This window comes from Acinetobacter proteolyticus (genome assembly GCF_000367945.1).
Taxonomy (GTDB): domain Bacteria; phylum Pseudomonadota; class Gammaproteobacteria; order Pseudomonadales; family Moraxellaceae; genus Acinetobacter; species Acinetobacter proteolyticus.
This window is the reverse complement of the sequence record NZ_KB849179.1, coordinates 895,131-952,801: the sequence shown is the minus strand read 5'-3', so window position 1 is coordinate 952,801 and position 57,671 is coordinate 895,131. Positions and strand designations below refer to the sequence as shown.

Annotated in this window: 56 protein-coding genes (2 of these 56 cut by a window edge); 39 read left to right on the top strand and 17 right to left on the bottom strand. The window is 40.2% G+C overall.

What is annotated here, in order from left to right:
- The 9 genes from F993_RS12380 to F993_RS12420 all read left to right on the top strand — a co-directional run.
- Positions 1-80, top strand: the final stretch of a protein-coding gene (locus tag F993_RS12380) for a winged helix-turn-helix domain-containing protein (protein WP_004653590.1). The gene continues 277 nt to the left of window position 1, outside the view; the window shows 80 of its 357 coding nt (coding positions 278-357); its start codon lies beyond the left edge, outside the window; its stop codon occupies positions 78-80.
- A gap of 250 nt (positions 81-330) precedes the next feature.
- A complete protein-coding gene (atzF, locus tag F993_RS12385; RefSeq protein WP_004653589.1) occupies positions 331-2,157 on the top strand; it encodes an allophanate hydrolase in 1,827 nt (608 codons plus the stop codon).
- 18 nt (positions 2,158-2,175) lie between these two features.
- Entirely contained in the window at positions 2,176-5,781 is a 3,606-nt protein-coding gene (gene uca, locus F993_RS12390) for an urea carboxylase (RefSeq protein ID WP_004653588.1), read from the top strand.
- Between the two features lie 6 nt (positions 5,782-5,787).
- Complete coding sequence (locus F993_RS12395; protein ID WP_004653587.1) at positions 5,788-6,492, top strand: GntR family transcriptional regulator; 705 nt, start codon at positions 5,788-5,790, stop codon at positions 6,490-6,492.
- Positions 6,493-6,649: 157 nt separating this feature from the next.
- Positions 6,650-7,528: an AraC family transcriptional regulator gene (locus tag F993_RS12400; RefSeq protein WP_004653586.1), complete on the top strand. Its 879-nt coding sequence runs from the start codon at positions 6,650-6,652 to the stop codon at positions 7,526-7,528.
- A gap of 4 nt (positions 7,529-7,532) precedes the next feature.
- Entirely contained in the window at positions 7,533-8,546 is a 1,014-nt protein-coding gene (locus F993_RS12405) for an NAD(P)H-quinone oxidoreductase (RefSeq protein WP_004653585.1), read from the top strand.
- Positions 8,547-8,646: 100 nt separating this feature from the next.
- Positions 8,647-9,522: a glyoxalase III HchA gene (hchA, locus tag F993_RS12410; protein WP_004653584.1), complete on the top strand. Its 876-nt coding sequence runs from the start codon at positions 8,647-8,649 to the stop codon at positions 9,520-9,522.
- 241 nt (positions 9,523-9,763) lie between these two features.
- Entirely contained in the window at positions 9,764-10,468 is a 705-nt protein-coding gene (locus tag F993_RS12415) for a winged helix-turn-helix domain-containing protein (protein WP_004653582.1), read from the top strand.
- A gap of 121 nt (positions 10,469-10,589) precedes the next feature.
- On the top strand, positions 10,590-11,600 hold the full coding sequence (locus tag F993_RS12420) for a 2-dehydropantoate 2-reductase (RefSeq protein ID WP_004653581.1): 1,011 nt from the start codon (positions 10,590-10,592) through the stop codon (positions 11,598-11,600).
- Between the two features lie 63 nt (positions 11,601-11,663).
- On the opposite strand, the gene F993_RS12425 is transcribed toward F993_RS12420, so the two are convergent.
- Positions 11,664-12,536, bottom strand: coding sequence for a bile acid:sodium symporter family protein (locus F993_RS12425; protein WP_004653580.1), 873 nt, complete (start codon positions 12,534-12,536; stop codon positions 11,664-11,666).
- A 745-nt stretch (positions 12,537-13,281) separates the two neighbouring features.
- Here F993_RS12425 and F993_RS12430 point away from each other — a divergent pair.
- From F993_RS12430 to F993_RS12455, 6 genes are all read left to right on the top strand, one after another.
- Positions 13,282-14,343: an HlyD family secretion protein gene (locus F993_RS12430; protein WP_004653579.1), complete on the top strand. Its 1,062-nt coding sequence runs from the start codon at positions 13,282-13,284 to the stop codon at positions 14,341-14,343.
- 25 nt (positions 14,344-14,368) lie between these two features.
- Complete coding sequence (locus F993_RS12435) at positions 14,369-15,916, top strand: DHA2 family efflux MFS transporter permease subunit (protein WP_004653578.1); 1,548 nt, start codon at positions 14,369-14,371, stop codon at positions 15,914-15,916.
- 156 nt (positions 15,917-16,072) lie between these two features.
- Entirely contained in the window at positions 16,073-16,894 is an 822-nt protein-coding gene (locus tag F993_RS12440) for a hypothetical protein (RefSeq protein WP_004653577.1), read from the top strand.
- Positions 16,891-18,477, top strand: coding sequence for a GH3 family acyl-acid amido synthetase (locus F993_RS12445; RefSeq protein ID WP_004653575.1), 1,587 nt, complete (start codon positions 16,891-16,893; stop codon positions 18,475-18,477). The genes F993_RS12440 and F993_RS12445 overlap by 4 nt, the downstream gene beginning before the upstream one ends.
- Positions 18,474-19,805: a TolC family protein gene (locus tag F993_RS12450; RefSeq protein WP_004653574.1), complete on the top strand. Its 1,332-nt coding sequence runs from the start codon at positions 18,474-18,476 to the stop codon at positions 19,803-19,805. The genes F993_RS12445 and F993_RS12450 overlap by 4 nt, the downstream gene beginning before the upstream one ends.
- On the top strand, positions 19,805-20,971 hold the full coding sequence (locus F993_RS12455) for a hypothetical protein (RefSeq protein WP_004653573.1): 1,167 nt from the start codon (positions 19,805-19,807) through the stop codon (positions 20,969-20,971). Before F993_RS12450 ends, F993_RS12455 begins: the two co-directional genes overlap by 1 nt.
- Before the next feature lie 72 nt (positions 20,972-21,043).
- On the opposite strand, the gene F993_RS12460 is transcribed toward F993_RS12455, so the two are convergent.
- The 3 genes from F993_RS12460 to F993_RS12470 form a co-directional block, all read right to left on the bottom strand.
- Positions 21,044-21,514: an SRPBCC family protein gene (locus F993_RS12460; protein WP_004653572.1), complete on the bottom strand. Its 471-nt coding sequence runs from the start codon at positions 21,512-21,514 to the stop codon at positions 21,044-21,046.
- Positions 21,492-21,851, bottom strand: a complete 360-nt coding sequence (locus tag F993_RS12465; protein WP_004653570.1) for an ArsR/SmtB family transcription factor — start codon at positions 21,849-21,851, stop codon at positions 21,492-21,494. Before F993_RS12465 ends, F993_RS12460 begins: the two co-directional genes overlap by 23 nt.
- Before the next feature lie 86 nt (positions 21,852-21,937).
- On the bottom strand, positions 21,938-22,837 hold the full coding sequence (locus F993_RS12470; RefSeq protein WP_004653569.1) for a DMT family transporter: 900 nt from the start codon (positions 22,835-22,837) through the stop codon (positions 21,938-21,940).
- Positions 22,838-22,926: 89 nt separating this feature from the next.
- On the opposite strand from F993_RS12470, the gene F993_RS12475 reads away from it, so the two are divergent.
- The 5 genes from F993_RS12475 (at position 22,927) to F993_RS12495 (ending at position 27,584) form a co-directional block, all read left to right on the top strand.
- A complete protein-coding gene (locus F993_RS12475) occupies positions 22,927-23,799 on the top strand; it encodes a LysR family transcriptional regulator (RefSeq protein WP_032812679.1) in 873 nt (290 codons plus the stop codon).
- Between the two features lie 246 nt (positions 23,800-24,045).
- On the top strand, positions 24,046-26,250 hold the full coding sequence (locus F993_RS12480; RefSeq protein WP_004653567.1) for an OsmC domain/YcaO domain-containing protein: 2,205 nt from the start codon (positions 24,046-24,048) through the stop codon (positions 26,248-26,250).
- A gap of 279 nt (positions 26,251-26,529) precedes the next feature.
- The gene (gene copM, locus F993_RS12485; protein ID WP_004653566.1) at positions 26,530-26,841 is read left to right on the top strand and encodes a CopM family metallochaperone; all 312 of its coding nucleotides are present in this window, start codon (positions 26,530-26,532) and stop codon (positions 26,839-26,841) included.
- A gap of 107 nt (positions 26,842-26,948) precedes the next feature.
- The gene (gene fdx / locus F993_RS12490; protein WP_004653565.1) at positions 26,949-27,290 is read left to right on the top strand and encodes an ISC system 2Fe-2S type ferredoxin; all 342 of its coding nucleotides are present in this window, start codon (positions 26,949-26,951) and stop codon (positions 27,288-27,290) included.
- 105 nt (positions 27,291-27,395) lie between these two features.
- The gene (locus F993_RS12495) at positions 27,396-27,584 is read left to right on the top strand and encodes a heavy-metal-associated domain-containing protein (protein WP_004653564.1); all 189 of its coding nucleotides are present in this window, start codon (positions 27,396-27,398) and stop codon (positions 27,582-27,584) included.
- A gap of 99 nt (positions 27,585-27,683) precedes the next feature.
- Here F993_RS12495 and cueR read toward each other — a convergent pair whose 3' ends face one another.
- Both cueR and F993_RS12505 read right to left on the bottom strand, forming a co-directional pair.
- A complete protein-coding gene (gene cueR / locus F993_RS12500) occupies positions 27,684-28,142 on the bottom strand; it encodes a Cu(I)-responsive transcriptional regulator (protein ID WP_004653563.1) in 459 nt (152 codons plus the stop codon).
- A gap of 11 nt (positions 28,143-28,153) precedes the next feature.
- Positions 28,154-30,640, bottom strand: coding sequence for a heavy metal translocating P-type ATPase (locus tag F993_RS12505; protein ID WP_004653562.1), 2,487 nt, complete (start codon positions 30,638-30,640; stop codon positions 28,154-28,156).
- A 159-nt stretch (positions 30,641-30,799) separates the two neighbouring features.
- Here F993_RS12505 and F993_RS12510 point away from each other — a divergent pair, with 159 nt between their 5' ends.
- The 4 genes from F993_RS12510 (at position 30,800) to F993_RS20490 (ending at position 34,570) form a co-directional block, all read left to right on the top strand.
- Positions 30,800-31,513 (top strand): response regulator transcription factor, encoded by a 714-nt coding sequence (locus F993_RS12510; protein WP_004653561.1) that lies wholly within the window; start codon positions 30,800-30,802, stop codon positions 31,511-31,513.
- An 85-nt stretch (positions 31,514-31,598) separates the two neighbouring features.
- A complete protein-coding gene (iaaH, locus tag F993_RS12515) occupies positions 31,599-33,062 on the top strand; it encodes an indoleacetamide hydrolase (RefSeq protein ID WP_004653559.1) in 1,464 nt (487 codons plus the stop codon).
- A 178-nt stretch (positions 33,063-33,240) separates the two neighbouring features.
- Positions 33,241-34,272, top strand: coding sequence for a M20/M25/M40 family metallo-hydrolase (locus F993_RS12520; protein WP_004653558.1), 1,032 nt, complete (start codon positions 33,241-33,243; stop codon positions 34,270-34,272).
- Positions 34,273-34,420: 148 nt separating this feature from the next.
- Positions 34,421-34,570 (top strand): hypothetical protein, encoded by a 150-nt coding sequence (locus tag F993_RS20490; RefSeq protein ID WP_004653557.1) that lies wholly within the window; start codon positions 34,421-34,423, stop codon positions 34,568-34,570.
- A 59-nt stretch (positions 34,571-34,629) separates the two neighbouring features.
- Here F993_RS20490 and F993_RS12525 read toward each other — a convergent pair whose 3' ends face one another.
- From F993_RS12525 to F993_RS12535, 3 genes are all read right to left on the bottom strand, one after another.
- Entirely contained in the window at positions 34,630-36,012 is a 1,383-nt protein-coding gene (locus tag F993_RS12525) for a heavy metal sensor histidine kinase (RefSeq protein WP_004653556.1), read from the bottom strand.
- Positions 36,002-36,685, bottom strand: a complete 684-nt coding sequence (locus F993_RS12530; protein WP_004653555.1) for a heavy metal response regulator transcription factor — start codon at positions 36,683-36,685, stop codon at positions 36,002-36,004. Before F993_RS12530 ends, F993_RS12525 begins: the two co-directional genes overlap by 11 nt.
- A gap of 148 nt (positions 36,686-36,833) precedes the next feature.
- Positions 36,834-37,454, bottom strand: a complete 621-nt coding sequence (locus tag F993_RS12535) for an HvfX family Cu-binding RiPP maturation protein (protein ID WP_004653554.1) — start codon at positions 37,452-37,454, stop codon at positions 36,834-36,836.
- Positions 37,455-37,616: 162 nt separating this feature from the next.
- Here F993_RS12535 and F993_RS12540 point away from each other — a divergent pair, with 162 nt between their 5' ends.
- The 12 genes from F993_RS12540 to F993_RS12595 all read left to right on the top strand — a co-directional run bounded on the left by F993_RS12540 (position 37,617) and on the right by F993_RS12595 (position 48,044).
- On the top strand, positions 37,617-37,925 hold the full coding sequence (locus F993_RS12540; protein WP_004653553.1) for an HvfA family oxazolone/thioamide-modified RiPP metallophore: 309 nt from the start codon (positions 37,617-37,619) through the stop codon (positions 37,923-37,925).
- A gap of 69 nt (positions 37,926-37,994) precedes the next feature.
- Positions 37,995-38,855, top strand: coding sequence for an HvfB family MNIO-type RiPP peptide maturase (locus F993_RS12545; RefSeq protein ID WP_004653552.1), 861 nt, complete (start codon positions 37,995-37,997; stop codon positions 38,853-38,855).
- Positions 38,806-39,564, top strand: coding sequence for an HvfC family RiPP maturation protein (locus tag F993_RS12550; RefSeq protein ID WP_004653551.1), 759 nt, complete (start codon positions 38,806-38,808; stop codon positions 39,562-39,564). Before F993_RS12545 ends, F993_RS12550 begins: the two co-directional genes overlap by 50 nt.
- Positions 39,561-40,181 carry an RNA polymerase factor sigma-70 gene (locus F993_RS12555; protein ID WP_004653550.1) on the top strand — a complete coding sequence of 207 codons (621 nt, stop codon included), beginning with the start codon at positions 39,561-39,563 and terminating at the stop codon, positions 40,179-40,181. Before F993_RS12550 ends, F993_RS12555 begins: the two co-directional genes overlap by 4 nt.
- A complete protein-coding gene (locus tag F993_RS12560) occupies positions 40,175-40,354 on the top strand; it encodes a zf-HC2 domain-containing protein (RefSeq protein ID WP_004653549.1) in 180 nt (59 codons plus the stop codon). The genes F993_RS12555 and F993_RS12560 overlap by 7 nt, the downstream gene beginning before the upstream one ends.
- 200 nt (positions 40,355-40,554) lie before the next feature.
- Positions 40,555-41,544, top strand: coding sequence for an acyl-CoA desaturase (locus tag F993_RS12565; RefSeq protein ID WP_004653548.1), 990 nt, complete (start codon positions 40,555-40,557; stop codon positions 41,542-41,544).
- Positions 41,541-42,815 (top strand): NAD(P)/FAD-dependent oxidoreductase, encoded by a 1,275-nt coding sequence (locus tag F993_RS12570; RefSeq protein WP_004653546.1) that lies wholly within the window; start codon positions 41,541-41,543, stop codon positions 42,813-42,815. Before F993_RS12565 ends, F993_RS12570 begins: the two co-directional genes overlap by 4 nt.
- 3 nt (positions 42,816-42,818) lie before the next feature.
- Positions 42,819-43,634 (top strand): DUF1365 domain-containing protein, encoded by an 816-nt coding sequence (locus F993_RS12575; RefSeq protein WP_004653545.1) that lies wholly within the window; start codon positions 42,819-42,821, stop codon positions 43,632-43,634.
- Positions 43,609-44,808, top strand: coding sequence for an SAM-dependent methyltransferase (locus tag F993_RS12580; protein WP_004653544.1), 1,200 nt, complete (start codon positions 43,609-43,611; stop codon positions 44,806-44,808). Before F993_RS12575 ends, F993_RS12580 begins: the two co-directional genes overlap by 26 nt.
- 34 nt (positions 44,809-44,842) lie before the next feature.
- On the top strand, positions 44,843-45,622 hold the full coding sequence (locus F993_RS12585; RefSeq protein ID WP_004653543.1) for a DUF1295 domain-containing protein: 780 nt from the start codon (positions 44,843-44,845) through the stop codon (positions 45,620-45,622).
- Between the two features lie 8 nt (positions 45,623-45,630).
- Positions 45,631-46,680, top strand: a complete 1,050-nt coding sequence (locus F993_RS12590) for an SAM-dependent methyltransferase (RefSeq protein WP_004653542.1) — start codon at positions 45,631-45,633, stop codon at positions 46,678-46,680.
- Positions 46,681-46,715: 35 nt separating this feature from the next.
- Complete coding sequence (locus tag F993_RS12595; RefSeq protein ID WP_004653541.1) at positions 46,716-48,044, top strand: sensor histidine kinase; 1,329 nt, start codon at positions 46,716-46,718, stop codon at positions 48,042-48,044.
- Here F993_RS12595 and F993_RS12600 read toward each other — a convergent pair.
- The 5 genes from F993_RS12600 to F993_RS12620 form a co-directional block, all read right to left on the bottom strand.
- The gene (locus tag F993_RS12600; RefSeq protein WP_004653540.1) at positions 48,041-48,736 is read right to left on the bottom strand and encodes a response regulator transcription factor; all 696 of its coding nucleotides are present in this window, start codon (positions 48,734-48,736) and stop codon (positions 48,041-48,043) included. The two genes, F993_RS12595 and F993_RS12600, sit on opposite strands and share 4 nt — an antisense overlap.
- Before the next feature lie 15 nt (positions 48,737-48,751).
- Entirely contained in the window at positions 48,752-49,246 is a 495-nt protein-coding gene (locus F993_RS12605) for a chalcone isomerase family protein (protein ID WP_004653539.1), read from the bottom strand.
- Between the two features lie 52 nt (positions 49,247-49,298).
- The gene (locus F993_RS12610) at positions 49,299-49,667 is read right to left on the bottom strand and encodes a hypothetical protein (protein WP_004653538.1); all 369 of its coding nucleotides are present in this window, start codon (positions 49,665-49,667) and stop codon (positions 49,299-49,301) included.
- 34 nt (positions 49,668-49,701) lie between these two features.
- On the bottom strand, positions 49,702-50,268 hold the full coding sequence (locus F993_RS12615) for a nuclear transport factor 2 family protein (RefSeq protein WP_004653537.1): 567 nt from the start codon (positions 50,266-50,268) through the stop codon (positions 49,702-49,704).
- 158 nt (positions 50,269-50,426) lie between these two features.
- On the bottom strand, positions 50,427-50,726 hold the full coding sequence (locus F993_RS12620) for a DUF3817 domain-containing protein (RefSeq protein WP_004653536.1): 300 nt from the start codon (positions 50,724-50,726) through the stop codon (positions 50,427-50,429).
- Positions 50,727-51,157: 431 nt separating this feature from the next.
- On the opposite strand from F993_RS12620, the gene F993_RS12625 reads away from it, so the two are divergent.
- A complete protein-coding gene (locus F993_RS12625) occupies positions 51,158-52,132 on the top strand; it encodes an NAD(P)H-dependent flavin oxidoreductase (protein WP_004653535.1) in 975 nt (324 codons plus the stop codon).
- A 43-nt stretch (positions 52,133-52,175) separates the two neighbouring features.
- On the opposite strand, the gene F993_RS12630 is transcribed toward F993_RS12625, so the two are convergent.
- The 3 genes from F993_RS12630 to F993_RS12640 all read right to left on the bottom strand — a co-directional run bounded on the left by F993_RS12630 (position 52,176) and on the right by F993_RS12640 (position 55,437).
- Positions 52,176-53,168 carry an NAD(P)H-quinone oxidoreductase gene (locus tag F993_RS12630; protein ID WP_004653534.1) on the bottom strand — a complete coding sequence of 331 codons (993 nt, stop codon included), beginning with the start codon at positions 53,166-53,168 and terminating at the stop codon, positions 52,176-52,178.
- 91 nt (positions 53,169-53,259) lie between these two features.
- Positions 53,260-54,504, bottom strand: coding sequence for a saccharopine dehydrogenase family protein (locus F993_RS12635; RefSeq protein ID WP_004653532.1), 1,245 nt, complete (start codon positions 54,502-54,504; stop codon positions 53,260-53,262).
- Positions 54,505-54,540: 36 nt separating this feature from the next.
- Complete coding sequence (locus F993_RS12640; protein ID WP_004653531.1) at positions 54,541-55,437, bottom strand: hypothetical protein; 897 nt, start codon at positions 55,435-55,437, stop codon at positions 54,541-54,543.
- A 418-nt stretch (positions 55,438-55,855) separates the two neighbouring features.
- Here F993_RS12640 and F993_RS12645 point away from each other — a divergent pair, with 418 nt between their 5' ends.
- Together F993_RS12645 and F993_RS12650 are read left to right on the top strand one after the other, a co-directional pair.
- The gene (locus F993_RS12645; protein WP_004653530.1) at positions 55,856-56,686 is read left to right on the top strand and encodes an alpha/beta fold hydrolase; all 831 of its coding nucleotides are present in this window, start codon (positions 55,856-55,858) and stop codon (positions 56,684-56,686) included.
- Between the two features lie 206 nt (positions 56,687-56,892).
- A protein-coding gene (locus tag F993_RS12650; protein ID WP_004653529.1) for an NADH:flavin oxidoreductase/NADH oxidase family protein crosses the window boundary here: on the top strand, positions 56,893-57,671 show its 5' portion. It continues 460 nt past the right edge of the window; 779 of the gene's 1,239 nt are visible here — the first part of the coding sequence; the start codon lies at positions 56,893-56,895; the stop codon falls past the right edge of the window.

Here is a 57,671-nt window from a genome sequence, read left to right as displayed (position 1 = left end):
GAGCCATGGAGCAGCAAGCAATTCAGGCTGTTGCAACTGAGTTTGAAGATTTAGCCAACTATCTAAAAGTAAATAAATAATCTTATAAATATAAATAATTTAAATAGCACTTCATCATCTTCATTTTGATCCTTTCTTTCTCAATAAAAATTTGCTGAGTTATAGCGCAACAGTATTTCTGTCGAATCTTTTTAGCACCATCATTAAACCATTCAAACGAACTTGCATTTTAGTATTTTTATTAAGTTATTAATTTATATATTAAAAATATTTTTGGCACGCTTTCTGCTTCTATCGATTCAAACTTGTATACAAGATAGGATTCAAAAAGTGAGCGAAATAAAAACTTTAGGCTGGACAATTTCTGAGTGGCAAACAGCGTATTTAAAGCAAGAAATTCAACTCGATATTTTGCAGGAGTTGGTTTCAGCACTTGATCCAAATGACGTTGCTTGGATTTCGTTGGCCAGTGCAGATTTAGTTGAGCAACAAATCCAATCTTTAAAGCAACTGACTCAAGATTGCGATAACCTGCAAAAACAATTTCCTTTATATGGTGTGCCGTTTGCAGTCAAAGACAATATTGATGTGGCAGGTTTTGTCACCACGGCGGCATGTAAGGCACTGAATCGTGTTGCAACACAAGATGCTGAAACAGTTCGTTTACTTAAACAGGCCGGTGCGATTGTACTTGGCAAAACCAATCTTGATCAATTTGCCACAGGTTTGGTTGGCACACGTTCACCATTTGGGGCGGTACCGAATAGTTTTAAACCTGAATATGTCAGTGGTGGCTCAAGTTCAGGTTCGGCCAGTGTAGTGGCACGTGGTTTGGTCCCATTTTCTCTCGGGACTGATACCGCAGGATCGGGTCGAGTTCCTGCAGCCTTCAATAATATTGTGGGTTTAAAGCCGACCAAAGGTCGTTTTTCCAATCGCGGCCTATTACCCGCAGTAAAAAGTATCGATTGTATTTCAATCTTTGCACTCACAGTGACGGATGCTGAATTGGTGGCTGCTCAAGTCGAAGCTTATGACGCTTTAGATAGCTATTCACGTCAGCATCCTAAAAACGTACCTGCACGTTTCTCTAGTAAACTGAAATTTGCCATCCCGAATCAATTAAATTTCTTTGGTGACGAGCAGGCGGAAAAAGCGTTTCAACACACCATTCAATTACTGGAAAGCTTAAATGCTGAAATTACACCGATTGATTTTTCTGCTTTTGAGCAACTTGCAGCACAACTTTATCAAGGCTCTTGGGTGGCGGAGCGCACCGCTGCGGCTGCCGATTTACTCAAAACCAATGCTGCTGATTTTGATCCAACCGTTTTAGAAATTATTCAACAAGGTGAAAAGTATTCTGCGGTGGATGCCTACAATGCTGAATATTTAAAGCAGGATTTGACCCGAAAAATCCAAGCTAGCTTGGCTGAGTTTGATGCTTTGATCGTACCAACTTCACCGACGATTTATACCATTGAACAAATGCAACAGCACCCGATTGAATATAACGCCCATTTCGGCACGTATACTAATTTCACCAACCTCGCTGATTTAAGTGCCTTAGCATTGCCTGCAGGCTTTAGAGCAGACAACTTACCATTTGGCATCACATTAATAGCACCTGCTTGGCACGATGCAGCCTTGGTGCATTTCGGCAAAGCATGGCAGAACTATTTAGCACTGAAACTCGGTGCTTTAGATAAGCCTTTATCGACAAATACACCAAGCTTAATGTCTCCTCATCATATTCGTGTCGCAGTTGTAGGAGCGCATTTAACAGGAATGCCTCTGAATTTCCAACTCACCACCCGTGGTGCGGTTCATGTCGAAACCACCAAAACTTCTCAGGATTATGCGCTTTATGCCTTGAATGGCACAGTTCCACCAAAACCAGGTTTGGCTCGCCAGCAAGATGGACAAAGCATCATTGTCGAGCTTTGGGATGTACCTACAGCACGCTTCGGTGAGTTTGTCGCAGAAATTCCAACCCCCTTGGGTATGGGCAATGTCGAATTGGAAGATGGTCGTTGGGTTAAAGGCTTTATTTGCGAACCCTATGGCTTAGGCGACGCAGAGAATATCAGCCATTTTGGTGGCTGGAGAGCGTATATCCAGCATCGCAATAACAAAGTCACCAATACAGCCAATTAATTTTAGGGGGAAATCATCATGTTTAAGACCGTACTTATTGCAAACCGTGGTGAAATTGCTGTTAGAGCAATTCGAACGCTGAAAAAATTAGGTATTACCAGTGTCGCGGTTTATTCGGACAGTGACCGTTATGCTCAGCATGTGCAGGATGCAGATATTGCAATTGCACTAGATGGCTTAAAACCAGCTGATACTTATTTGAGTATCGAAAAACTGATTCAAGCTGCTAAACAAACTGGGGCAGAAGCGATTTTTCCGGGCTATGGTTTCCTGTCTGAGAGTGCAGATTTCTCTCGTGCTTGTGAAGAAAATAATATTGCGTTTATGGGGCCAACAGCAGAGCAGATTCTGGAATTTGGTCTAAAACACCGTGCACGTGAACTTGCTGCATCGGCTCATGTGCCCATGACCCCTGGTACAGGCTTGTTGGACAGTTTGGAGGAAGCATTGACTGCGGCTGAGCGTATTGGTTATCCAATCATGCTAAAAAGCACCGCAGGTGGTGGGGGTATCGGGCTCACTCGTTGTGACACTCCACAAGCACTGGCCGATGCTTACGAAAGCGTGAAACGCCTAGGTGAGCAGTTCTTTAAAGATGCAGGTGTCTTTATTGAATGCTTTATTGATAAAGCACGTCATGTCGAAGTACAGATTTTTGGTGATGGTCAAGGTCAAGTGGTCGCGTTTGGTGAGCGTGATTGCTCATTGCAACGTCGTAATCAAAAAGTGGTTGAAGAAACGCCAGCTGCGAACTTACCTGAAGCAACCCGTAAAAAGCTCCATCAAGCCGCTGTTGAACTGGGTCGCTCTGTGAATTATCGCAGTGCTGGAACGGTTGAGTTTATTTATGATGCGCAAAGAGATGAGTTTTATTTCCTTGAAGTGAATACCCGTTTACAGGTAGAGCATCCTGTGACGGAAATGGTGACAGGTCTTGACTTAATCGAGTGTATGCTCAAAGTCGCGGCAGGTGATGCCTTGGATTGGGAGTATCTCAGCAATATCCAACCGCAAGGTGCTGCGATTGAAGTTCGTGTCTATGCTGAAGATCCTGTTAAAAATTTCCAACCAAGCCCGGGTGTGCTCACAGAAGTCTCATTTCCCGAAGGTATTCGTGTCGATACTTGGGTGAAAACAGGCACCGAAGTTTCTCAGTATTTTGATCCAATGATTGCCAAGATTATTGTGCATGCGGAAGATCGAGCGACTGCAATTGAAAAATTAAAATTAGTTTTGGCTGAAACGCGTTTAAATGGTATCAGCACCAACTTGGATTATGCACGCGCCATCGTTTCAGACCAACGTTTTGAATCGATGCAAATCTGGACGCGTATGCTGGATGATTTTAACTATTCACCAAAAGTCATTGAAGTGATCCAAGCGGGTACATTGAGTTCAATTCAAGACTATCCAGGGCGTACAGGCTATTGGGATATCGGTGTACCGCCATCAGGTCCAATGGATGATTATGCCTTCCAACTGGCCAATCGCATTGTGGGTAATGACGCAAAGGCAGCGGGTTTTGAGTTTACTTTAGTAGGTCCAAGCTTAAAGTTCCATGCCGATACCACCATTGCACTCACAGGTGCAAGCTGTACTGCTATGTTGGATGATCAACGCATTGCTTTTTGGCAACCGATTAAGGTCAAAGCAGGTCAAATTTTAAAAGTTGGTCAAGTGGCTTCAGGCTGCCGTACTTATTTAGCCGTGCGTGATGGTCTTGATGTACCCCTATATTTAGGTAGCCGTTCAACCTTTGCATTGGGTAATTTCGGTGGTCATGCAGGACGTACTTTACGTGTAGGTGACATGATCAAAATGGTTGATGCAGAACTGGCCAGTGCGGAATTACCGCTTGCGATTGCTGAGCCTCAAGCCTTATCCAAAGAGCTTATTCCTGAATATAGCAATGAATGGGAAATCGCAGTGCTGTATGGGCCACACGGCGCGCCTGATTTCTTTAAACCTGAATATGTGGAAGAATTTTTTGCTTCTGAGTGGACTGTTCACTTTAACTCAAACCGTTTAGGCGTCAGACTTTCAGGGCCTACACCGAGCTGGGCAAGAGAGAATGGCGGTGAAGCAGGCCTACATCCATCCAACGTGCATGATTGTGAATATGCAATTGGTGCGATCAACTTTACCGGCGATTTCCCTGTGATTTTAGCAAAAGATGGTCCTAGCCTTGGTGGTTTCGTGTGTCCAGTGACCATTGCCAAAGCAGAGCTTTGGAAAGTAGGTCAACTCAAAGCTGATGACAAAATCCGTTTTTATCCAATTACAGTCGAGGAGGCCAACGAGTTAGAACGCAAACAAATTGACAATATCCAGAACTTTGCCGCCGCTGCCAAAGTGGTAGAAACGATTGAGCCAACTCAAGATGTCTTTACCACCATTCTGGCACAACGTGAACCAACTGATTTATCGCCAAAAACCGTCTATCGCCAAGCGGGTGATAGCTATATCTTGCTTGAATATGGTGAAAATGTTTTGGATTTGGCACTACGTTTACGTGTACATCAACTGATTCAAATGATTCGCGATGCCAATCTTGCAGGTGTTTTGGAACTGTCACCCGGTGTACGTTCACTACAAATTAAATATGATGGTCTGGTGATTCCTCAAGCTGAGCTCATTCATCAATTGCTTAAACTTGAAGAGCAAATGGGTGATTTAAGCCAGCTTAAGATTCCATCGCGTATTGTGCATTTGCCAATGGCGTTTGAAGATAGTGCCACTTTAGGTGCAGTAGAGCGTTATCAAGAAAGTGTTTGTGCCAAAGCGCCGTGGTTGCCGAATAATGTTGATTTTATCCAACGTATTAACGGGCTAGCACATCGTGATGAAGTCAAAGATATTATTTTTGATGCCAACTATTTAGTCCTTGGTTTAGGCGATGTCTATCTAACAGCACCATGTGCGGTACCGATTGACCCACGTCATCGCTTACTCAGCTCTAAGTACAATCCAGCACGTACCTTTACTGCGGAAGGTACTGTCGGTATTGGTGGGATGTACATGTGCATTTATGGCATGGACTCACCGGGTGGTTATCAGTTGATTGGGCGGACGCTGCCAATCTGGAACAAGTTTAAAAAGAATAAGCAGTTTGGTGATAAACAATGGTTCTTGCAGTTCTTTGACCAGATTAAATATTTCCCTGTGACTGAAGCTGAATTGAATGAATGGCGTGCTGATTTTGAAAATGGTCGTGCTCAAATTCAGATTGAAGAAACTGAGTTTGACTATGCAGACTATGTACAATTCTTGGACAATGAAGCGGAAAGCATCGCGGCATTTAAAGACAAGCAACAACAGGCCTTTAGTACTGAAGTGAGTCGCTGGAAAGAAGAATTTGCTGCGCAACCTGAACAACATGTTGAGCAAACCAATCATGTTGATTACAGCCATCTTTCTTCTTTAAATGCTTCAATGACAGGAAATATCTGGAAGATCTTTGTGGAACATGGCCAAGAGATTAAAAAAGGTGAAACTGTTGCTATTATTGAAGCGATGAAAATGGAGTTACCTGTCTATGCGGAAGAAGATGGTATTGTCAAAGCCATTATTTGCAGAGCAGGGCAAACCGTACACAGTGGTGAACCATTGGTCTATATGGAATAAGCTTGAATGAAAGAAGCGAACATCAACATAAAGAACACAACCAAAGGCTCAGACAATCTGTCTGAGCTGGTTTACCAACGTATTAAGAATGACATTTTTGATTTCAAATTGATGCCAGGTGAACGCTTTACTGAGTCTGAAGTTGCCAAAGCCTATGATGTGAGTCGGACCCCAATCCGACAAGCCTTATATCGCTTACAACAAGAGGGCTATGTTGATGTGAGCTTTCGGAGCGGTTGGCAGATTCGGCCGCTCAATTTTCGTTATTATGAAGAGCTTTATGATGTGCGTATTGTTTTGGAGAAAGATTCGATTCGTAAACTCTGTCAGATTGACCATCATAATTCAGTTGAGTTGTCGGTGTTAAAAGACCTGTGGTTAGTGCAGCCTTCTGAATATTTAAAAGACATTAAACAACTTTCTCAGCAAGATGAAGATTTTCATTGTGCTTTGGTTCGTGCTTCGGGCAATAATGAAATGGCGAGGATTCATCGGGATTTGAGTGAGCGAATCCGAATAATCCGCCGTTTGGATTTTTCTAAAGATTATCGGATTGAAGCAACTTATCAAGAACATCAAAAAATCTTGGGTTTTATTTTCGATCGACACACTGAACAAGCGATCAATGCAATTGAAGCGCATATTATGCAAAGCCGTGATGAAGTGAAAAAGATTACCTTACAGATGCTGGATTCGAGTCAGTTTTATTAAAAGCTTTAAATTTTATAGATGCGCATTCACACGGGCACGGGGGAATAAGACCGTTGTGAAAACTGTTTTTGTTATGCCTAATTCTGCATAAAACTAACAGTTTTTATGGCTTTGCTATTTAATAATAAAAATCACATTTCCAATCATCAAATGACACATGATGAATGACCAAACACTGATCAATTTATTTCTAAAACTTATCCCAAAAGAAGGCTTTTTTGCTACAGCCATTGATGGCATTACCTTGATGCGTGTTGATCACAACACACCACCGATTGCCGTCTTGCAAGAACCAACCTTAGTGTTTGTTTTGCAAGGGCAAAAGCGTGGCTATATTGGTACAGAAACTTATTCATTCAAGCAAAGCGAATGCCTGATTGTCTCGGTGTCGATGCCTTTCGATTGTGACACCATTGCCAGTCCAGAAGCACCGATGATTGCGATCAGCATGAAGTTAGAGGCAGATACGGTCAATGAGCTACTGGCTAAAACCTATTTTGAAAATTACCAGTTTAAGCCACTTACCACAGGAATGAGTGTGATCCAGTATGATCAAACGATATCAAATGTCCTCATTCGTTTATTAAATACCCTGAGGTCTGAACAGGATGTATTGATCTTGGGAGATCAAATTAAAAGGGAATTGCTCTATCGTGTTATTCAACATTCAGGTGCTGATGCCTTAACAGGCTTGGTCGCTCAGGGTAATCTCAGACCGATTTATAAAATTTGTGAATATATTCAACATCATTTTACTGAAAAATTAACGGTAGAGATGCTCGCAGAACAGGCCAATATGAGTACTTCTGCATTTCATAAAGCCTTTAAACAAGTCACACAATATCCACCATTGCAATATTTGAAAGTGGTTCGATTGCATAAGGCAAAACAATTGTTGCAAAACGCAGACCAAAGTGTGGCTCAAGCGGCTTATGCTGTTGGATATCAGAGCTCTTCTCAATTTAGCCGAGAATTCAAAAAGCAGTTTGGTTTTCCTCCAAAGCATGCCGATACTAATACTCAAATGGAGTCATGATTAAATGAATCAAAATAGCGTAGAACAAATGAAATATATCGAAATTACACAAGCGGGTGGTCCAGAAGTATTACAAGTGACTCAAGGCCCTCGACCAGAGATCAAAGCAGATGAAGTGCTCATTGAAGTCTACGCAACAGGAATCAACCGACCTGACATTCTACAGCGCCAAGGCCTGTATCCAATGCCTAAAGGTGTAACCCAAATTCCTGGGCTAGAAGTATCGGGCGTGATTGCTCAAGTTGGCGAACACGTCACCCAGTTCAATGTTGGTGATAAAGTCTGTGCACTGACCAATGGTGGTGGATATGCAGAATATTGTGCAGTTCCAGCCAATCAAACTTTAAAAATTCCAAAGAACTTGAGCTTTGTCGAAGCTGCGGCCATTCCTGAAACTTATTTTACAGTTTGGGCGAATTTGTTTCAGATTGGACAGTTGAAAAAGAATGAAACCGTATTGATTCATGGTGGGGCCAGTGGTATTGGTTCCACAGCAATCAGCTTATGCCATGCAATGGGCATCAAAAACTTCTCCACGGTTGGAAGCGATGACAAAGTTGAAAAATTAGCTTCGGTGTCACAGGTGATCAACTACAAAACACAGGATTTTGAAAAAGAAGTTTTGGCTCAAACGGATGGCCAAGGTGTAGATGTGATTTTGGATATTATCGGCGCCGCTTACTTTAATCAAAATCTGAGATTATTAAAGCGTGATGGTCGATTGGTGATTATCGGTTTTATGGGGGGACGAAAAGTCGATGGCTTTGATATACAGGAGTTAATGTTAAAACGGGCTGTTGTCACAGGTTCGACCATGCGTGCTAGAACTAATGCTGAAAAAGCTCAAATTACCCAAGAACTTGAGCAGTTTGTTTGGCCTTTAATTGAAACTGATCAATGCAAACCAATGATTTACAAAACTTTTGCATTTGATGAAGTGGCTCAGGCTCATCAATGTCTAGAAAGCAGCCAACATACGGGCAAAGTGGTACTCGAAATTAAATCTGAATTTGCCTAATTGTGTTCAATCCATGCCTGTTCATACTCAAAACTTGAGTGTGGCAGGTGACTCAAGCAGTATGCATATAAACATAACGACCTGATGAGGAATCTCAAAAATGACAACAAATCCTGATGATCGCAACCCAAGTCCAGACCATGCAGAAGACAATGCTTTTTTCCCATCACCATATTCACTGAGCCAATACACCTCAGCAAAAACAGATTACGATGGCACGACTTATCCAAACCCATACAAAGGCGACAAACGGATTTTAATGATTGCAACAGATGAACGTTATATCTTGATGCAAAACGAAAAATTCTTTTCTACGGGAAATCATCCTGTTGAAATGTTATTGCCAATGTTCCACTTGGATAATGCGGGCTTTGCCTTTGATGTGGCAACACTTTCAGGCAATCCAGTCAAGTTGGAAATGTGGGCCATGCCGAATGAAGAACAAGTGGTCTTAGATACTTATAAAAAATATGAAAAGCAACTCAAAGCGCCGTTGAAGTTAGCAGATATTCTGGAACAAGCTTTAAGTGCAGATTCACCTTATGCAGGTATTTTTATTCCGGGCGGACATGGTGTTCTTGCTAAGATTCCTGAAAGCAAAGAAGTCAAACAGCTATTAAAGTGGGCCATTAAAAATGATAAATATGTGATCACGTTATGTCATGGGCCAGCCTCATTGCTTGCAGCAGCTGTAGATGAAGATCCGCAGGATTATATTTTTAAGGACTACAAGATTTGTGTGTTCCCTGATTCCCTAGACAAAGGTGCAAATATTGATATCGGCTATATGCCAGGACAATTGCCTTGGTTAGTGGGTGAAAATCTTGAAAAGCTAGGTGTCGGAATTTTGAATAAAGGCATCACAGGGCAGGTCCATCAAGATCGCAAATTATTGACGGGTGATAGTCCATTGGCTTCGAATAATCTTGGAAAACTCGCCGCAACAACTTTATTGGCAGATCCTAATCTTCAATAAACCTTACTGTTGGAATACCTAAAAGCCTAGCTATTGCTAGGCTTTTATTTTTGATGAGTTTATTGGAATATCCCGAGACATATTTTTACGGATCTGTTTTACTCCAAAAGCTAGATTTTCATACTTATTTTTTGTAGAAATGAACATTGAACTGACACCAAAATTACATTTATGTCATTCAAAACTATTTAAAGTTGTACAACGTTATTATCTTCTTAAGCAGGACTTTAACAGGTTTAAGATGAAGATATTACTAGTCGAAGATGAGCAAAGAATTGGGAGTTATCTTAACCAAGCATTATCAGAATCTGGTTATATGATCGACTGGGTCACAGATGAAATAACAGGTAAGCATCTCGCGTTATTGTTTAGTGAATATGATTTAGTGGTCTTGGATGTCATGTTTGCGGGTTTAAATGGTTGGAACATTCTGCATGATGTGGGCAAGAATGGAAAAACCATGCCTATTTTGTTTTTGATTGCGCGAGATCAAATTGAAGAGAGAGTGAAAGGGCTTGGCCTTTCTTTTACCTTGGTCGAGCTTCTCACACGGATCAAAGGTCTATTGAGTAGAGAGCAGCGGAATCATGAAATTAACCGAATCTGTGTCGCGGATCTTGAACTTGATTTATGGAAACGCAGTGTCAGTCGGGCAGGTCAACGTATTAATCTGACCAGTCAAGAATATGCGCTAATGGAACTGTTTATGAGTAGACGTGGAGAAGTTTTACCAAGATCGCTAATCGCATCGCAGATTTGGGATATGGATCACGAGAATGATACTAAAATAGTTGAAGTGGCCATTAGCCGCCTAAGAAATAAAATTGACCGCAATTTTATACCCAAGCTGATTCATAATATTTATGGAATGGGTTATGTGCTTGCAGAATGGAGAGGATCAAGGGCGAGTCATGAAGCTGTAGAGAGCTTTGAAATCAACCATTGATTGTCCAAATGATATTTTAAATTGAGCAGATACTTCCACTTGTCAGTTAATTGACAACTCAGGCCACTCATTGTGGTTAAAGTAGAAATAATGAAGGAACCGAATGAATTTAGGCAAATAAATGAAAATATGTATTTATGGTGCAGGCAGTATTGGATGTTATCTTGGTGGTCGTTTAGCTGCAGCGGGAGCCAATGTTGATTTTATTGTACGCCCGAAAATACAACAACAGTTGCAACAGTATGGGTTGATTGTTTCGGACTATCTGGGTGAAAAAAATATTGTTCCAGCAAGCAAGCTACAACTTAGCACTGATCCAAACATTGCTGCTCAGGCTGATATCATTTTTGTCTGTGTTAAGTCTGCGGCGACAGAACAAGCCGCTCATGAGTTAAAAGAGATTCTAAAGAAAAATACCATCATTATTAGTTTTCAGAATGGTTTAAGTAATGTCGGAATTTTAAAGCAGGTTTTATCTGAACATACAATTCTTGAAGGTATGGTGCCTTTTAATGTCGCTGCTTTAGGAAATGGCGTTTTTCATCAAGGTACTGAGGGGGCGCTGCATGTAAAAAAACATGTTGGCTTGAATGAGCTTGTCGCTGCATTTCATAACGCTCAGCTTGAACTGAAACTTGAAAAAGATATGCAGGCGATTCAATGGGCAAAATTATTGCTCAATCTAAATAATTCAATCAATGCATTGTCGCAACTACCACTCAAACAACAACTTTCAATTCGCGCCTATCGTCAATGCTTGGCAATGGCGCAGATCGAAGCCTTAAGTCTTCTTAAAATTGCTAAAATTCAACCTGCTCAACTGACAGCGATACCAGCACATCTTGTCCCATATGTATTAAAACTGCCAAATTCTATTTTCACTCTGCTGAGTAAGAAAATGTTGGCAATCGATCCACTGGCTCGATCTTCAATGGCAGATGATCTTATGGCAGGACGAGCAACGGAAACTGACTGGATTAATGGAGAGGTTGTTCGTTTAGCAACGCAACTAAATTTAAAAGCACCAATCAATCAGAAGTTGATTGAGTTAATTAAACAAGCTGAAATCAAACCAAAAGCATGGTCAGCTGAAATACTTAAGAATCAATTGGAAATGGTGGCTGGATCTTAAATAAAAGTCATAGCGTATTCATTTATTGGCTATACGCTATGATCTTGTTTACCCTTGATAAGGTTAGGCTTTTATCACTTCCTTAGCACCAAATCGCGTAATTAAAGTTCCAAATATGGTTGCGAAGATATACATAAAAATTGAGTAGACCGCAGCAGGCATGGCAATGGTGGTGCTTGCCATAATGGTGAGTGCAATGGTCATGGCAAGCGTACTATTATGAATACCAATCTCAAAAGCACAGGCTCTCGCTTGATAAGAGCTGATACCAAACAACCGTGGCACAAAATAACCAATGCATAGACTAATTGCACAGAATAAGGCAGTTGCAAAGCCAATTTGCCCGATATATTCGATCAGATTATTTCGCTCTTTGATAATTGCACCCAAAATAATAATCAGAAGGAACACGACAGCGAAAATTCGCACAGGACGGTTCAGTTTTTCTGCGGTATGCGGCGCATAATGACGGATCAGCATCCCAATACAAACAGGGACTAGGATGATGGCAAAGACTTGCAGTACTTTTGCAAATTGTAGTCCGACTTGTTGGCCTTCATTCAAGAAATGCAGAATCGAAAAATTGACAATAAACGGTAAGAAAATGGCGGCAATAATGGCATTAATTGCGGTTAAGGTGATATTGAGTGCAATATCACCTTTATATAAATAGCTGAATAGATTTGCGGTTGATCCGCCAGGTGAAGCTGCAAGTAACATCAAACCGACTGCAAGAAGCGGCGGCAAAGCCAATATTTTACAAATTAAAAATGCAATGCCGACCAATAAGACAAGTTGACAAAACAAAGCAATGATCACCGCTTTGGGATGTTTGCTCACTCGTGCAAAGTCTTTGAGTGTGAGCTCCAAACCCAGCCCAGCCATGACAATCGCCAAGGCGATCGGCAGAAAAAGTGTGATTAGTCCAGAATCCATAAGTCGTCCTTCTTTTTTAAATCAATATTATTTTTTCCAATTTTCTAGTTGTTTTGTCCGATCAAATCACAACTTGGTGGTATCTAAATTGATATAGTTCACATTTGAGCAGGACAGATAAACAACAGCATTTAGCGATACTTTAAATTTTTACTGTGTAAAGAATGAATTAGCACATTTAGGTTATTAATTCTAATGATTTCTTTAGCTTAAATACTTTATTCACTTTTGCAGAAACTATTTGTGCGATAGCGCACAATTTGATTGAATAAAAATATGAAAATTAATAGGAGAAAAATCACTTTTATTGCAAAAATTACATTTCTATAACGCTTCGGATTTTTTGCATTTTACTATTTTTATGCTCATTAAGAGCTAAGAAAAGTAAGCTGATTAAACTAAATGGTAAAAAATAAAAGTGAAGCTAAATTTAATAATTTATGTAAATTAAACAATAATGTAGGTTTAATTTTTTACAAATGAAAACACGAATCATTTATACTTGTGCTAGAATTTCACAAATCTTTAATAAAAGCTTTATACCATTCCAACAATTGGCAGAAATAGAAAAATGATATGCACAAATGGTCAATGACATATTATTCCATTAAGAATGATAATTTGCGCCAATTATTACATTGTAACTATTTATTTATGCACAATTAAGTGAAAAGTTACGTGAAAAGATGACCATTTAACCGTGGCTCAAAATAAAAACTGTATATTACAAAATAGCGGAATAAATATGGATAACGTAGCTCAGCTAGAAACTGATACTAATTTCCAAAGTCGAAAAAAAATAACTTGGGTTGTATTTAGTGTACTCATCTTATTTCTGATCTTAGGCATCGCGTATTATTTTTTGGTCTATCGATTCTATCAATCTACCGATAATGCCTATGTTCAAGCTGATGTCACTTGGGTGATGCCAAAAATCTCAGGTGAAGTCATCGAGTTGATTATTAATGACAATCAGTTTGTGAAAAAAGGAGAGGCTTTGGCTATTTTAGATCATCGTGATTATCAGGCACGTTATGATCAGGCGAAATCAGTTGTCACCTTAAAACAAGCCGCGCTTGCTGTGCAGCAACAGAATGAAAAGTCCGCAAAATCATCGATTAGTGAAGCCAATAGTGGGGTAGTTGCTGCACAAGCAGATTTAACTCGCTTGAAAAAAGATTTTAATCGTTATCAAGATTTACTCAAAGACGGGGTGATTACCCGACAAAATTTTGAAGGCATACAATCCCAATATTTAACGGCTCAAGCGCAGTTGAGTAAAGCCCAAGCCTCAGTCAATGCCGCAGAGGCACAGTTAGGGAGCTTACAAGCCAGCCGTGCGCAGTTATTGGCTGATATTCAGAATGCCAATGCGACTTTGGATCTTTACCAGATTGATCTTTCATCCTCAAAAGTGATTAGCCCAGTAACAGGAAAAGTCGGCAGTCTTTCGATTCAGAAAGGTTCTCGTGTTTCACCACAAACACGTTTAATGGCAATTATTCCTGAGAAAAGTTTGTATGTACAAGCAAACTTCAAAGAAACCCAAATCGAGAAAATGCATATTGGGCAAGAAGTTAAATTAAAAATTGATGCTTATCCAAGTCTGACCTATACAGGGAAAATCGAAAGCTTTTCTCCAGCATCTGGCGCGACCTTTTCACTCATGCCACCAGACAACGCCACAGGAAATTTTAATAAAGTAGTGCAACGTATTCCTGTGCGGATTGCAATTGATTCGAGTCCACATATTGACCTGATAAAACCTGGAATGTCCGTCAGCGCGACTGTTGATTTAAGAACTTAATCAGAAAAGTTTTGGGTATAGGAAAATGAATAAACCGAACCAAGATGAGTGGATGTTTGCACCAAAAACAGCTTGGCTGATTTTTGCTGCCATGATTTTTGGTAATTTCATGGCAATTCTGGATATTCAAATTGTTGCAAGTTCTTTGAATGAAGTACAGGCAGGTATGAGTGCCAGCCGTTATGAAGTGACATGGGTGCAAACGGTTTATTTGATTGCTGAAATTATTGCAATTCCAATGTCCAGTATCGTCTCTCGGGTGCTCTCGACTCGAATTTATTACACCATTTGTGCGATAGGATTCACGATTAGTTCTTTGCTGTGTGCTTTGGCATGGAATTTGGAAAGTCTGTTGGTTTTCCGTGCCATTCAGGGTTTTATGGGCGGCGGTATGATTCCAACTTCAATGACGGCGTTATATCTGCTGTTTCCTGAAGCAAAACGTGCCTTGCCGTTGGTGATGTTTGGCATGATCAGTACTTTAGGTCCAGCTATTGGCCCAACTATTGGTGGTTGGTTGACCAATAACTTTTCATGGCACTGGATGTTCCTGATTAACATCATCCCCGGTATTTTGATTGCGACGATTATTTACTCTGGTCCAAATATAGACCGCGCCAATTATTCACTCATCAAAAGCATGGACTGGTTCAGTTTGATTGGTATGGCCATGTTCTTAGGCGGTTTGGAGTATTTCTTGGATGAAGGGGCGCGACATGATTGGCTCGCTGATACAGGTGTTCGTGTTGCGTTTATCATTTGCTTGATTGGTGGCATGATCTTCTTCTCACGCAGTTTTACCCAACCTAAGCCATTACTGGATCTGAGTGTATTTAAAAACAAAAACTTCACTTTAAGCTGCGTCATTACTTTTGTGATTGGTATGGCCTTATACGGCTTGGGCTATATGATTCCTGTGTTTCTTGGGCAAGTTCGAGAAATGAACAGCAGTCAAATTGGGCATATCATGATGGTGACAGGTATTGTGATGTTCTGCTTTGCGCCTTTCCTTGCGTGGTTGATTCCAAACTTTGATACCCGAAAAACTGTTTTTGTTGGGATGATCTTGGCAGGTTTTGGCGTTTGGCTTAATTCACATCTCAGTATCCACAGCGATTATGACTTTATGTTCTGGCCACAAATCTATCGTGGCATTGGTCTGATGATTTGTTTGATCGTGGTCTCACATTTGGCAATGAGTACGCTGCCACTAACCAAAGTTGCCGATGCCAGTGGTATTTATAACCTGATGCGTAATATTGGTGGAGCAGTTGGTCTGGCATTGATCAACTCATCGCTCGATTGGCTGACCGCCGTGCATGTGACGCAATTGAATCAGTATATGAACCCACAGAACTGGATTTTCATTGAAAGATTAGACCAGTTGACAGCGCAATACCAAGACGTGGGCAGTAATGCTCAACAAATCGCGCTCAGTGTGATCTACCGAGATATTCATTACCAAGCACTGACATCAAGTTTCAATGATTTATTACGTATGCTAGCCATCATCATGTTTGTGGCGGCTTTCTTAACCATTTTTATGGATAGGGGGAAGAAAATGGACATGTAGATATTCAATGCTAGAGGGTTGTTTCATATAACGAAAAAATAATCGGGGCATCGTATACAACAACATACCCCGTCATAAAAAGAACAGCGATATGAGTTTTTATATTTCTTTATGAGATAGGGGAACATGCATATCCAAATTTAGAGGTTGAAGCAGATGATTAATACAACATATAAACTGATTTCAAGATTCAACAATAAAGAATCTACCTATGGTCAATATGTCGAGAAAGAACAGATCGATATTGATCGGCTAAAAGTCATGTATTCGATTTACGAGCAATATTATGAAAATACCAAGTTTTCCATCTTTGCGGATGATTTCAAAAAGAAAAGTGGTGCCATCTTAATCTTTAACTCGGAAACCGATGAAATCGTTGGTTTTTCTACTGTGGTGGTTCAGCATTTTTACTTGAATGGAAAGGACTATACGGTACTGTTTAGTGGTGACACCGTGATCCTTAGAGCATTTTGGGGCACTCGTACCCTGCAAAGTACCATGCTCAAACTGATGATCAAATTACGTGTCAAATATCCATTTAACGAACTGTATTGGTTATTGATTTCTAAGGGCTACAAAACCTATCTACTGCTTGCCAATAACTATTATGTGTATTACCCAAATATCAATGACGAGAACCAGCACCTTTCCAGTGTGATTGAGCATTACTGCGAAAACTTCTTTGGTGAATATTATGACAAAGAAGCGGGATTGTTGAATTTTGGTGATGATTATCAACCGCTTAAAGGTGAAGTCGCGCCGATTACTGAGGAAATGAGAACAAAAAATCCCAATATTCATTTCTTTGAACAAAAGAATCCGACATGGACGGTAGGAACTGAGTTGCCTTGTATTGGCCGCTTGGGGTGGAAAGATATTGCACGTTTCCCAGTTAAGTTAATGACCAAGCCTGCCAGTAAAGGTCGCTGTGAGGCGTTGTTAAAAAACTCAGCCAATCGTCGAGAGGTTCTACAATGAAGCATACCGAATTGCTGACTTCTGGTTCACACCTGATTTTAAAACAATGGTGCGATGTTTCTGACCGAGATTTTCAAAAGCAGTTTAATCATTTAGAAGAGACACAGCGTCAAATCCTGAATTCAATTTTGCAAAGTTCACATTTTGCAAAACAACAACAGGTAAAAGATTATGAGCAGTTTGTTGGCGCTTTTCCCGCTACGCGCTATGCAGCGTGGCGAGAGGACATCCAGCGTTATCGAGATCAGAAACTTCAACTATCAAGTAGTAAGTTGGTGCGTTTCCAGCCAACCAGTGGTTCGAGTGAACAAATTAAATTTATTCCGTATACCAAGCTGTTTTTAGATGAACTAGATCACGCGATCGCGCCATGGATGGCCAGTCTTTATCGCAAATGCCCACAGTTACGTTCAGGCACGCATTATTGGTCAGTTTCATGGTTGCCTGAAAGCCAGCGTGAAGTACTTAAAGATAAAAATCTTAATGATGATAGTGCATTATTGGGCATAGGTAAGCGCATTTTATCTAAATTTACCCAAGCAGTGCCAAGCAATGTCGCTTTTGCAGCCAATGCCGATGATGCTTTATTTGCAACGATTTGCTATCTGGTTGCCAACCGTAATCTGGCTATGATTTCAGTATGGAGTCCGACCTTTGCTTTGCAACTCCTAGATCGTTTAGAGTCTATGCAGCAAGAGGTGATTGAAGTTTTAGAAACAGGTCGATGGGGAGCGCGCCAAGCTTCATTAAAAGAAGTCAAGGCGCCATTCAGTCCAGAAAGTGTAAAGTGTTTGATGGACAGTTCAAATGGTGAACACATTGATTTTAAAAGGTTATGGCCAATATTGAGTTTAGTGTCGAGTTGGGATACCGCCGGTTCCAAAGCTTGGGCAGAAAAACTAAAACAACGTCTTCCATCAGTACAATTTGAAGGTAAAGGCTTATGGGCAACCGAAGGTGTAGTCACCATTCCATATAACGATCATTATCCACTGGCTTATCAAAGTCATTTCTATGAATTTGAATATTTAGAAGGTGAAAAAACGGGACAAATCATTCCATCTTGGAAGTTGAAGATTGGAGATGTGGTCAGTCCAATTATCACATCAGGCAATGGTTTATTACGTTATTGCCTTGATGACTGCTTACGGGTGACCAGTTTTCTGGAACAAGTACCGTGTTTTGAGTTTCAAGGCCGCCGTTTTGGGGTGGATTTAGTGGGAGAGAAGCTTGCCCCAGAAACGGCACAACAGTTGCTTTCACAACTGAATGAAACCGACTCTAAAGCAATCTCGTTGTTGGCGATTGATACAGAACAACAGGTCAAACCATTTTACTGCGTTCTGTTTGAGGGCGAGATTCATCACAGTATTAATGATGATTATATTGATCAGATTTTGCGTCAAAACTTTCATTATGAGTTGGCACGTAATCTTGGACAGTTGGATCAGCCTCAGATTCGTCAAGCCAATAATGGTTGGAATGCTTATAAAAAGTTGGTGATGTTTGACGGTATTATCGAAGGTAATATTAAGCCTGAACCACTTAAGAAAGTTACCTTGAATAGTTTGGAACAACTATGAAGAAAGGGATGACGCAATTTAACCATCGATTTTTAAAGTCTCAATACGCACTTTGTATGGGATTGTTGTTGGCATCCAGTCTGGTGGATGCCATGACTTTAGATGATGCATTATCCGCCAGTTTAAGACATGAAAGCCAATTGGAGGTCAGTCGCTTAAGTGTCAATCAATCCACAGCGATGCTTGAACAGGCCAAACAACGTGATGGGCTCAAAGTGAATTTGGTTGGACAACTTGATTATGAGCGGGTTGAAACACCGACTAACGTCATGTTTCCAACTGAAGGAAACCGAAAAGGTCGTAGTTTGCAATTACAAATGGATTACCCTATCTACACATCAGGACGACATCGCTTGGGAATTGATGTTGCTAAAAATCAACTTTCTGCACAGTCGCTAGGACTTTCGGATCAACGATCTGAAACGATTTTGAATACAGTGATGGTCTATACCGATGTACTGAAAAAGAAAGCGATTCTGGATCTGAGAAAAAAAACCATGTCTAACTTGCAGCGTTCGCTGTATGAGTCACAGCGACGTTTTGATGTGGGGATGATTACCCGTGCGGACCTGGCACAAGTGCTGGCTCAGGTGGCACAAGGTCAGGCCGATATTACGCAGGCCCAATCCAATCTTACGGTGAGCGAAGCGCAGTTTTCACAAATAACGGGTTTAAGTGCAGATAATTTAAGCCCGGTTAAGCGTCTCCCTGAAATTTCTAGCAGTCTGGATGAGATTTTGGCGCAAACCAAAAGTCATCCAGCTTTATTACGGGCCAAATATGAAAAGCAGGCAGCGGAAAAGCAATATGCCCTAACCAAGAGAGAACTGTGGCCGACGGTTATGCTCACTAGTCGTGCGGGTGCGCAGCATGAGGCCAGTTATATTGGTTCGGAAAGTAATAATTACATGGTCGGAGTGCAGCTTAATGTGCCGCTTTATGACGATGGTTTGAATCGCGCCAATACGCGTAAAGCACAAGCGGATGTTGATCTGGCCAACCAAAAAATTCGTAGTCTTGAATTGGATTTGAATCAACGTACACGGACCACCTATGCACAGTTGCAAACCATCCGGCAAAACAAAGATGCACTGCAAAATGCCATTGATGCCGCTTCTATTGCCTTTGTTTATACCCGTAAAGAGTTTGAGTTGGGTACGAAAACCACTTTTGATTTATTGAATACTGAACAGAAGTTATTGGATGTTCAAACTCAGAAAACGGTCAACGAGCAGGATGAAATTGTTTTTGTGTATCAGCTCTTAGACCAAATGGGACATCTCAATGATTTGGTATCTACACAAAATACACAACAGGTGAATAATTAATGAAAACAAATCCACCAAATACTCAAAATAATCCGTTGATTACCCGTGAAGCAACCTTGGCTGATGATCAAGCTTTACGTGAGCTGATTGCGGTGCCGATGACCACCAAAGGGGTGCAAATCAGTTTTCAGCGTGAACCAAGTTATTTTAAGGCTTCTGATATTCTGTATCGACATAAGCTGCATGTGGTGATTGAAGATACGCAAAGTCAGAAAAATGTCGCCTGTTATAGCAATGGTCATCGTCCATGCTATGTCGATAAAACGGTACAAAATGTACGCTATGCCAGTGATTTGCGTGTTGATCCAAACTATCGTGGTAAATCCTTGGTCAAGGCTTTGGGTGTACATGTCAAACAAACCATGCACCAACCTGATTTTAGCCAGATGATCATCTTTAATGATAATTATGCTGCACGAGCGGCAATACAAACTGGAAAAACAGGAATTCCTGATTATTATGATGAAGGACTGATAGAAACGCTAACGCTGACTCATCTTGGGACAAAGGCAAAAATTAAAGCCTTCTTAGATCAGAAGGCTCAAGCTGAGACAGCGAACTGTGAAATTCAGTCACGTGCAGCGCAGCCAGAAGATATTACTGCTATGAATCGATTTATTGCAGAGATGTCGCAGCATTATAATTTTATCCCAGCTTATAATTTCGAAGAATTACACGCAGGGCATCACTATTTTACCGGCTTGAAGCTTTCAGACTTTCAGTTGTATTTTCAAGATGAGAAACTCGTCGGAATGTTTGGGTTATGGGATCAACATGGCCTGAAACAAACCAAAATCTTGCATTACAGTACAGCAATTGGTGTACTGCGTCCGATCTATAATTTACTGACCAAAGTCACTAAAGGCATGCCATTACCTAAACTTGGCGACTCGGTGAGATATCATGTGTTACATAGCCTGTTGTGCCATCCCCAGCAGTTAGCACTGCATCATTTAATGCTTGAAGATGCACAGAAAATCTCTAGGCAGCGAGGTGTAGGAATCGTGAGCTTTACCTTATCGCATCAAGATCCTCGTTTTCAGCTGAATCAGTTTTATAAGGGTGAACGCTTAACAGGCATGCATGGTTTTATTAGTTTTCAGGGTGATCCACGTCCCAACTTTGATAAGAGTCTAATTCCGTATTTAGAAGTTGGGCGAATTTGATTTAACAATAAAAAACTCCTCCAAGCGCCTAAATGATTGGGCTTTGAGGAGTTTCTTTGTGCAAAGAGTAGATTATGCTTTTAGACCTTTAGCATACTCAACTAGTTGATCAATCACTGTTCCCCAACCGTCAAAGAAGCCCATGTCTTCGTGTTGCTGGCGAGTTTCAGCAGTACGGTGTCTGGCAATTGCAGTATATTTGGTTGCTCCGTTACCTGCATCTTCAAGCAATAGAATCGCAGTCATAAATGGATTCTCAGCAGGTTTCCAGTCCTCAGTATAAGTATCGGTAAAGACCAATTTTTTGCCATCAATTATTTCTAGGTAAACACCTTCATTCTTGATTTCATTACCATCCACATCAAAGATGGTATTGAATTTTCCACCCACTCGTAAATCAATTTCACAGGCTTTAATCGAGTGCGGGCGAGGAATAAAGAAGTGTTGAATATGTTCAGGTGTGGTCCAGCATTCCCAGACCAGTTCACGCGGCACATCAATCACTCTTTCTAGTTTTAAATCAGTTTTTGGATCCAGTTTCATTTTCTCTTTTCCTTTTTAATTCGAGTGCATAACGATCAAATTGATTAAGTCGTTGTTCCCAGATTGCCCGTTGCTCACTTAACCAATTTTGCATGGGGGTGAACGCATCGGGTGTCAGAGCACAAGTTCTGATTCGTCCATTTTTTTCTGAATGAATAAGTCCTGCTTCTTCTAATTTATTTAAATGTTTTAGAAAAGATGGCAGGGCCATGTCATGTTGTTCAGCCAGTTCAGTGATCGATGCCGTCCCAAAAGACAGTCGCGTTAAGATATCTCTACGCGTTGGATCACTGAGAGCACTGAATAACAAATCGAGTTTAGAATCATACTTAGCCATAAAGCTAAGTATTGCACAAAAAATATTCATCTTGCAATAAAAAACTTAGCTTTTTAGCTAAGTTTTTTATTGATGTTTTTATTGCTCTATTTTTCTTGTTTGTTGGTCAAAATAACCCCAATAAAACTTAGACTACCACCCACCAGCATTGACCAAGTGATGGGTTCATTCAGAATAAGAAATGCCAGTAAGACTGCAAATACAGGCACTAAATTATTAAATATGATGGTTCTAGATGCACCAATGCTGTGAATCGCCTCGGCATACCAAACAAAAGTCAGTACAGTACCAAAGGCGCCTAGAAATACAATTGATAACCCGCTGCGAAGCGAAATATGCGGTAGAGAAAATTGCATAAGTTCAGGCAAAAGAGTAATGAATAGAAAAAATGTTCCCCAAAGCACTGAATACGTGGTCACGATTAAAGCGGGTGCACGGGTCTGTTTAAAGCAAATTGTGTAAATGACCCAACTGAAAACCGCGCCACACATCATCATTTCACCCGTGCCAAAAGATTGAGTGAATGCAGTAAAAAACTCACCTTTGCTCACGACAATGAGTGTGCCGACTAAAGCGAGACATACACCTAAATAATTTATTTTTTGAAGCCTTTCCTGAAAGAATATCCGCATCGCCAAGATGGTTAAAATAGGGGATAAGCTCACAAACAGTGCAGTTCTGCCTGCTTCAATTCTGGATAGAGCAGCAAAGAAAAATATATTATAAGCAAGCACACCCGTCAATCCCATCAAGATGGCATAGACATGTTGTTGTGCAGAAAGATTTGGAAAACCTCCTGTGCTTTTCAACAAGATCAAGACCAGTAAGATCGCTGCAAAGCCAAAGCGTAATAATGCAGATAAGTTTGGAGAGAGTTCCGCAGCAACAATTCGTCCTGCGATGAAGGTACCACCCCACATCATGGCAACACAGATCAGCTTAAAATAAACAGTGGAGCTCGAAAGAGAAATGGCTAAATGACGCATGCAATTTTTAATCAATATAGAATTGAATCAAATCCTAAAACTAATTTATTTTTATAGTAAAATGAGCTTTTACTCATGAATGCATCATGATGACCCTGACCCAACTCGAAATATTTTCAAAACTCGCGGAACTAAAAAATTTTACGCATACTGCACAACAACTGAATATTTCACAGTCAGCGATTTCGCATGCACTGAAAACGTTGGAAAAGAAGTGGGAAACCCAACTGTTTTATCGAAATAACAATGAAGTAGAGCTGAGCGCAGCAGGACAACGCTTACTACCTTATGTAAATGAAATCTTGAATGTTTCTAACATTATTAATCAAGAAGTAATGGACCTAAAAGGTCTAAAAGCGGGAACGTTAAGGATAGGGTCCTTTGGTGCATCATCTTCCAATGTGCTGATTCCACTGATTTTAAAACAGTTTGCTCAGCAATATCCTGATGTTGAGGTCTTGATGATGGAAGGTACGGATAAAGAAGTATTGCAATGGATAGATGAACGCAAAGTTGATCTTGGCTTTGTGGTACTGCCTGAAACCCGCTTTGATAGTTTTGCTTTGCTGGAGGATATCTTTGTTGCTTTATTGCCTAAGCATTTAGAGATTGCACAAAAGCCAGCAGTGCAATTGCAAGCGCTGATTGATCATCCTTTTATCCTGACCAGTGCGGGCAGTCAAAACCATGTCATGGAACTGTTTAAGGCTGCGCAATTGACGCCACAGATTAAGTATAACTTGGCGCAAATCCTGTCGATTTTAAATATGGTCAATCAGGGTGCAGGGGTTTCAATTGTGGCAGATTTAGCACTCGACACAAATATTCTTTCGCTTTACCCCAATGTGGTCAAACGCCCATTATCTCCCAATATCAAGCGTTCTATTGGCTTGGCTGTAAAGAATAAACAGCAGATGTCACCGACTGCAAAAGCATTTGTTGAGCTTGCCGTGCAACTCTAGCTTTTGGTCAATATGCTAAAACCCGCTTAATTGTTCATAAATAGGCTAGAAAAACAGACAAAAGTTATCAATTACACAAAATACTTCTATAATAGCGCCCATCAATACTAAGGTCAGTGTTTAGATAAAGAGACGAGATGACCTTAGCCACACTTTTTAAGTCTATTTCTTAGTTACGATTCGGCTTATCGATTAATATTTTCAATCTTATGTGCTTGCAACACATAAGAATATTTAGGTGCTCGCATGGAAATCAAGGTTAATTATCTCGACAATCTTCGACAAGAGGCGAAGTTTGATGACTTTACGGTAATCGCCGATCAGCCGATTCGTTATAAAGGCGATGGTTCTGCACCAGGTCCATTTGATTATTTCCTTGCTTCATCTGCGTTATGTGCAGCTTACTTTGTCAAAGTGTATTGTGCTGCGCGTGATATTCCAACGGACAACATTCGTTTATCTCAGAACAATATTGTTGATCCTGAAAATCGCTACAAACAGATTTTTAAGATTCAGGTTGAATTACCAGCTGACATTTCTGAAAAAGACCGTCAGGGCATCTTGCGTTCAATCGATCGCTGTACCGTCAAGAAAGTGATCCAGACCGGCCCAGAGTTTATCATTGAAGAGGTTGAAAGCATTGATGCAGATGCACAAGCCTTATTGATGCCAAGCCTTGCCTCTGAAAGCAGCACCTACATTGCGGGTAAAGACCTGCCATTAGAAGAGACCATTGCCAATATGTCAGGGATTTTGGCAGGTCTTGGCATGAAGATTGAAATCGCATCTTGGCGCAATATCGTACCGAATGTCTGGTCCTTGCATATCCGAGATGCACAATCACCAATGTGCTTTACCAATGGTAAAGGCTCAACCAAAGAAAGTGCTTTAGCTTCGGCTTTAGGTGAGTTCATTGAACGTTTAAACTGTAACTTCTTCTATAACGATCAGTTCTGGGGTGAGGACATTGCCAATGCAGAATTTGTACATTATCCAGATGAGAAGTGGTTTAAACCGGGTCCAAATGGCGAATTACCAAAAGAAATTTTGGATGAATATTGTCTCGAAATTTATAACCCAGATGATGAGTTACTCGGTACGCATTTATACGATACCAACTCAGGGAATACAGAACGTGGTATTTGCTCATTGCCATTTGTACGCCAATCTGATGATGAAATTGTCTATTTCCCATCAAACCTGATTGAGAATTTATATCTCAGTAACGGTATGAGTGCGGGCAATACATTAGCAGAAGCTCAGGTTCAATGCTTATCTGAAATTTTTGAACGTGCGGTTAAACGTGAAATTCTGGAAGGTGAAATTGCATTACCCGATGTGCCGCAAGAGGTATTGGCCAAATACCCAAGTATTGTGGCAGGTATCCGAGGCTTGGAAGAGCAAGGTTTTCCAGTCCTTGTCAAAGATGCATCGTTAGGCGGTCAATTCCCTGTGATGTGTGTGACTTTAATGAACCCACGTACAGGCGGTGTATTTGCCTCATTTGGTGCACACCCAAGCTTGGAAGTGGCATTAGAGCGTAGTTTAACTGAATTGTTGCAAGGTCGTAGTTTTGAAGGTTTGAATGATTTACCGCAACCGACATTCCAAAGCAATGCAGTGACAGAACCAAACAACTTTGTTGAACACTTCATTGATTCAAGTGGTTTGGTCTCTTGGCGTTTCTTTAGTGCCAAATCAGATTATGACTTTGTCGAGTGGGACTTCACTAATGAGGGTGAAAATTCAAATGCTGAAGAAACTGCAGAATTGTTCGGCATCCTTGAAGAAATGGGCAAAGAAGTCTACATGGCCGTGTATGAGCACTTAGGTGCAACCGCATGTCGTATCTTGGTGCCTGATTATTCTGAAATTTATTTGGTAGAAGACCTGATTTGGGACAATACCAACAGAGCCATCTTATTCCGTGAAGATATTCTTAATCTACATCGTTTAGATGACGAACAATTGGAAGCCTTGGTTGAGCGTTTAGAAGAATGCGAACTGGATGATTATACCGAAATTACGACCTTGATCGGGATTGAGTTTGATGACAATACGGTATGGGGTCAGTTAACTCTGCTTGAGTTAAAACTGTTGATCTATCTTGCTTTAGAGCAGTTTGAAGAAGCGAAAGAATTGGTTGAGACTTTCTTGCAATACAATACCAACACGGTAGAACGTGGTTTGTTCTATCAATGCATGAATGTGGTGTTGGAAGTCTTACTCGATGATGAAATGGAGCTTGAAGACTACGAAACCAATTTCCGCCGTATGTTTGGCAATGAGCGTATGGATGCTGTGGTTGGTTCTGTTGAAGGTACGGTCCGTTTCTATGGTCTTACACCAACCAGTATGAAACTGGAAGGGCTTGATCGTCATTTACGTCTCATCGACAGCTATAAAAAATTGCATAAAGCACGTGCTAAGGCAGTTGGCTTAAATGGCTAAAACACTATAGGTATCGTTTTAAAAAAGTGCATGTTGATCATGCACTTTTTTATTTAGGGCCGATAAAACTTTGTTTTTTAATCACTCAAAATTTTAATCAATTGATGGCTTGACCTTGCAATTATTGGAAGGACTACAGTGTCTTTCATAAAGGTAACTGTGCCACATGAGATAGAAACCCTCATCTATTGACGGTGTCACTTCCTTTATTTTTATCCATATAGCATGTCAATCACATCTGAAATGAATGTGATGCTGCTGAATAGAAAGGAAATAATAATGAGTGAACAACAATCGGCAATAACGCCTACCCCAAATGATTCAAGTGATATTTATAGTCTCTCTACGCGTGCTTATATGGAACTAAGCAGCCGTATGCATGTAGATATGCAAATCAATTACACCGGCAATGCCGACATCGACTTTATGCGTGGAATGATTCCACATCATCAAGTGGTGGTAGATATGGCCAAGGTCGCCTTGAAATATTGTTATGATCCAGAAGTTCGCATGCTGGCAAAAAACATTATGTTGGCACAAGAGATTGAAATTAAAGTGATCAATGCTTGGTTGCAACGGCATCTATTATAAAGCCTTCGATCTTATTCTTGATTTGATGGTTCCATCCATAATGGGCTGAATCAAAACAGCCTTTTATGGATTACAGCTTTTTCTAATTAGATAGAAAGGTAGTGATTATGCCGAAGATAACCGTGCTTCCACATGAAAAAATCTGTCCAGAGGGCAACATTTTAGAAATAAAAAAGGGTGCAAACCTGTGTAGAGCTTTACTTGATCATGGTATTGAAATTGAACATGCATGTGATTTTTCAGGAGCCTGTACCACCTGTCATGTCATTATCCGAAAAGGCTTTGAAAGTTTGCAGGAAATGGATGACGTTGAAGCAGACCTGCTTGATCGCGCTTGGGGGCTAAGTCCAGAGTCTCGACTGTCTTGTCAGGTAAATATTCAGACTCAGCCTTTGGAAATAGAAATCCCCAAATACACGATCAATTATGTTTCCGAAAAGAAGGAATGATCACATAAAATATTGTTAATTTTAATGTGTAAAAGACTTGACCTTACCATTATGGCAACCTTTATAGTGTGTTTATCTTCTTAAAGAACTGAATGGAGTTTTACGATGGAATTTCATGTCGAAAATATGACCTGTGGTGGCTGTGCACGTGGTGTAACCCGTGCGATCCAAGCGGTAGATGCCAATGCAAAAGTGATTACTGATCCACCTAACCGCAGTGTTAAAGTTGAAACTACAGCCTCACAGCAACAAGTGGTCGAGGCTTTATCAGAAGCAGGTTTTCCACCACGTTAATCTGTTCATGAATGAAAAGCGGCTTAAATAGCCGCTTTTTTGTATCAATGGAATGGATAAAAAATAAAAGGCGATCATAAGATCGCCTTTTATGCTGTTTTACTTGCGCCCAGTGAGCGGGGAAAGCGAGAGCAAATCATTATGATGATGGATGTCCTTCATTTCATGACTTGGTTCTTTTAAGCCTTCCAAAATCGGACAGTCGGGACGATTGTCACCGGCACAGCAGTCGACTAAATTCTGGAGTGTTTGCGCCATTTGCTGCAGGTCTTGGATACGCTGTTCCAGCTTATGGATATGTGCCTGAGCCAGTTGTTTTACATCGGCACTTTGTCGATTGCGATTATTCCATAGGTCGAGTAAGTCAGTAATTTCTATGACTGAGAATCCTAACTCACGACTACGTTTGATAAATTTCAAACGTTCCACGTCATTCTCTGAATAAGAACGGTAGCCTGCATTGCTGCGTCCTGCCGCAGGAATCAAACCAATTTGTTCGTAATAACGAATCATCTTGGCAGTTACACCTGAAGCTTGAGAAACTTTACCAATATTCATAAGATCCTCCATTAGCTTTTATGCATAGATGGTGGTTGGAAACGGCGTAAACGTAGAGCATTACCGAGCACAAAAACACTGGAAAGTGCCATCGCACCAGCGGCAAAAATTGGTGACATTAAGATGCCATAAGTGGGGTATAACACACCCGCGGCCACTGGAATCAATAGAGTATTGTAAGCAAAGGCCCAGAATAAGTTTTGGTGAATATTGCCAATCGTTGCTTTAGACAAAGCAATTGCATTGGCCACGCCTTGTAAGTTCCCAGACATCAGTACGACATCTGCAGATTCAATCGCGACATCTGTACCTGTGCCAATCGCAAGACCAACATCTGCTTGAGCCAGTGCAGGTGCATCGTTAATACCATCCCCCACAAAGGCAATATTGCCATATTTTGCTTTCAGTTCCTGAACAGCATTGACTTTACCTTCAGGTAGCACTTCAGCAATCACTTCATCAATCCCTAGTTGTTTGGCAATGGCATGTGCGGTACGGGCATTGTCACCCGTAATCATTGCTACTTTTAAACCCAGTTGATGCAGTGCTTGAATGGCAGCAGGTGTGGTGTCTTTGATTGGATCGGCAACCGCAATAATCCCTGCCAAAGCACCATCAATTGCCACATAAAGCGGAGATTTTCCTTCATCACCCAAACGCTGTGCTGTATGGAAAAATGGGGTGATATCCAGACCAAGTTGAATCATGTAGCGGTCTGCACCGATATAAATGTTCTGGCTTTCATTTACAGTGGCGTTGACACCCATCCCCGTGACTGAATCAAAGCGGTCAACCTTTGGCAAATCTAAACCTTCATTTTTTGCCGCATCGACAATTGCTTTGGCAATTGGATGTTCAGAAAGTGACTCTACTGCAGCAACAAGGCTGAGCACATCATTACGCTCAAAAGCGGATGTTACCTCAAAATCAGTCAGTACGGGATGACCTTCGGTCAAGGTGCCTGTTTTATCAACAGCAACCACTTGAGCATCTTTTAACAGTTGTAGTGCTTCACCTTTGCGGAACAGGACGCCAAGTTCCGCACCACGTCCAGTACCAACCATAATCGAGGTGGGGGTTGCTAGGCCCATGGCACATGGACAGGCAATAATCAGTACAGCCACTGCATTGACCAGTGCAAAAGTTAAAGCAGGTGATGGGCCAAAAATCAGCCACACAAGGAAGGTGAGTAGCGCTGCAAGCATGACCGCAGGCACAAACCATAGAGTAACCTTATCGACCACGGCCTGAATCGGCATTTTAGAGCCTTGTGCCTGCTCGACCAGACGGATAATCTGCGCCAACATGGTGTTGCCACCGACAGCGACGGCTTTAAAACTTAAAGTACCGTTCTGGTTAATGGTTCCACCCACTACTTGGCTACCAATATTTTTCTCAACAGGAATCGGTTCACCCGTGATCATTGATTCATCGACAAAGCTTTGGCCTTCAATGACTTCACCATCGACAGGGATTCTTTCACCTGGTTTTACAATGACAAAATCACCTGCAAGCACTAGGTCAATTGGAATATCGACAAGCTGATTATCGCGAGAAACATGGGCAACTTTTGCCTGTAAGCTGACTAAGCGTTGAATGGCTTCAGAGGTCCGTCCTTTGGCTTTCGCTTCAAGAAAACGACCGAGTAGAATTAAAGCTACAATCACTGCTGCAGCTTCGTAATAAACATTCACCGTGCCTGCAGGTAAGAACTTTGGTGCAAAGGTTGCAACCAATGAAAATAGGTAAGCTGCCAAGGTACCGACTGCCACCAAGGAGTTCATATCTGGGGCTAAACGGACTAGAGCGGGAAGCCCTTTACTGTAAAAACGACGACCTGGAATAAACAAGACTAAGCTGGTTAAAACGAATTGTAAGTACCAACTATTTTGCATGCCAATAGTTTGTTCAATCAGATGATGTACACCCGGAATCAAGTGTGAGCCCATTTCCAAGATAAACACAGGCAATGCTAGAACTGTGGCAATAATCAAATCACGTTTGAGTTCTGCGCGTTCTTGGTCCTTTTTCTCCAGTTGTTCACTTTGATCTGGAATAGATGCCTGAATTTCTTTGGCATCGTAACCGGCTTTATCAATCGCAGCGATCAGGCTTTCAATGCTGGCTGTACCTGTTACAGTGGCGCGTTCTGTTGCTAAATTGACGTTGGCAGTACTTACGCCATTCACCGCATTCAAGGCTTTTTCGACACGACTGACACATGAAGCGCAGGTCATGCCTTCAATCGATAATTCAACCTTATTTGCAGGGACGTCATAGCCTGTTTGCTCAATGGCTTGAATCAGTACTTGTCGGTCTACAGGCTTGGCAAGGGTGATATCGGCACGTTCTGTGGCTAGATTCACTGATGCAGACTGAACGCCGTCGACTTTTTTGAGTGCTGTTTCGACACGTCCAACACAACTGGCACAGGTCATGCCTTCGACTTGAAGGCTGACATTCATATTATTAGACGATGTTTTTGTTTGCGTTTCCATAAGATAGACCTATAGAGATAATCCAATTGCTAAAAGCATAGACCTTGACATTATAGTAAGGTCAAGAGGGGATTTTAAATATTTAACAATTCATATCATGCATGGAAAGCAAGAAGACGAGTATTTTTGAATCGTCACCATAAAAGGAAGACCATTATTATGCTTTTAGAACACGATTTAAGTTCATCAGAATTTACGCTTTTATCTGAAATCATATGGAAATTAGGTTCAGAAAAAGGTCAGCGAACATTAAGACAAAACATTCTGGCAGATATTGCGACTTTATTACGTGCAGATTTTGCTGCATCTTATATCTGGGATTCAAAACAGCATTTATCCAAACAAGGCCTCATGTGGCAGATTGATCCCAAAGCCATCGTGGAATATGACAGCATTTGGCAGCACAACGATCCAATCACGTCACAACTTCGTCAGCGCCAGCATCCAACTTTCGTCAATGAAATCATTTCACTTTCTAAGCTCAAGCAAACCACCTATTACAATGAGTTTTTACAGCCCTATGGGCTCTATCATGGTTTGAATGTGTATTTTGTTCGGGATGGGATGGATATTGGTGATTTGCGTATTTGGCGCGCCAAAGACTCGATTATGTTTAGTGAACGAGAGAAAAGGATTTTAAATCTACTCGAACCTTATATGACTCAAGCCTTGCCTATAGATTTATCATTCCAATATTTTTTGACTCCACGGGAGCAAGAGGTGGTCATGTTAGTGAGTAAGGGATTGAGTGATAAATATGTTGCCAATTTACTTGATATCAGCTTTACCACGGTGAGGACGCATTTAAAAAGTGCCATGAAAAAAATGGGTTGTCATAATCGTACCGAAATGGCTGCATTAATGCATTCTTAATGACCTCCTCAATTTTGAGGATATCTAATAAATTGAAAACGGTACAAATTATAAACATAACTACTTAAATGGATTTTAAGTCACAATGTTAAATATGAAAGAAAAAGTAGCTTTAGATCAACGGATTCATCTTGATAAAGCTACAATCAATGAAATTACAGCATTGGTTGCTGAGCGCAAGGTCTCTTGTGAACAATTGGTCCATCTCTATTTCGAAAAGATTAATGCGCAGCAGTCCCTCAATGCTTTTATCAGCCTTGATCAAGCGGCAGCGATTCAGCAGGCCCAGTTTTGGGATCAAAATATTGCAGATGGCAAACCTTGCCCTGCATTAATTGGGGTATTAGTTGCAGTAAAAGATAATATTCATGTTGCAGGTTTTACTAATACGGCAGGAACACCTGCTTTAACAGGATTCAGACCCAAAGCAACTGCACCCGTGATTCAAGCCTTGATTGATCAAGGTGCGATTGTTATAGGTAAAGCTAATATGCATGAGCTGGCATTTGGGGTCACAGGCTACAATACTGCAATGCATATTGAGGGTGTGATTGGCACTCGTAATGCTGCCAATCCCTTATATATCGCAGGTGGTTCTTCTTCCGGGAGTGCAGTCGCGGTTGCCGCAGGTATGGTTCCAATTGCAATCGGGACTGATACAGGTGCATCGGTCAGACTACCCAGTGCATTGAATGGTTGTGTGGGTTTTCGTCCAACGCTAGGACGATATGCTCAAATAGATATTACGCCTATTTCGCATAGCCGTGATACGGCAGGCCCAATGGCACATTCGGTGTCTGATATCATATTGATTGACCAATTGATTAGCCAGCAACAGATAACAGCTTCTATACAGACGCACCCGATACGGCTTGGGATATGTACATATTTTTGGGAAAATCTGGATCAAGACGTACAACAACAAGCGCATCGAGCACTGCAACTTTTAAAAAATGCAGGGATTGAAATCATCAGTGTAGAAATGCCTGAATTAGACCATTTGAATCATCATATTTCATTTCCTGTGGTGATCTACGAAGGCAAATATGATTTGATTCAATATTTAGAAAATAATCAGATTGGGCTGAGTTTAGAGGCGGTGGTCGATCAGATCTCTAGTCCAGATGTACAGCAGCTTTTTAAGCAGAATATTTTGCCTGAATTAATTGCTGATACGACTGGAGAATCAGTGTCAGTGGGGCCGTTATATCAGCAAGCGCTTAGCGAGGCACGTCCTCAATTGCTTGCGTTGTATCAGAAAACGTTTCAAGATCATCAACTGGATGCTTTAATTTTTCCAACGTCACCGATTGTTGCACCATTGGCGAATGAGCATGTGAGCTCAATTGAAAATTTCCAAAGGCTGATTCGTAATACCGATCCAGGCAGTAATATTGGCTTACCAGGACTGAGTTTACCCATCGGTTGTAGTGAAAAATCAAAATTACCTGTCGGATTAGAAATAGATGGTTTACCGAATACAGATCATGACATTCTTGCGATTGGGCAAGTACTAGAACAGATTTTTAGCAGTTTAAATCATCGCTAAAATAGGTCTGAAGACAACTTATTAAAACCTGTCTAATCGAGGACAGGTTTAAGCAAATAGATAAGCAGCGATATGTCCCTGATTGAATAACAGCACAAGATACAAATCAAAATGGCAAATACTGACCTGAAAATCTAGTATTAAGCTGACTTTATAAAAATTGGTTTAAGTTTATTTTATGTTTTTAAAGAAATTTTTAGCTGTTTGTATTTTAAGCAGTATGTTTGCGATGAGCGGTTGTCAAAAAAACGAGCAACATTCCAAAGAAAAAGTTGAAGATGTGAGTCAATCTGGTTTAAAACTGGATGCAGCACAGATGATGACGCATTTACATGCATTTGAACAAATTGCCAAACAGCATGGTGGTAATCGTGCTGTCGGTACGCAAGGTGGTCTAGCAAGTGCAGATTATATTTTAGATCAGGCCAAGAAAGCAGGTTTTAGTACAGAGCTTCAGACTTTTGAAAATCGGGAAAAGACCAAAGGTAAGAATATTATTGTAGAGATTCCCGGTGAGTCAAAACAAAGCATAATTCTGCTGGGAGCACATTATGACTCGGTCAAAATGGGACCTGGCATCAATGATAATGCTTCAGGTGTAGCCTTATTGCTCGATTTGATGACACAATTATCGAGCCAAAAAGTAAAACCGGAACACACCATTCATCTGGCATTTTGGGATTCGGAAGAAGTAGGGATTGCAGGTTCTCAAGCTTATGTAGAGAAACTGACTGCTGAACAGTTAAAAGCCATTAAAGCCTATATCAATGTGGATATGGTGGGGACTAAAAACCCTGAAATTTTGATTGCAGATGGTGATAAATCCTCTGTAGATGAGATGGAAAAAATGCTGAAAGAACGTGACATGCAGGAATCTGACTATAAACCACTACTTGATAGTTTACGTGGCCTGCCAAGCCATAGCGGTGATTTAGCATTAGAGAATTCGCTCAAGGCATTTTTCAAAGCAAAAAACCTAAAAATTAAAGAAGATGTCTCGACCTTAACCGCCAGTGATACGGCTCCGTTCTTAGGTAAGGTTCCAGTGACTTCTGTCATCTTGTTTAATGAGCAAATGAAAGGGGATGAACTGGAGTTCGCGCCGTGCTATCACAAAGCATGTGACACCATTGAACAGGTCGATCAAAAGTCAATGCAATTGGCGGGTGATGCGGTCATTCATTTATTAAAGTTTTTAGATAAACAATAAGATCAAATTGAGCAATAACACCAAACTCGATAGATTATGTACGGTGTTGTCATATATAGAAATGACATAATTGTCATTCTCTGGTCATGCTGTTGTTGGGCTGCTTGTTCTATCTTATAGAGAGTTAAGAGAGAACAGGTAAATAGAAATGAAAGCATTGATTAAACTCATCTTCATCCTATCGTTTGCATCAACAGCGAGCTTAAGTTATGCAGATGGTGGTTTAATGTTCTTGGAAAAAAACCAAGAGCGTAATGCAACTCTACAAGGTGGCAATGGTCAAAATCAGGCAAACTAAGATTTAAATTTGAAAGGACCATGAAACTTCTTATAAGTTCTATGGCCCTTTCTTTTTATTCACTGCATTTTAAAAATCATTCGGAATACAATATTTTCTTCTTCCATAAATACATCAATTGCTGCATCATGAATTTCGATAATGGATTTGGTAATGGCCAGTCCTAGCCCCGTTCCATCTTCGGCTTTGTGTCGGGATGAGTCCAGTCGATAGAAGCGGTCAAAGAAACGAGACAGTTGTAAAGGGCTTAAAGTCTGCATTTCAGCAGACACTTTATTTTTAATCTGAATAATCGAATGCTGATGATCTTGGCTCAGTTTGACTTCTAAAATTGAGTCAGGCTCACCATATTTAATTGCATTCGAGATTAAATTATTAAAGGCTCGACGAATCATTGCGGGTTCAGCATGAATAGATGCCTGACCTATTTGCTTTAACTGGATGTGTTTTTCTGAGGCAAAGGCTTCAAAATATTCAAATAGCACCCGCATTTCTTGCTTTAAATCGATTTCTTTTTTGTTTTTTAATGCAAGGTTATGATCCGATTTTGCAAGAAACAACATATCTGAAATCATTTTTGCCAGATGTTCATATTCTTCCAGATTGGAAAATAACACGTCTTGATATTCTTCCACGCTTCTTTGTTTGGTTAAACAAACTTGGGTTTGCATCATCAGGTTATTGATTGGTGTTCTGATTTCATGGGCCAAATCACTTGAGAACGCAGAAAGTTTATCGACTGAAACCTCCAAGCGGTTAAGCATGTCATTGAATGCAGTTGCTAAAGGGGCGAGTTCAATCGGCACATTGCTGAGATCGAGGCGATTGGAAAGATTATTTGCAGAAATATTTTCTGAAAGTTTTGCCATTTTCCGAATTGGGCCGAGACCTTGCCAAGTGGCTAACCAGCCTAAAAACATCAGACCAATCACACCGAGTAACCCAATCATGAGCAACTGCTGTTTAAAAGAATGCAGGAAATAGTAATTATCGGTGACTTCTATTGCGGCAATAATTTGCATGTTTTGATCGATTTGATCATAGCGAAGGTTTTTATTGACCATGATGCCTTGATAACTCTGATCCTTATTTTTCCAATTAACCCATTGTCCATTTCTATTTTGGATCAATTGGCTGAGATCGGTGTGGTCATTTTTTTTATTATAAATGGTTTGACCATTGGCGAGTTTGATCTGGATCACTAGATTATCATGCCCAATCAATGCCTCATCTAAGCTGTCTTTAAAATTGCTTGGTTTCTGTTGAAATAAATTTTCAATCAGCTGAATTTTGCCTTCGATTTCTTTTTGGTTTTGTTGGTAGAAATAATTGACGACATGTTGATTGACGAATATCCCCATAACGATCAAGATCAGAATCGTGAACAATGTTGAAATAAAGCTGATTCGAAAACCGATCGAACGAAATAATTTATTTCTCATCTTCAATCTCTAAGACATAACCCATACCACGGATATTTCTAATCAGTTTGGGGCTAAAATCGGTATCAATTTTATTTCTCAGTCGACGAATTGCAACTTCAACCACGTTAGTATCGCTATCAAAATTGATATCCCAAACCAGTGCAGCGATCAGAGATTTAGGTAAGACTTCACCTTGACGGCGCATGAATAGTTCCAATAATGAAAATTCTTTGGCGGTCAGATCAATCCGTTGTCCAGAACGCACCACACGGCGTTTGATCAAATCGAGATGCAAGTCTGCAACTGCATAGAAAGTTTGTTCTTCTTTAATTTGACCACGTTTCAACAGGGTTTTGATTCTGGCGAGCAATTCTGCGAAGGCAAAGGGTTTAATCAGAAAGTCATCTGCACCAAGTTCCAAACCTTTGACGCGATCTTCAATCTGGTCTTTGGCTGTAAGAAACAGGACAGGGAGGAATGTATTTACTTTACGAATTTCAGTGAGGATTTTCCAGCCGTCTAGTTTAGGCAACATCACATCTAAAATAATCAGATCATATTGTTCTGTTACAGCAAGATGGAGCCCTGATATACCATCTTGACTCCAATCAGTTACATAACCTGCTTCAGTTAAGCCTTTTTGGAGATAATCACCTGTTTTTTGTTCATCTTCAACAAGAAGTATTCGCATGCTTTCATCGAGCCCAAAGTTTTATCGTGTCATTTTAGCGTCAAAGATAATTAGATATTTATAAATGACAAAATTGTAATATTGCGGTCAGCTTCCTGACCTTAACGATTTAATACTTTCACAAATAACCGGGCGATACTCGTTGAATTTATTTTTGTGGAACATGTTTAGCGATCTGTCGTTTTAGCCAATAATCTAAACTGAAATAACGACCACCACCGAGAACAATTAAGGTAATCAGCATAATCAGATACGTCGCTGCAAACTCAATGCCATTATTCAAAATCACGAATGAACCACTGGATGTTAGCCAGTCATAATTGCCATAGTTTTCTAGAATTCCTCGAGCTGCTTCCAGTTTTTCAGCAGAGGCGAGTACTTGTGCATTGGCAAAGGGTGCATTGGGATCGGCAATGGCTTGCCAACCGTTTGGTAGGTGTACAGTGACGATTGCCACCAACATGGTAACGATCAATGGAATACTAATCCAACGTGTCAAAAGACCGAGCGTTAAAAGCACAGCCCCTACAAGCTCCGTCGAACTTGCCAGTGCTGCCATGATATGCGGAAAGGGTAAACCCAAGCCCCAATCGCTATTGCCAAACCATTCCACTGTATCTTGAAAATGCATCAGTTTATTTGTACCAGCCATCCAGAAGACTGGAACTAAATACCAACGTAAGGCAAGTGCCGCGATGCCATCCGCATGTTTGAGTGCTGAGCACATGTTTTGATAGTGCTGAGTAAGAGCATACAAAAAGTTCTTCATGATAATTTCACACCGAATCGGATTGAATGATCATTAGTCGGATGAGGATTCAATTTCTTACATAATTTTTTTTTATTTGCACTGTAATAAATCGAGATTTACGCCGTCTAACTTTATGTACCTTTGTACAAACCGAGCATTTACCTTAAAAGGAATAGAAAAATGAGCAAACTTAATTCGATGACTTCAGTTGCAGCGTTATTGGCATTATCTGTTGCTGGCGTGACCCAAGTGGCTGTTGCAGCAACGACAACGACGACAGAGGCCCATGCAAGCAAAGCTGCTGATGGAAAATGTGGTGAAGCGAAATGTGGTGCCAATAAAGCTAAACAACAGCAAAAATCTGCTGAAGCTAAATGCGGTGCAGCAAAAAAAGCAGCAGACGCGAAGTGTGGCGCAGCCAAGAAAGCTGCTGAAGCAAAATGTGGTGCGGATAAAAAAGTGGCTGACGGCAAGTGTGGGGCTAAATAATCCCTTCAATCATGGATGATGTCGATTTAAAACCTAGATCGGCATCATTCTAATCATAGGAGTTTAAGCATGGCTGAATTGGCTGGTGTAGGTCTGGGCCTAAGACGTGAGTTTATTGATGGGTTTTTAAATGCCGATACTCATCCAGATTTTATTGAGGTTGCTCCTGAAAACTGGATGGGCTTTGGTGGTCGGCATGCCAAACTTCTAGCCCAATGTGTTGAGAAAGCACCTTTAATTTGTCATGGATTGTCTTTATCCATTGGCGGACCACATGCTTTGAATCTGGAGTTTATCCAGCAGGTTAAAAAATTTCTACAACACTATAAAGTCCAAATTTACTCAGAACATTTAAGCTATACCCATGATGGTGGTTACTTATATGATCTATTACCGATTCCTATGACCGAAGCAGCTGCGAATTATGTGGCAGAACGTATTTTACGGGTGCAGGATATATTAGGGCAGAGATTGGTGATTGAAAATGTCTCCACCTATTTAATGCCCAATGCAGAAATGCGTGAAGCTGAATTTGTACGTGAAGTATTGCTCAAGGCAGACTGTGAATTGCTATTGGATGTGAATAATGTCTATGTAAATAGCATTAATCATGGCAGTGATGCCTATGCTTTTATTGATGCGATGCCCAAAGACAGGATTAGTTACTTACATGTTGCTGGCCATGAACAAGTTGAAAAAAACCTATTGATCGATACACATGGCGCAGCAATCAGTGATCCTGTTTGGCAGCTCTTACAATATAGCTATCAAATTTGTGGAGTTAAACCAACGTTACTGGAACGAGACTTTAATATTCCATCTTGGCAACAGTTACAAAATGAATTGACCCATATCAAAAATATGCAACAGGAGGGTCGTGATGAAGGCAAAGCCAATATCCTTTCAGACTACGCAGCGACAGTTCTGTGATTGGATACGTGATCCCGAGTTAGAGCCACCACAAAACTTTGCTGTTCATCGTATGCAGGTTTATCGTGACCTGCTGTTTAATAACATCTGTTCATTTATCAATTTGGTCTTTCCAGTCGCACAAGCCATGTTACCTCAACAGCAGTGGCAGAACTTATTGGCAGAATTTTTTCAAAAATCACAATGTCAGTCGCCGTTATACAATGATATTTCCTTGCAGTTTCGAGAATACTTCACCGAACAACAGCATCCGATATTACAACAGTATCCTTGGTTAGCAGAGCTATTGCAGTATGAATGGCTAGAACTGTATTTAGATACAGTCGAAATCGAAACACCTATTCTGGTAGAAGACCAAGACTGGCAATTGACCACCCAAGTTTGGGTATTGGCCTATCAATATCCTGTTTATAGCTGGACAATGACAATGAGGCTTGAACAAGTGGAACCCGTGCCAAGCGCGATTATGGTATGGCGAGATGATCTAGATCAGGTCTGTGTTGAACCTTTATCACCTTTATTCGCGATGCTCATCGAACAGATGAATCAACGTAATGTAACTGGATCAGATCTTTATCAACTGACCCAATCAGCACTCCCTGAATTTTCTCAGCAAGAAATTCAAACACAAATTTATTCGTTAAAAGCTTTATTAACTCGGTTAAGATTAATTCATATTCCTCATAATAATGATGAGATACAGGGATGAGTTCAGCTTCAGCAACAAATCACGATGATCTATTCCATCAGTTGCACAATCCTGCTTTTTTACAAGATTTAAGACAACAGATGCTAAAATTTGCAATTTTACAGCTGTCTTCAATACAGCAAGCTGAGGATGTAGTTCAGGAAGCACTGACTAGCGCGTTTCAATATCTAGACTCATTTACAGGACGGGCGGCTTTTAAAACCTGGGTGTTTGCCATTCTAAAAAATAAAATTATTGATTTAATTCGACAGAAATCTCGTTTAGTCAGCATGAGTGAATTGTTTAAGGATGAAGAAAGTGAGCTGAGTATAGATGAGCTATTTGATGCTTCTGGACATTGGCATAAATATGAAGCGCCGCAAGCATGGCAAAGCCCTGAAGAAATGATGGAACAACAAGATTTCTGGATTATTTTTGATGCCTGTCTCAATCATTTACCTGCCAAATATGCACAGGTATTTATGTTGCGTGAGGTGATCGAGCTGAGTTCCAATGAAATTTGTGAAAAGCTGGAACTGACGGTTTCACATTTTAATGTATTGATGTATCGCAGCAGAACACGATTACGTGAATGCTTAGAAAACAAATGGTTATTGCAGGAGGATTGCTCATGTTGACATGCCGCCAAGCCACTCAATTATTATCTGAAAAACAAGATAGAGCATTGCTGTTACGAGAACAGAGCAATCTGCAATTGCACTTATTCGCTTGTCGTTCTTGCCGCCGTTATGGCAAACACATGAAAACTTTAAGTGTGTTATCAAAACAATTTAAAAATGTTGATCATTAAGCTTTTAAACTACTCAGTTTAGGCTATATTAATGTGCTCTAGGGGATATAAGAGATTAATTTCTAAAATAATATTTTTTTAAGATTTTTGCACAAACATAAAGAATAAGCGCTAGGCCTGAATGCTATGGGCTTCACATAAATTTCATATCGAATTGACTAAGATTATAAGCATAAGAAGAGATGGGTTAGGAACAATCAATGTTAAAGTTTTTTCTGGGATGGATAGACAGTTGGTCAATTACACATTCTTCTGAATTAACAGAATTCGAAGCGTCTAAAACCAGCAAAGATACTCAGATCCAATGGTTGCGAATTATTCCGTTTATTTTATTGCATATCGCTTGCTTAGCTGTGTTTTGGGTGGGCGTTTCATGGTTCGCTGTCTGGTTTATGGTTCTCTTCTATATGATTAGAATGTTTGCAATTACAGCATTCTTCCATCGGTATTTATCACATAAAACATTTCAAACATCACGCTCAGTACAGTTTATATTTCTTTTGATTGGAACCATGAGTGCGCAACGTGGCCCACTCTGGTGGACGGCACATCATCGTTATCACCATCGTTTCACCGACACAGAACACGACCCACATTCATCGACACATGGGTTTTGGTATAGCCATGTTGGATGGTTCTTGAATCAGCAGAACTTTTCCACTCGCAAAGAAATTATTAAAGATTGGCTAAAATTCCCTGAGATTGTTTGGTTAGACCGTTTTAGTTTTGTCATTGTTTTAATAACCGCTTTCGCGATTTATTTAATAGGCGATTGGTTAGCCTTTGCTTATCCCAATTTGGGTACTTCAGGATCACAGTTGCTGGTTTGGGGATTTGTGGTTTCAACGCTGTTATTGATTCATGCGACTTTATGTATTAATTCGCTGGCTCATCTTTATGGGCATAGAGATTTCGATACCAAAGACAACAGTCGTAATAATCTGTTTTTGTCGATCATCACTCTAGGTGAAGGTTGGCATAACAATCATCATTATTATGCTGGCAGTACACGGCAAGGTTTCTTTTGGTGGCAAATTGATATCACTTATTATGTTCTGAAAGCGATGTCTTTTTGTGGACTCATATGGGCGATTAATCCTGTACCTCAACGGATATATGATGCGCATAAAATCCATCTAGACAGTTTGAAAAATAAGACAGAAAAGAACAGTGACGGGGGTGTTTTATGAAAATTGCAATCGTCGGCTCTGGAATATCTGGATTATATGCAGCGTGGAAGTTATCGAAACAGCATCAAGTCACTATTTTTGAAAAAGAAAACTATTTTGGCGGACATACCGATACGCATGAATTTCGGATTGATCGAAAAAAGGTTGTAATAGACAGTGGTTTTATTGTTTTCAATGCGTATAACTATCCGCTCTTTAGTGCGATGCTTGCTGAGCTTGGCGTGCCAGCACAGAACAGCGATATGAGTTTTTCAGTTAATAATCAGGTGACGGGGCTACAATATAATCCTTCAAAAAAATGGTCGTTATTAACGAGACCACAAAATTTTCTAAATAAAAACTTTCGCTTAATGTTATCGGATTTAGTTCGCTTTTATCGAGAAAATAAAGAGATTGCTGTTGATGAACTTGATACAAATTTAAGCATTGAAGAATATCTCAATAAACATGGTTATTCACAAGTGTTTAGAGATGAGCACTTATATCCAATGTGTGGGGCACTCTGGTCAAGCCCTGTGGAGCAGATTGGTAAGATTCCGTATAAGTTTGTGGTGAGCTTTTTTCAGCATCACCGAATGTTGCAATTAAAAGATCGCCCACAATGGCAAACGGTCAAAGGCGGATCAGCATCTTATATCTATGCGATTAAGCGTGAATGCCCAACGCTCATTTGGAAGAAAACTGAAGTACAACATGTAATAAGAAGTGAAAATCATATTTCAATGATAACTGCGCATGGACAGGAGCAATTTGATTGGGTGATTTTTGCCAGTCATGCCGACGATACTTTAAAGTTGCTTAAACAGCCTTCCGAGAAAGAGCAAGACATACTAGGTTGCTTTGATTATCAAGATAATGTAATGATTGTCCATTCTGATAGATCAATCATGCCAAAATCCCAATCTCAGTGGGCCAGTTGGCACGTACATGTGACAGCTCAAAAAGAGCCTTCGGAGGATAGCGTTCATTACGGATTTAGCTATTGGATGAACAATTTGCAGAATTTGAACTGCAAGACGCAGGTTTTTTCTACCCTCAATCCAAATATGCCAATCGCCAAAGATCATATTTATATTGAACGACAATATCGGCATCCTGTGTTTAATCAACATGCAATTGCGGCACAGTCTCGTTGGCATGAAATAAATGGCAATAACCGCAGTTCATTTTGCGGTGCCTATTGGGGATGGGGGTTTCACGAAGATGGTGCAAGAAGTGCTGAGCGAGTCGTAAATCATCTCATGTCAATTGTTGATGAATATGGGAGCTGATTAATGTTGGAAGCTCAACTTGCAACTGCGAAAGCTAAAATCAGACATCGCCGTTTTAGTCCCAAACCTCATCAGTTTGAGGCGACATTAAGCTATTTATACTTTGATCCAGATCAAATAGTGGAAAAGCTCAAGCAATCAAGGTTATGCTCTTCAAACCATTGGAATATTCTCAATATATCTGATCAGGATTTCCTTAAAGGCTATAGCGGTAATTTGCGAGAAAAAATAACAAAAATATTATGGCAGCAAGCAAATACGATTTTGACTCCGCAATCAGAAATCCGTGTCTTGGCCTTACCACGAACATTGGGTTTTAGTTTTAATTCGGTTGTGTTCTATTTCATTTTAAATCGTCAAAAACAGCCTGTCTTCATACTGAGCGAGATAACCAATACACCGTGGAATGAGCATAAAGTTTATGTACATGATTGCCAGCAGAAGCTGAAAAAGCATAGCTCTTATGACAGTTATGAGTTTGATTTCGAGAAAAGTTTTCATGTCTCGCCATTTATGCCAATGGATATTCAATACAAATGGAAATTTAACTTCTCTAATACTCAAAATGTGATTCATATGCAGCTTTATCAAAGCCAAAAATTGATTTTTGATGCAACCATGCAATTTGAATTAGCACACATCACACTTCCTTCACAGCTTAATCGTTATGCTATTCAGCATATGTTTGAGCCTTTCAAAATGTTAGCTTCAATTTATGTACAAGCATTTCGGCTATGGCTTAAAAAAGTTCCATTTTATCGACATCCCAAAAAGAATAAGGATTTAGAACGAGATGATAAAAACACTAATTTTTGGTGAACAAGACACGCTTCCATTGATTTTACGCAGCTTGCTGAAACTTCGACATGGACAAATTCACTTTCGTGGTGAATGGAATGGAACTGTCGGTGAAATTTCTGATCTAGAAGTAACTGTAGATATTCATCACAAAGATCTAATTGATCTTATTTTTAAGAATGGTGTGCTTGGTGCCGCGGAGGGTTATATTCGTGGCTATTGGAGTAGTGAAAATCTAGTCGAACTCATTCAGATATTGGCAAGAAATCGCGACGTTTTGGATAAGATCAATCAAAACCTTATATCACAAGCCAGCCAATTGTTATTAAAAGCATGGTATAGATCCCGCAAAAATTCGTTGGCAGGCAGCCGTAAAAATATTGCGGAGCACTATGATTTAAGCAATGAATTTTTCAAATTATTTCTTGATTCTTCCATGATGTACTCCAGTGCAGTATATCAGCACCAAGAAATGACGCTAGAGCAAGCTTCCGATTATAAAAAAGACTTGATCTGCCAAAAGTTACAGCTTAAACCCATGGATCATCTGGTTGAAATCGGCAGTGGCTGGGGAGGCTTTGCGATCTATGCCGCTCAGCATTATGGTTGTAAAGTGACCACGATTACCATCTCACAAGCGCAATATGATGAAGCAATCCAAAGAGTTGCTGATGTTGGTTTAAGCCATCGAGTTAATGTTCAACTTAAAGATTATCGGCTGTTAGAGGGTAAATTTGATAAGTTAGTTTCGATCGAAATGATTGAAGCTGTTGGTGAGCAATATTTATCTGGTTACTTTAATCAATGTAGATCCTTATTAAAGCCAAATGGTCTTGGGCTGATTCAGGCCATTACAATTGAAGATGCTCGATATAAAAAAGCATTAAATACCGTAGATTATATTAAGCGCTATATTTTTCCAGGTAGTTTTATCCCATCGATCAGTGTGTTAACTCAAACAGCTTCCAAACATAAATTACGCTTGAAGCATCTGGAGGATATTGGCCAAAGTTATGCAGAAACTCTTCATCAATGGCGTGAACGTTTCTTAAATGCCAGAGCACAAGTGCTGGACTTAGGTTTTGACGAAAACTTTATTCGGATGTGGGACTTTTATTTGTGTTATTGCGAGGGCGGCTTTAAAGAAGGGGTCATTAGCGATGTGCAGCTTTTATTTGAAGCAAGCCCTTATTAATCATTCAACGATTTAACACATCAAGGAGACAGTGATGTTGTGGCAATTGTTTTTACTTGATTCTGTGTTAATGACAGGTTGTTGGTTATGGGCAGCCTACAATCACCGTGCTGGGATCGTTGATGTTGCTTGGAGTTTTTGCATAGCGCTGAATATTCTAATAACTGCATGGTTAGTGAATGATGCATTGATAAATGTCAGATTGTTTATTGGCGTATTCAGCTCAATTTGGTTTTTACGTTTAAGTTGGCATTTATGGCGTCGGTATCGAGCGGAATCAGCAGAAGATCGCCGATATGCCAATATGCGTCGTGCAATGGGGAAATATCAACATATTGGTTTCTATGTTTTTTTCATGTTTCAAGCAGGTTTGGCAATCTTATTTAGCATCCCGATGTGGAGTTTGCTTCATGTACCAAGCTCTGTTTGGAGTCCACAAACCCATGTTTTTTTGATCATTGCGGGGATCGTTATGCTGATTGCATTTCTAGGCGAGGTGATCGCGGATCAACAATTATTTCATTTCAAACAACAAAAGCAGAACGATGGCAAGACCATGGATCAAGGATTGTGGCGTTATTCGCGGCATCCCAACTATTTTTTTGAATGGATACATTGGTTTGCATATCCAATAATCGGACTGGCAGCAGGGTTATACAGTCTATGGATATATCCAATCATGATGTGGCTATTTTTGTATTACATCACCGGTATTCCATTTAGTGAACAACAAGCATTAAAAAATCGAGGTCAAAATTATCTCGATTATAAAAAACGAACTTCAATGTTTATTCCGTGGAAACCAAAAGAGTAGGTACGCACATGGACTTTATTATTAATCAATCATTAAAACTTGTTGAAAGTGGTTTGGTACCTGATCAGACGATTCGTGCTGCAATTCGAGCACTCAGTAAGAAGCGTTTGATTCAAGAAGGTCGTTATGATCCCGAACAAGGCGCTCAACGTTATATGGATGTGCTCAATATGTTGAAGCACAGCCAAATTGCAATTGAAACCGATAAGGCCAATGAGCAACATTATGAATTGCCCACGGCTTTTTTTGAGGCGGTTTTAGGAAAAAGACTTAAATATAGTGCCTGTTTCTTTCCACATGAACGAACTGGATTAGATGAAGCTGAGGAGTTCGCATTACAGATTTATAGCGATCGTGCCCAGTTAAATGACGGGCAACATATTCTGGAATTAGGATGTGGCTGGGGTTCATTTACGCTGTGGATGGCAGAGCGTTATCCAAATGCAAAAATTACGGCTGTTTCCAATTCAGCGACGCAACGTCAGCATATTCTGGCCAAAGCTGAAAAATATGGTTTAACGAATATCGAAGTTATTACCTGTGATGTCAATGTACTGGAATTGGAGCAAAACGCATTTGATCGTGTTGTTTCAGTCGAAATGTTTGAACACGTTAGGAACTACCAAAAACTTTTTGAGAAAATCCAATCGTGGCTCAAAGCGGATGGACTGTTATGGTGTCATATTTTCTGTCATCGTTTTTTGCATTATCCTTTTGAAATAAAAAGTGAATATGACTGGATGTCTCGATACTTCTTTACAGGTGGACTGATGCCTGCAAGTTCAACGTTTTTACACTTTCAAGAGCATCTGGAATTGTCGCAACATTGGCAGTGGTCTGGAACTCATTATGAAAAAACAGCAAATGCATGGCTAGAAAATATGGATCGTAACGCTGAACAGTTAAAACCACTTTTTAAAGAAGTATATGCACAAGATGCGGCGGCGTGGTGGCAGCGCTGGCGTATCTTTTTTATGGCTTGTGCTGAGTTGTTTGGATTCGAGCAGGGGCAAGAATGGATCGTTGGTCACTTCCTGTTCAAAAAGAAAGTCGTATAATTAAAACAAACAGCTGTTTTTAAGTAGGCGAGATTATGTTTAAAACCAATAATAGCGAGGCTAATAACCGTCCATTGAGTCGGATGTTTAATCGTTATTATTGGTTGCAGATCGGACTGATTGCGCTTTCAATTATTATCGGGATTGCCTGCAGCGCCTGGGTGATTAAAGGCTCATTACTTAAAACCGCACTTGAACAAGAAATGGAGCATTATTGGATGCGGGTTGATCGTAATCCGAATGCTGATTTACCCGATACTAAAAATTTATATGGCTACCGTTGGAAAAGTGAAAAACCTCCTGTCGCATTTCAAAATCAAATATTAAAACAAGGTGTTCACCGAATTTTTGTCGATGGCAAAGATCGTATGACCGTTTATGGGGAGAGAAATGGGCAGCATGTGCTACTGGTTTTTGGTGAAAGCAATGTCAATAAAATCGTTTGGATGTTCGGTTTAGCGCCATTAATGTTCAGTCTAATTGTGCTGTATAGCATTTTATGGTGGTCAAATCGGCGTGCCAAACGTTATTTTTCGCCAATTACCCGTTTAGCAAATGCGCTAGAACATATTGATTGGGCACATCAGCATAAAGAGGCATCTCCATTTCAAGGAATCAGTACCAATGGCAATATGGAAGCTGAATATTTAAAACAAGCATTAGAAAAATACCATCAAGTATTGAGTGAGTTTATTAATCGAGAACGCGAATTTACAGGAGATGTTAGTCATGAGCTACGGACTCCATTGACGATTTTAAAAGGCAATGTGCAACTATGTCAGGTTAAGTACGGCGAAGATAAATCACTACATCGTATTTCGAATACCATTGACGATATGCAATTACTGGTTGAAACCTTGTTGGCAATTGCACGCAATACTACCAACACATTGACTGCAGAGCATGTGAAGCTGTCCAATATCATCAGTGATTTAGTCCGGGAGTTGGAACCTGTCAGTCTAGGCAAGGGCGTGCAAATTTTTGTTATAGATGATGCTGAGGAATCAGCACGATGGGTTTATCCGTCCATGACAAAAATGGTGTTGAGCAATATTTTACGCAATGCACTAAATTATTCTCAAGGTACTAATATTCATATCATTCAACGTAAAAATAGTATTCTAATTGCTGATAATGGGATTGGTATTGCAATGCCGAATGATTGTAAAGTTCAGGAGTTAAATAGTTCACAACTTCAACTTACTGCCAAAGGACACGGCATTGGTTTACAGTTGGTCAAAAAATTATGTACCCAGTTAGGTTGGCGAGTTGAGCTATTTGACCGACAATATTATTTAAATACACATCCTCATCTGCAATTGGAGAATACAACAGGCTTAATCGTCGTCGTATATATAAATTAATGTGCTGTCATATCCAAAGCAACTTTTAGACCTACACCAGAAATGGTATGAATCAATTTTTCCTGAAAAGGTTTATCAATCATCTTTCTCAAATTGTAGATATGGCTACGTAATGCGTCGCTCTCAGGCTCTTCATCACCCCATAATTCGATAATAATTTCTTGTTTGCTAATCACTTTGGGTGAATTTCTCATCAAAATTTTTAACAATTTGAATTGAATCCGAGGAAGTTCAATCAATTGACCTGCACGTGTTATGGTTTGAGTGGCACTGTCTAAAATTAGATCGTGAATTTGAATTTTACTGCTTGATACTTCTCCGAGAGATCGTTTAATCAGGGCACGTACACGCATGACCAGTTCATTAAAATCAAAAGGTTTTACGAGGTAGTCATCTGTTCCTGCGCTAAAACCTTTTAATTTGTCATCGAGTGTATCTCTGGCGGTTAACATCAAAATAGGAATATCTTTGCCTTGATCAATTCTGAGCCATTCACATAAGTCATACCCTGAGCCGTCAGGTAAATTGATATCCAGTAAAAGTAAATGATACGGATGTGTTTTTAAAAAGTTACGGGCGGCATCGAGGTTACGTGCATGATCCACCACGAAACCATGTTGTTCTAGAAATTCACAAACTGTGGCGGCAAGTTCATAATGATCTTCAACCATAAGAATAAATTGATTGTTCATAATAATGGGATCTAGTTATTGATTTAGTAATTGTTGCTTTAATTTAGCATTAAATGGTGCGCTTCCAAACCAGATTTTAAAATATTGATTGGCTTGTCGGTCTGTGATTGAACCTAACACTTTTTGATTAAGGGAGAGATTTAATCGTTGGTTGATTGAATTGTATTCCAAAGAATATAGATCACCTTTTTTTACGGGTTTATACAGATCAGTAATTTGGTTTAATACGGATTCATTGGAAAAGCCGCTAACATTTTTTTTAAGATAATAGCTGGCTGCTTTTTTAAATGCCCATTCTGGAATATTTTGGTCGTAAGAAAAATCTAATCGGATATTTTGACTTTCCCAATGCTGATGACAATTGTCGGCATAATAAGTTACTGTACCAATATTTTTTGAGCTAACCAACAGAGGTGCAGTTGTGCATTTCTGTATATTTGCATGTGCCATGCCTAAACTTGCAGTTAAACATAAAAAACTGAATCCAAATCGCATCAAATAATTATTCATTTTTTCACCTAGATACTACTGTTTATTTAGATTGATTAATTTCTATATATTTTCAATAAATATAGAAGTTGAGATTACGTTCAACTTTTTGGATTTCATGGCTGGCATAACCTAAATTGGTTTGCTTACGATCTAAAATTGCATAGAGGAAAACACAATGATTCGTTTCTAGTGGCGTAATAATGTGGTATTGATGATCCGTGCTCATGAGCACACTTTCCAGAAAATCATGAGGACTAATTTCATCCATTAATTTTTTCTGGTAATTAAATAGATTCACATCTTCAGTTACCACGAAATCAAAATTAAAAGACTCATCACCGATAGTTTCTAAAATTGAACCATCAAAAGCATCTACTAAGGCCAAAACAACTAAACCTTCAATTTTATTGAATTGTTTTAATAATGAAATATTGTTCATTGTTTATTCTGCACTTATTTGCGATAGTCTTAGACTATTTCTTAAAGGGTAGAAGCAAAGAATAGCCTGTTCCGATATATGGAAGAGAGCGATATAAACCATTTGCAGGATCCCAATAGTCTTGTTGAAATATGATGAGATTTTTACTATTCACTTTGATTTGGCTAATGCCATAGGAAGACATGGTTTTTGTTCGACCGAACATTTTAAAATCATAGTTCATCTGCCAATGAATATAGGCCGAGTCATTTTTATGGGTTGCACTGATTAATTTTACCGATACCTTACTGACATGCTCATTCATCCCTGCAAAATGCTTTATGAGCTCATTTTTAGTTGAGAATTGAGAAAGCGTGTCATTGATATATAAATTATCAGCATAGAGCTGGCTTGCATTTTTTAGAAAATTGACTGTACCCATGCTATTAAATGCAGAAACAAAATTCTGACCAATCATTTGAGCTTGCATATCATTTAAGGTAATTCCAATAATTTCTTGGTCGGCCTGTTCATAGTCATGTGTGTAATTGGGCGTGCTTTTACAAGCCACCAAGGAGAGTAGGCTTAGTGTTGAGATAGCCAGTTTTTTTATAACATTCATATTGATGATCTCACTCCTTTTAAAAATATATTAAAATTTGGAATGTGAACCCAATGTGAAATCATGCATTGATCAGGTATGAATAGTTTTTTTATTCTTGGAAAAATAAAAAAGGAAATCAACAGATTTCCCTTCTTTTAAGTATGTGAAATTGAGATTTATAGCTTGGCTTGACGCTGTGCGATGTATTTTTCGTTCAAGAAGCCACCAAATGGAATAAAGGCAAGCACGAATAATCGAAGCAATTCCATTCCTGACCAAAGCGAAGCTGTACGAACCAAGTTCCAAAGATAGAATAAAAATGCCAGACCGTGAATTGGGCCCATGATCTTTGTTGCTATTGGTAAATCAAATGCATACTTGAGCGGAATCGCCACGAGAAATAACAGCAATAAAGTGACGGCTTCGAGAACAGAAGCGAAACGCATCTGTTGTAATCTTTTTGTCATCGCGCTCATAAAATAGCTCCAGGAGATTGATAAAAGAACCAAAAATTAACGAAGCATATCATCTTTAAGAGCGAGTGCATTGATATTGTTGGTAACGATTCTTATTTAATCATGCTGATGAAAAAGGGGATCCTATGGCAGCGAAGTAAAAGATTTCCTATTGATTTAAGGCATGACCACGAGAGGTAAGAATATTTGTTGATTAAAATTAAGTTAGATTGATTGTTAATATGTTGATATTTAATTAAATAACAAGTTTTTCATTCAACTGATTTGTTGTTTTTATTGGAAGGCGAATGTGAATCTAAATTTTATGCAACTTGTTGCATAAACTATTTTATCTGGATATGATGAAGTGAATCTAAAAAAAGTGAAATGCTTCTTATTTCTAAAAATGGCTTTATTTATTTGAAATAATGAGTATCTAAAGGATAAAAGCAATGTCAAAAATTCCAGAATTAATGAAAAACCTGAGACTCCCCATCATTGGTTCGCCGCTGTTTATTATTAGCACACCTAAGTTGGTTCTTGCTCAATGTAAAGCAGGTGTGATTGGCTCGATGCCAGCATTGAATGCACGGCCTGCCGAAAAGCTAGAAAAATGGCTGAAAGAAATTACCGAAGGAATCGCTGAACATAATGCCTTACATCCAGATCGACCTGCGGCCCCTTTTGCAATCAACCAGATCGTGCATAAAAGTAATAATCGTCTTGAACATGACATGGAACTGATCGTCAAATACAAAGTACCGATTGTGATTACATCTCTAGGTGCACGAACAGAGATCAATGATGCGACACATAGTTATGGTGGTGTCGTTTTACATGATGTCATCAATAATACCTTTGCCAAAAAGGCAATAGAAAAAGGTGCGGATGGTTTGATTGCAGTTGCAGCAGGTGCTGGTGGCCATGCAGGCGTGAAGAGCCCATTTCCTTTAATTCAGGAAATTCGTGAATGGTTTGATGGACCTTTGGCTTTGTCAGGTGCGATTTCTACTGGCGATGCGGTTCTTGCGGCACAGGCAATGGGAGCAGACTTTGCTTATATTGGTTCAGCATTTATTGCCACACATGAAGCCAATGCTGAGGACGCTTATAAGCAGGCGATTGTTGATCATAATTCAGATGAAATTGTCTATTCCAACCTATTTACCGGCGTACATGGCAACTATCTGGCGCCAAGTATTCGTGCAGCGGGGCTTGATCCAGCCAATTTACCTGAAGGTAATCTGAAAGATATGGATTTCAGTACACCGAATGAAGATGGTACACAGCACAAGGTCAAACCATGGCGTGATATTTGGGGATGTGGTCAAGGTTTAAATGCAATCAAAGCCACCATTTCAGTCGAAGAATTGGTGAGCCGGCTTGAAAGAGAGTATCTCGCAGCAAGAAAGCGACTTATGCTTTAAGTTTGAAGATCAGGCCTTAATTTCTAAGGCCTGATATGTTTTATTACGCTGACTTTTTAATAATGAGTGCCAACTTACCTACATGCTCACCTTGTTGTAACAGGGTATGCGCTTGCAGTGCATCTTCCAGATCAAAAGCTTGATACAACAATGGTTTTAGCTGCCCTTTAGCAATTAAAGGCCAAACTTTGTCTTGCAGGGCAGCCATAACCTGAGCTTTGGCTTCTGGCGACTGAGAACGTAAGGTTGCACCTGTATGGGTCAGACGTTTTGCCAGCATTGGAAAGATATTCAGATTCTGTGCTAGTCCTTTCAGTACACCAATTTGTAAAATGGTGCCGTTCATGGCTGCGACTTCATAGTTCTTTTGAATATAATCACCTGCAATAATATCCAGTACAAAGTCGACACCTTTCCCATCGGTATGCTTTTTAACTTCCTCAACAAAATCTTGTTGCTTGTAGTTAATGGCAATATCTGCACCAATCTCAATACTGGCCTGTTGATGCGCTGCACTTGAAACGGTGGTAAAGATTTGAGTTGCACCAAAAGCACGGGTCAGCATGGTAGCCGTTGTCCCGATACCAGAGGTGCCACCATGAATCAGAATCGAACTATTCGGACGAAATTGAGCATGCTGGAATAAATGCGACCAAACCGTCATAAAGGTTTCTAATAGAATACCGGCTTCAACCAAGGTAAGGCCATCAGGAATAAATAGCACATTGTCTTGATGCGCAACAACATATTCGGCATAGCCACCACCTTGAACCAAAGCACAGACTTCATCACCAACTTTAAATTTAGTGACCAATGGGCCGACTTGTTTCACAATCCCAGAAACTTCTAGCCCTGGAATATCGGTAACACCAGGTGGTGGTGCATATAGGCCTTGCCGTTGCATGACATCAGGACCATTAATCCCAGCAGCAACCACTTCAATTAAGATACCGTCATTGGTTAACTCGGGTATTGGTCGTTCACTGACGGTAATGACCTCTGGACCACCAGCACCATTAAAGGTAATAGATTTCATTGATTTAGTTCCTAACCACTCATCATATTATTGACATGTTGAACATTATTTAAAAACGTGTTTGTTAATCCATGATTGGACCTATAAACATTTAAATCTGTTCAAATGTGAGCCCGGCATGGTCTGTTAAACGTTGAATAAATCGATCATCAAACATGGTTGCAGGTGTCCAAAAGCCACCTTGAGGCGTCGGTTTTTCGCCATCTTTGGCATGGTCAATCGCAAGACTCAACGCCGCTTGTCCCAACATTTTTCCTGTAGAGCCATAACCTGGGTCACGGTCGCCTGTCACTTTGATTTTTAAACTTTGTCCTGCATCGGTTTTACCCACAAAACGTAAGTCAAATCGTCCTGCCAATTGTTGCTCTGGAGTAGGGCCTTCTCCCGGCTTTGGTAATAGATAACGTTCCATCACTTGGCTAATCGGTTTACTGACCGCAGCGAGCATAAATGTACCAAGACCAGAGACGACAGTTAAGGCTTTTAAACGTCCTTTTAGCCCTTCGCCAGTCAAGATGGCTTCGTTATAACTAAAGTTGTTACCGTAGGCATTCCCCGATAAGGCATTGGAACGCTGTACCACACGCTCGTTTACTGCAGCCATGACAAAAGGTGCAATCCATGCATTGAAATCGGGGTCGAATTTGGCAGTTTTAATATAAATCTGTCTTTGGGTATTGCCATGATCTGCGGGGCAGAGAATGTATGGATTAAGTAGGTCTTTACGCAATGCTGGATCAGCAGCAGCTTCTTGCACCACATTAATCAAGCTTGCAACTGTACCGCCAGATGCACCACCTTTTAGGGTTTTAACCCGCATGGAAACTTGAGTAGCTGGTGCATTAAACTGCTGTTGTGCTTGTTGTTGTAGAAAATAAACCCCCATATCGGATGGGACCGAATCAAAACCACAACAATGTACAATACGCGCACCTGATTGCTGTGCTTGAGCTTCATACTTCGTGATCATTTGTTTAATCCACTGGGTTTCGCCAGTCAGATCACAATAATCTGTTCCGTTATTCACACAGGCTTGAATTAACGGTTCACCATACAAAGCATATGGGCCAACCGTTGAGACTACTACACGTGTTTGTGCACAAAGCGCATCAAGTTCGGTTTTGCTATTGGCATCGGCAATCAAGATCGGCACAGCTTCTCCAACTGTACCTAAGGTATCTTTCACTTGTTGTAGTTTTTGTTGTGAACGGCCCGCGATCGCCCAACGCAGTTGCTCTTTTTGAGAAGCAAAATATTCGGCCAGATATTTAGTCAAAATTTGGCCGACAAAGCTGGTGGCTCCGAAGACCACAAGATCATAATTTAATTTTGCCATTGCTTGTTTTTCCTTAACTGTTCGATCAATTGAATATTAAAGTGCGCTAGGTAAATGAAGGATAACTTGTGCATCTTGAATTACATCTAAACGAAGAATTTTTGATGCGCCAAGTTCGTCCAATAATTGGCTTAAAGGTCCGCCATGACGAGCTAATTTGATTTTTCTTGGTAAAAGCTTTTGTCCGAAAGATAAGAGATTCGATTGCACTTGTGTTTGATGCCATTTGCCATCCACCAGATGTAGCATGGTTGCTTGGCTGATACGTGATTCTGATTTTACTTGCTTTAAATTTGGCGTTGAGGCCGTGAGGCTTAAATCCATTTTTCCAGTACGATCAGTTAGATTGGCATTGACCTCGATCGGGTTAATGTCGACATTAATTTCAGTCAACCATTTAGGTAGTTGATAGCCATAAACACCACGTACCCGTGCTATTTCAGTATCAACAGGTAGCGCTAAAACATGTGCGTAAAAATGACGTTGTCGAATCGAGTTTGCGAGTTCTAGTGCATGAGAACCATGCGCATTGGGTTTACGCACCACAATTGCGATTGAAACTTCGTTATAGGGGTCATTATCACAAACGGAATAGGTAAAGAAAGTGAGTGCCACCAGTCCGTAACCGGGAAAAGCCTGTAGCGGTTCTAAAGAAGCTGGCAATTTTTTCTTGAGTTGTTTGAGTGGTGCTAACATTAACACTTGAACATTAGCGCTACGGTAATAAAAATTGGGGGCCCAAACAGCACCGACTCTGGATTCAACTAATTTTTTAGGCGTTTTGCGGAAGAAATCAATATTACTTACCGCAGGATCTTGAGCGACTATATCTAGATCAGGATTCATTCTAAAACGATCATAGTAGCCACCCTTGGGTACTTTGACCTTTTGTTGCCCAAATTCAATTTCAGTAAACTGTTTATCGCTATTCATATTGGTTAACCTATATATTGCCCCAACTACTTGAAGGTCTAAGCTTAAACTCGCGTATTTATCACCTTTGAGATCACTATAAGATTAAAGCTAACTTTAAAGTCAAGTGGCAAGATTGAAAATTTGAAACATACAAAACTGATTCGTTATAAGAATGTAAACATATTAAAAACTGGAAGTATTTACTATCCAAATTAAATTGTTTTATTTCAATGCCTAAGATTAAACTTCTACTCAATTTTAGAAAGCACGAAATTACACTTTTGTTATCAGAATGGGACTAATTATATTGACCTTAAAGCGAACTTTAATCTTAGTATAGAGTCACTATCCATGTGGATAGTTTGAGATTTCACGAACATTGATTAGAACATAGATCAGAACTCGACAGTGTAAATCTTACACAGGAGAAACAAAGATGGCTTACGTTACGACAAAAGATGGTGTAGATATTTTTTATAAAGACTGGGGACCTCGCGATGCGCAGGTGTTATTTTTTCATCATGGTTGGCCTCTGAGTTCGGATGATTGGGATGCGCAACTGTTATTTTTCCTGAATGAAGGTTTCCGTGTTGTCGCACATGACCGTCGTGGACATGGTCGTTCCAGTCAAGTTTGGGATGGTCACGATATGGACCATTATGCAGATGATGTTGCGGCTGTAGTGCAGCATCTTGGGATTAAGAGCGCGATTCATATTGGCCATTCAACAGGCGGTGGAGAGGTGGCTCACTATATTGCACGTCATGGCGAAGCAAATGTTGCCAAGGCCGTTTTGGTGAGTGCGGTACCTCCCATTATGGTCAAAACAGCAAATAATCCTGATGGTCTGCCTAAAGAAGTCTTTGATGACTTGCAAAATCAGTTATTTAAAAACCGTTCGAAATTTTACTATGATTTACCAGCGGGTCCTTTCTATGGTTTTAACCGTCCAGATGCAAATGCCTCTGAACCAGTGATCTGGAATTGGTGGCGTCAAGGCATGATGGGAGGGGCAAAAGCTCATTATGATGGCATTGTGGCCTTTTCCCAGACTGATTTTACTGAGGACCTGAAAAAGATTTCAGTCCCTGTACTGGTGATGCATGGTGATGATGATCAAGTTGTACCTTATGAAAATTCTGGGGCATTGTCTGCGAAGTTGGTACAGAACGGGACTTTAAAAACGTATAAAGGTTTTTCGCATGGCATGTTAACCGTGAATGCCGATGTGATTAATCCAGACTTATTGGCGTTCATACGCGCATAGCCGTATTGATTTCATTCAACATACTATTCAGGAATAGAGGCATATTTGCCTCTATTTTTTTATCTAAAAAAAGAGTGCAGCTATATTGATCTAAGCCGATGAAGTTATGCAACTTTAAAAATAATTTACTGAACAAATAAAAAAGGGATTGACATTAAAGTTCACTTTAATCTTAAAGTAAATCCATACTCAATGAGGTGATAAAAATGAAAGTTTTTGAAAAATTAGTTCTCCCAAATGGTTCACATATCCCAAATCGTATTGCAAAAGCTGCAATGGAAGAAAATATGGCGGATTTAAATCATGCACCATCTGAAGAACTCATGCGTTTATATCAAGCTTGGGCCGATGGTGGCGTCGGTTTGATTATCACAGGTAATGTCATGGTGGATCGTCGTGCTATGACAGGACCTGGTGGTGTCGTTCTGGAAGATGAAAAGTATTTGGATACCTTTAAACGATGGGCGCAAATAGGTGGTTCGAAAGGTGCGCAAGTTTTGCTGCAAATCAATCATCCTGGTCGTCAAATGCAAGCCAATTTAGGTCAAGAAACGTGGGCGCCTTCTGCAGTTGCTTTAGATCTGGGAAAAATGTCAGATCGTTTTAATACACCGATTGAAATGGACCAAGCGATGATTGATGAAGTGATCCAACGTTTTGCCAACACTGCTCGTTTAGGCGAAAAAGCTGGTTTTACTGGTGTTGAAATTCATGCAGCGCATGGTTATTTACTCAGTCAGTTCCTTTCACCACTCAGTAATAAGCGTCAAGATCAGTGGGGCGGCACGTTGGAAAATCGTGCGCGCATCCTGATTGAGATTGTTAAAGCGGTACGTGCTGTGGTTTCAGACAGATTTACAGTGGCAGTTAAACTGAACTCAGCTGACTTCCAACGCGGTGGTTTTAGTGCTGAAGATGCGCAACAAGTGGTGCTGATGCTAAATGAATTAGCGGTAGATCTAGTCGAGCTATCAGGTGGGAGTTA

Excerpts from the sequence above, each read along its gene's own strand:
- uca (WP_004653588.1), top strand. The coding sequence starts at position 2,176 with ATGTTTAAGACCGTACTTATTGCAAACCGTGGTGAAATTGCTGTTAGA.
- F993_RS12395 (WP_004653587.1), top strand. The coding sequence starts at position 5,788 with ATGAAAGAAGCGAACATCAACATAAAGAACACAACCAAAGGCTCAGAC.
- F993_RS12400 (WP_004653586.1), top strand. The coding sequence starts at position 6,650 with ATGATGAATGACCAAACACTGATCAATTTATTTCTAAAACTTATCCCA.
- F993_RS12405 (WP_004653585.1), top strand. The coding sequence starts at position 7,533 with ATGAATCAAAATAGCGTAGAACAAATGAAATATATCGAAATTACACAA.
- hchA (WP_004653584.1), top strand. The coding sequence starts at position 8,647 with ATGACAACAAATCCTGATGATCGCAACCCAAGTCCAGACCATGCAGAA.
- F993_RS12415 (WP_004653582.1), top strand. The coding sequence starts at position 9,764 with ATGAAGATATTACTAGTCGAAGATGAGCAAAGAATTGGGAGTTATCTT.
- F993_RS12420 (WP_004653581.1), top strand. The coding sequence starts at position 10,590 with ATGAAAATATGTATTTATGGTGCAGGCAGTATTGGATGTTATCTTGGT.
- F993_RS12425 (WP_004653580.1), bottom strand. The coding sequence starts at position 12,536 with ATGGATTCTGGACTAATCACACTTTTTCTGCCGATCGCCTTGGCGATT.
- F993_RS12430 (WP_004653579.1), top strand. The coding sequence starts at position 13,282 with ATGGATAACGTAGCTCAGCTAGAAACTGATACTAATTTCCAAAGTCGA.
- F993_RS12435 (WP_004653578.1), top strand. The coding sequence starts at position 14,369 with ATGAATAAACCGAACCAAGATGAGTGGATGTTTGCACCAAAAACAGCT.
- F993_RS12440 (WP_004653577.1), top strand. The coding sequence starts at position 16,073 with ATGATTAATACAACATATAAACTGATTTCAAGATTCAACAATAAAGAA.
- F993_RS12445 (WP_004653575.1), top strand. The coding sequence starts at position 16,891 with ATGAAGCATACCGAATTGCTGACTTCTGGTTCACACCTGATTTTAAAA.
- F993_RS12450 (WP_004653574.1), top strand. The coding sequence starts at position 18,474 with ATGAAGAAAGGGATGACGCAATTTAACCATCGATTTTTAAAGTCTCAA.
- F993_RS12455 (WP_004653573.1), top strand. The coding sequence starts at position 19,805 with ATGAAAACAAATCCACCAAATACTCAAAATAATCCGTTGATTACCCGT.
- F993_RS12460 (WP_004653572.1), bottom strand. The coding sequence starts at position 21,514 with ATGAAACTGGATCCAAAAACTGATTTAAAACTAGAAAGAGTGATTGAT.
- F993_RS12465 (WP_004653570.1), bottom strand. The coding sequence starts at position 21,851 with ATGGCTAAGTATGATTCTAAACTCGATTTGTTATTCAGTGCTCTCAGT.
- F993_RS12470 (WP_004653569.1), bottom strand. The coding sequence starts at position 22,837 with ATGCGTCATTTAGCCATTTCTCTTTCGAGCTCCACTGTTTATTTTAAG.
- F993_RS12475 (WP_032812679.1), top strand. The coding sequence starts at position 22,927 with ATGACCCTGACCCAACTCGAAATATTTTCAAAACTCGCGGAACTAAAA.
- F993_RS12480 (WP_004653567.1), top strand. The coding sequence starts at position 24,046 with ATGGAAATCAAGGTTAATTATCTCGACAATCTTCGACAAGAGGCGAAG.
- copM (WP_004653566.1), top strand. The coding sequence starts at position 26,530 with ATGAGTGAACAACAATCGGCAATAACGCCTACCCCAAATGATTCAAGT.
- fdx (WP_004653565.1), top strand. The coding sequence starts at position 26,949 with ATGCCGAAGATAACCGTGCTTCCACATGAAAAAATCTGTCCAGAGGGC.
- F993_RS12495 (WP_004653564.1), top strand. The coding sequence starts at position 27,396 with ATGGAATTTCATGTCGAAAATATGACCTGTGGTGGCTGTGCACGTGGT.
- cueR (WP_004653563.1), bottom strand. The coding sequence starts at position 28,142 with ATGAATATTGGTAAAGTTTCTCAAGCTTCAGGTGTAACTGCCAAGATG.
- F993_RS12505 (WP_004653562.1), bottom strand. The coding sequence starts at position 30,640 with ATGGAAACGCAAACAAAAACATCGTCTAATAATATGAATGTCAGCCTT.
- F993_RS12510 (WP_004653561.1), top strand. The coding sequence starts at position 30,800 with ATGCTTTTAGAACACGATTTAAGTTCATCAGAATTTACGCTTTTATCT.
- iaaH (WP_004653559.1), top strand. The coding sequence starts at position 31,599 with ATGTTAAATATGAAAGAAAAAGTAGCTTTAGATCAACGGATTCATCTT.
- F993_RS12520 (WP_004653558.1), top strand. The coding sequence starts at position 33,241 with ATGTTTTTAAAGAAATTTTTAGCTGTTTGTATTTTAAGCAGTATGTTT.
- F993_RS20490 (WP_004653557.1), top strand. The coding sequence starts at position 34,421 with ATGAAAGCATTGATTAAACTCATCTTCATCCTATCGTTTGCATCAACA.
- F993_RS12525 (WP_004653556.1), bottom strand. The coding sequence starts at position 36,012 with ATGAGAAATAAATTATTTCGTTCGATCGGTTTTCGAATCAGCTTTATT.
- F993_RS12530 (WP_004653555.1), bottom strand. The coding sequence starts at position 36,685 with ATGCGAATACTTCTTGTTGAAGATGAACAAAAAACAGGTGATTATCTC.
- F993_RS12535 (WP_004653554.1), bottom strand. The coding sequence starts at position 37,454 with ATGAAGAACTTTTTGTATGCTCTTACTCAGCACTATCAAAACATGTGC.
- F993_RS12540 (WP_004653553.1), top strand. The coding sequence starts at position 37,617 with ATGAGCAAACTTAATTCGATGACTTCAGTTGCAGCGTTATTGGCATTA.
- F993_RS12545 (WP_004653552.1), top strand. The coding sequence starts at position 37,995 with ATGGCTGAATTGGCTGGTGTAGGTCTGGGCCTAAGACGTGAGTTTATT.
- F993_RS12550 (WP_004653551.1), top strand. The coding sequence starts at position 38,806 with ATGAAGGCAAAGCCAATATCCTTTCAGACTACGCAGCGACAGTTCTGT.
- F993_RS12555 (WP_004653550.1), top strand. The coding sequence starts at position 39,561 with ATGAGTTCAGCTTCAGCAACAAATCACGATGATCTATTCCATCAGTTG.
- F993_RS12560 (WP_004653549.1), top strand. The coding sequence starts at position 40,175 with ATGTTGACATGCCGCCAAGCCACTCAATTATTATCTGAAAAACAAGAT.
- F993_RS12565 (WP_004653548.1), top strand. The coding sequence starts at position 40,555 with ATGTTAAAGTTTTTTCTGGGATGGATAGACAGTTGGTCAATTACACAT.
- F993_RS12570 (WP_004653546.1), top strand. The coding sequence starts at position 41,541 with ATGAAAATTGCAATCGTCGGCTCTGGAATATCTGGATTATATGCAGCG.
- F993_RS12575 (WP_004653545.1), top strand. The coding sequence starts at position 42,819 with ATGTTGGAAGCTCAACTTGCAACTGCGAAAGCTAAAATCAGACATCGC.
- F993_RS12580 (WP_004653544.1), top strand. The coding sequence starts at position 43,609 with ATGATAAAAACACTAATTTTTGGTGAACAAGACACGCTTCCATTGATT.
- F993_RS12585 (WP_004653543.1), top strand. The coding sequence starts at position 44,843 with ATGTTGTGGCAATTGTTTTTACTTGATTCTGTGTTAATGACAGGTTGT.
- F993_RS12590 (WP_004653542.1), top strand. The coding sequence starts at position 45,631 with ATGGACTTTATTATTAATCAATCATTAAAACTTGTTGAAAGTGGTTTG.
- F993_RS12595 (WP_004653541.1), top strand. The coding sequence starts at position 46,716 with ATGTTTAAAACCAATAATAGCGAGGCTAATAACCGTCCATTGAGTCGG.
- F993_RS12600 (WP_004653540.1), bottom strand. The coding sequence starts at position 48,736 with ATGAACAATCAATTTATTCTTATGGTTGAAGATCATTATGAACTTGCC.
- F993_RS12605 (WP_004653539.1), bottom strand. The coding sequence starts at position 49,246 with ATGAATAATTATTTGATGCGATTTGGATTCAGTTTTTTATGTTTAACT.
- F993_RS12610 (WP_004653538.1), bottom strand. The coding sequence starts at position 49,667 with ATGAACAATATTTCATTATTAAAACAATTCAATAAAATTGAAGGTTTA.
- F993_RS12615 (WP_004653537.1), bottom strand. The coding sequence starts at position 50,268 with ATGAATGTTATAAAAAAACTGGCTATCTCAACACTAAGCCTACTCTCC.
- F993_RS12620 (WP_004653536.1), bottom strand. The coding sequence starts at position 50,726 with ATGAGCGCGATGACAAAAAGATTACAACAGATGCGTTTCGCTTCTGTT.
- F993_RS12625 (WP_004653535.1), top strand. The coding sequence starts at position 51,158 with ATGTCAAAAATTCCAGAATTAATGAAAAACCTGAGACTCCCCATCATT.
- F993_RS12630 (WP_004653534.1), bottom strand. The coding sequence starts at position 53,168 with ATGAAATCTATTACCTTTAATGGTGCTGGTGGTCCAGAGGTCATTACC.
- F993_RS12635 (WP_004653532.1), bottom strand. The coding sequence starts at position 54,504 with ATGGCAAAATTAAATTATGATCTTGTGGTCTTCGGAGCCACCAGCTTT.
- F993_RS12640 (WP_004653531.1), bottom strand. The coding sequence starts at position 55,437 with ATGAATAGCGATAAACAGTTTACTGAAATTGAATTTGGGCAACAAAAG.
- F993_RS12645 (WP_004653530.1), top strand. The coding sequence starts at position 55,856 with ATGGCTTACGTTACGACAAAAGATGGTGTAGATATTTTTTATAAAGAC.